Below are 56,295 nucleotides of genomic sequence, written 5' to 3'. Positions count from 1 at the left end.
CGTGATCAAGGTGCCCGAGCGCAAGTTCGCGGCCTGGCCGAGCCACATCCGCTCCACCGTCGAGGACGCGCGCACCGTCCGCACCGGCAAGCCCAGCTTTCGTCTTTCCCTGAACACCGAGGTGACGTCATGAGCATCACGAAGAAACTCGCGGTGCTCCGCGAGCAGCATTACGCGCTGGAAAAGCTGCCCGAGACCATCCGGGTGCCGGCCATCGCCGACCGTCGCGACGAGACCGTCAAGCCGGTCGGGGCGGCCTCGATCGACGACCTGGCCTTCGCCCTCATCGGGCTGAACGAGCAGGCATTGGCGCTCTACCGCGAGATCGATGCGGTGCGCACCCTTCACGATGAGGCCCGCAAGGCCGGCGCGCTCGGCGCGGACATCGCGATCGACGCCCTGATCGCAGCGAAGGGAGGGAAGTGATGGCCCTCCCGATCATCTCCGCCGATCAGCGTCTCGCCGAGCCGCGCGGCGTCAAGGGAACGATCTTCGGCAAGTCCGGGATCGGCAAGACCTCGCTTCTCTGGACGCTCGACCCCGCCACTACATTGTTCATCGACCTGGAGGCGGGCGACCTGGCCATCGAGGGATGGTCCGGCGACAGCGTCCGGCCGCGCACATGGGCCGAGTGCCGCGACTTCGCGGTCTTCATCGGTGGACCCAATCCGGCGCTGCGGGACGACCAGGTCTACAGCGATGCCCACTACGCGGCGGTGTGCGAGCGTTTCGGCAATCCGGCTTCGCTCGACCGCTACCACACGGTCTTCATCGACTCGATCACCGTCGCCGGGCGGCTCTGCTTCCAATGGTGCAAGGGGCAGCCCGAGGCGTTCTCTGAGAAGACCGGCAAGCCCGATGTCCGCGGCGCCTACGGCCTGCACGGCCGCGAGATGATCGCGTGGCTCACGCATCTGCAGCACACGCGGGCGAAGAACGTCTGGTTCGTCGGGATCCTCGACGAGAAGCTCGACGACTTCAATCGGCGCATCTTCCTTCCGCAGATCGATGGCTCGAAGGCCGGCCTCGAGCTGCCGGGCATCGTCGATGAGGTCCTGACGATGGCCGAGATCAAGGACGGGGCCGGCGCGCCGTACCGTGCCTTCGTCTGCCAGACGATCAACCCATGGAACTTCCCGGCGAAGGATCGCTCCGGCCGTCTCGATCCGATTGAGGAGCCGCATCTCGGCCGCCTGATGGCCAAGATCCGCGGACCCGTGAAGCCCGCCTCCGAGCGGCTCGACTATCGCAGTCCGCCCCGGACCGTGACGGCCCCGGCCGCCGACGCCCCCACCCATTCCGAAAACGCCTGAACGAGGAGACGCCAGCCATGACTGGATCCTGGAACGATTTCAACGACGCCAAGCAGAACAGCAACATCATCCCCAAGGGAACGCTGGCCAAGGTGCGCCTGACGATCCGTCCGGGCGGATTCGACGATCCGGCCCAGGGCTGGGCCGGCGGATACGCCACGCGCGGTGCCACTGGTGCGGTGTATCTCAATGGCGAGTTCACGGTGCTCGAGGGCCCCTATGCCCGGCGGAAGATCTTCACCCTGATCGGGCTGCACAGCCCCAAGGGGCCGGACTGGGCCAATATGGGCCGCAGCCTCGTCCGCGGCATGCTGAACTCGGCGCGCGGGATCTCGGACAAGGACACCTCGCCCGAGGCGCAGGCGGCACGTCGGATCAACGGCTTCGCCGATCTCGACGGGCTCGAGTTTGTCGCGCGCATCGACATCGGCTCCGATGCGATGGGCGAGGACAAGAACGAGATCCGTGCCGCGGTCACGCCCGACCATCGCGACTATGCGCAGGTCATGGGCACGGCCGGGCATGGCTACCAGCCGCCTGCGCAGCCCGCGCCGCAGCCGGCGGCGGCACCGAAGCCCACCGCTCCGGCGGCCCCCGGCCGTCCGGCCTGGGCGCAGTGAGGAGCGTCCGATGCGGCTGCGTCCCCGCCAGAAAGTCTTCGTGGAGCGCAGCCTCGCTGCGCTCTCGAAGCACGGCAACACGCTCGGCGTCGCGCCCACGGGCGCGGGCAAGACGATCATGCTCTCGGCCGTCACCGGAAAGCTTGTGGAGGAGACGGAGGCCAAGGCCTGCGTTCTCGCCCATCGTGACGAGCTGACCGGCCAGAACCGTGCGAAGTTCGCCCGGGTCAACCCGGAGGTGACCACGTCCCAGGTAGATGCCGGCTCCAAGTCATGGGTCGGCCAGGTCACCTTCGCCATGGCGCCGACGCTGTCGCGCTCGGCGAGCCTGAAGGCGATGCCACGGCTCGATCTGCTGGTGATCGACGAGGCGCATCACGCGGTGGCCGACAGCTATCGTCGGATCATCGACCGCGTGCGCGACGCCAATCCCGAGGCCCGCATCTTCGGCGTCACGGCGACGCCCAACCGCGGCGACCGGAAGGGACTGCGCGAGGTCTTCGACAATGTTGGCGACCAGGTCACGCTGGCCGAACTCATTGCCTCGGGTCACCTCGTGCCGCCGCGCACCTTCGTAATCGATGTGGGCGTGCAGGAGAAGCTGCGCGCCGTGCGCAAGACCGCGTCCGACTACGACATGGGCGCGGTTGCGGAGATCATGAACCGCGCACCGGTCACGGCCGAGATCATCCGGCACTGGCGCGAAAAGGCCGGCGACCGGCAGACCGTGGTCTTCTGCTCGACGATCGCCCACGCCGATAATGTTGCCGAAGCCTTCAATGGCCACGGGATCCCCGCCGGCGTCATCCACGGCGATATCGGGTCCGAGACGCGGCGCCGGATCCTCGCGGCCTATGCCTCTGGCGAGATCCAGGTCGTCGTCAACGTGGCGGTGCTGACCGAGGGCTGGGACCACCCGCCGACTTCCTGCGTGGTGCTGCTGCGGCCGAGCTCCTGCAAGTCCACCATGATCCAGATGGTCGGGCGGGGCTTGCGCACGGTCGATCCCGTCGAGCATCCCGGCATCGTCAAGACCGACTGCATCGTGCTGGATTTCGGGATCTCAAGCCTGACGCACGGCACGCTGGAGCAGGACGTCGATCTCGACGGTCGCGATCCAACGCCTTGCGATGCGCCGACGAAGACCTGCCCGGAATGCGAGGCGACGGTCCCGCTCGCAGCCCGCCATTGCCCGATCTGCGGATACGAGTTCCTGAGCGACGGGGCGCCGCCGCTCGACAGCGTGGTCATGTCCGAGATCGACCTTCTCAAGCGCTCCAGCTTCGCCTGGGAGGATCTCTTCGATGACGAGTCCGCGCTCATGGCAAGCGGTTTCAATGCTTGGGGCGGCGTGTTCTTCCTTGAGGGGCGCTGGCATGCCGTAGGCGGCGGGAAGAATGAGCGGACGCGCCTCCTCGGGGTCGGCGAGCGCACCGTCTGCCTGGCGCAGGCCGACGACTGGTTGAACGAGCATGAGACCGACGAGAGTGCGTTCAAGTCCCGGCGCTGGCTGGGCCAGGCGCCGACAGAGAAACAACTCCAGTACCTCTCGCCGGCGCAGCGGCAGGACTACGGGCTCACCCGCTACCGCGCCTCGGCGCTGATCACCTTCCAGTTCAACCGGCGCGACATCCGCCGGCTTGTCATGTCGGCCGCGCCCGAGCGGAGGGCGGCGTGAACCATGTCGCGCAAGTCCCATCCCCGCCCACAGCGGCTCCGGATCGACCGAGCTTTGATCGCTGCTGGCATCCGCGCCCGGTGCTCTGCGCCGTCTGCAGCGCGCGCACCCGCGGCTTCGGCTGGTTCGACCCCCACCGGCCGCGCCGGGACCACACCCAAACCCGCCGCTGGTTCTGTTCCATGGGCTGCCAGGCGGCGTTCACCCGCAAAGCAAAGAGAGGACTGAGCATGGTCGATTTCACCGAAGAGGAAACCCAGGCGCTGCCCGCCGTCATGCGCGCGCTTGCCCCTGAGATGGAGCGCATCGGCTGGGACCGGCCGCTGGGCCAGCTGACCCAGAACGACATGCATCGGCTGATCGTGACCACCGTCGAGGCGTTCCGCGCCGAGATGGCCGAGATCGCGGCGGAGTCGGAGGTCCCGTTCTGATGCTGGACTTCAACCACCGCTCCGGCACCGCCGAACGGATCAACGCCGCCGTGGATGCCGCGCTCGAGGCCGAACGCGCTGCCAAGCCGCCGCGCGATTACCTCGGCGCGTCCCGGCTCGGCCATGCCTGCGAGCGGGCGCTACAGTTCGAATTCGCAGGCGCGCCGAAGGACGAGGGCCAGGCCTTCTCCGGCCGGTCGCTGCGGATCTTCGCGATCGGGCATGCGCTCGAGGATCTCGCGATCCGCTGGCTGCGGGCGGCGGGGCTCGATCTGGTCACCCAGAAACGCGAGGGCGGCCAGTTCGGCTTCTCGGTCGCGGGCGGGCGCATCCGTGGCCATGTCGACGGGATCGTCGCCGAGGCCCCAGCGGCGTTGGGGCTACGCACCCCGGCGCTCTGGGAATGCAAGACGATGAACGCGCAGAACTGGCGCGAGACGGTGGCCAAGGGCGTGGCCGTCGCGAAGCCGGTCTATGCCACCCAGATCGCGCTCTACCAGGCCTACATGGAAGCCGCGGTGCCGGGCATCAGCGCCGCCCGCGCGCTCTTCACCGCGATCAACAAGGACACCGCCGAGTTGCACCACGAGCTCGTGCCCTTCGATGCCGATATCGCGCAGCGCATGTCGGACCGGGGTGTGCGGATCCTGCGGGCGACGGACGCGGGCGAGTTGCTGCCGCGCATCGCCGCCCATCGCGACTTCTTCGAATGCCGGTTCTGCCCGTGGGCGGAGCGCTGCTGGAGCCTGCCGGCATGAGCGACGACAACATCATCCACTTCAACCCCTGGCGGGACTTCAACGACGCGGCGCCCTTGGGCGATCCCTTCGCGGTCGAACCGGACGCGGACCAGATCGCCCGCTTCGTCGATGTCGTCTTCGGCTATTCCGAAGGCCTGATCCCGGTCCGCGGCTTCGTCGACAAGGGGCAGGGCAAGGACGGCCGACCGCACAACATCTGGATCGACGCGGATGCCGCTGCGCCCCAGAAACTCGCCACCTTCGCGGGCTGGGCAGCACGCGAGGGCGCGGCGGTCTACGTGATCCCCGGCACGGTTGCGGAAACCGGCCAGGCCCGCGCCGCCGATGTCCTGCAGATGCAGAGCCTCGTGGTCGATCTCGACTCGGGCAACATCCCGGCGAAGCTTGATTACCTCCTCCAGCACCTTAGCCGGCCGACGCTGATCGTCGAGAGCGGCGGGCGCACGCCCCAGGGTGCGACCAAGCTGCATGTCTGGTGGAAGCTGACAGAGCCTGCGGAGGGCACCGACCTCGCCCTGCTTTGCCAACTCCGCGGCGAGATCGCGCTGAAGGTTGGCGGCGACACGCATTTCCGCTCGGCCCACCAGCCGATCCGGGTGCCCGGTACCGTCTATCACAAGGGCGGGCCCACCCGGCTCGTACAGATCCGCGAGGCTTCCGAGCTCGAGGTCGATCTGGCTGAAATGGCCGAGCGCGTCGCCAACATGCCGCCCATGCCGGGCGTCGGCGTGGCCACGGCCGAGCCCCGCGAGAACCCCGCCATCGACGACGTGCTCATGACCCCGGTGCACGAGGGCGGCATGGATGACTGGTCCCGCTTCGAGGGCGCCTCGGCCGCCATAGGGTATTTCCTGCGGCTGGTCCACGCGGGCCGGATGTCGATGGACGAGGGCTGGACGGCGATCTGCGGCTACAACGCCGCGATGCTCCGTCCCGCCTGGCCGCTCGACCGGCTGAAGCGCGAGACGAACCGCCTGTGGGCGTTGCACATCAAGCGGCACGGGCCGCCGCTGATCCGCCTCGACAGCGCAGCATCGGCGCAGACCGACCTGCCGACCTTCACGCTGGGGGCGCTGCTCGACGACACGAGCCCGATGCCCGACGACATCATCGGCCCGCGGGTGCTCACCCCGGGCGGGCTCCTGGTGCTGGGCGGCGCGCCCAAGGTGGGCAAGAGCGACCTGCTGATCGCCTTGCTCGTGCACATGGCGGCGGGTGCGCCCTTCCTCGGTTTCACGCCGCCACGGCCGCTGCGGATCTTCTACCTGCAGGCCGAGATCCAGTATCACTACCTGCGCGAGCGCATGCAGCAGATCGGCCTGCCGCTCCCGCTAATCGCCGCCGCGCGTGACAATCTGATCGTCACGCCGAAGCTGCAGATGCTGCTCGATGCCGAGGGCAGCGCGCGCGTGGCCGAGGCAATCAGGGCCGCATTCCCCGACGAACCGCTCGACATCCTCTGCATCGACCCGATCCGGAACCTCTTCGACGGCGGGCCCGACGGCGGCGGCGAGAACGACAACGTCGCCATGATGTTCTTCCTCAAGGACCGGGTCGAGGTGCTGCGCGACCACGTCAATCCCGACTGCGGCGTGATCCTCGTCCACCACACCAAGAAGCTCTCGAAGCACCAGGTGAAGGAAGATCCGTTCCTCGCGCTCTCCGGCGCCAGCGCGCTCCGCGGCTTCTACACCACCGGCCTGATCCTGCATCGGCCCGACGAAGACGCCAGCGAGCGCCGGCTGGAGATCGAACTGCGCAACGGCCCCGCGCTGCCTGCCAAGGTGGTCGACAAGGTGAATGGTACCTGGACCGAGTTCAACCCGAGCAGCGAGCGGCTGGTGCGCAAGGACCTGGGCGCCAGGCATGACGCGGAGCGGGACCGCAAGAACCTGGTCGTCCTCGGGCTGATCTTCGACGAGGCGGCCGAGGGACGGCTCTACACCGCCACCCAGTTTGCCGAAGCGTTCGAGAACCAGCACGACCTTGGCGGGCGCTATAGCATCCGCGAACGGCTCGCGGTTCTCGCCACCAAGGGGCAGATCAAGTTCCGCCGGAATTTTTCGGAGCATGGCTTCCCCGGCACGCAATCGCATTTCGGGTATCTCGTCGTCCGGGACATGCGCTTCGGCCGCGATCCCGTCATCGACGCCGAGACCGGTGAGGTTCTCGGAGAGGGCGTCGCGGTCCTGCCGACCCATTACAAATGCCCCCATTCCGGCCGCGCGCGCGAGGTCGAGAACCCCTACGTCTGGGTCTATCCGGAGGAGGTCCATGACTGACTTCCTCATCATGAGCGCGGCCTTCCTCATTCTCATCCCTTCCTCATGGCCCAATGAAATCAATGGGTTGGCCATGAGGATGAGAAAGGCCCTCCTCATGGACCTTTCTCATCGCCCGTCCTGCAAAATCGCAATCAAAACAGCGCCTTACGCCCAAAACATGAGGCGAGTGGGGAAGCCCCCATACTACGTATGGGGAGGCCAACCGGCAGGTTTGGCCTCTCCTCCCATACGTCGATGGGTATCCGCGCGCGGGCCTCGACCCTCTCTGCACATCCCGATCCGACGACGGCGGTCCCGACTTGCCCAGGCACCAGACCGCCGTCGTCTTCCACCCGAGCAGCCAACCAGAAGAGGAGACCACCCATGGCTGACCTGACCCTCGCCACCAGCAGACGCGAAGCAACCCCCGATCTGCCTGTCGCGCACCCCGCCGATCGCACCTTGCTCGCACTCGATCTCGGCACCACCACGGGGTGGGCCCTGCACGGAGCCGATGGGCTGATCAACTCCGGCACCGTCTCCTTCCGCCCCGGTCGCTTCGATGGCGGCGGCATGCGCTACCTGCGCTTCACCAACTGGCTGACCGAGATCGATCGCCTGTCGGGACCGATCGCCGCGATCTGGTTCGAGGAGGTCCGCCGCCACGCCGGCACGGACGCCGCGCATGTTTACGGCGGGCTCATGGCCACGCTCACCGCCTGGGCCGAGCTGCGCGGCGTGCCCTATCAGGGCGTTCCCGTCGGCACCATCAAGCGCCACGCCACCGGCAAGGGCAACGCCAACAAGGCCGCCATGATCGCGGCGGCGCAGGCCCGGGGCTTCTCGCCGGCCGACGACAACGAGGCGGACGCCATCGCGCTCCTGCTCTGGGCAATCGAGACGGAAGGAGGTGTGCAATGAGGTGGCACCCGAAAGGCTACGGCGGCCAGCGCCGCGATCCGGAACAGGTGAAGCGCGAGGGCTGGCGCGAGCAGGGTCTGCTCGCCGTCTCGCTCGAGGACACGCGGCTGACCTGGCCGGAACGCGAACTCGTCCGCCAACTCGGCGAAAAGCTCTACGGGTCGCGCCGCTCCGACGAGGGAGGGCGCCATGGATAAGTGGACCCCATCGCTCGTCGAGGCCCGTTTCGCCGAAGCGGCCTTCGTGCTCAAGCGGCTGCCCGAGCCGCGACGGCAGGGCTACTTTAGCACCTGGCCCGAGATCATGCACAGCTTCGCCGACAAGGTGGGCCAGGAGCCCAAGCCCATGCGCGTGCTGCCTTCGCCGCAGGCGATCAGCCGGATGGAGGAGACGCTGACCTGGACCGCCTGCCTCGATCCCGACGACGGCAAGATCGTCTGGATGCGCGCCCATGGCGAGCGGTGGAAGACCATCTGCTGGACAGTCGGCCTGCAACGCTCGGCCGCCCATCAGCACTGGCTCTACGGGCTCTGCGTGATCTCGCTGACGCTCAACAAGCGGCGGTTCAATCGCAGTCTCTCCAAGCGGCGCGTGATCGAACTGGCCGGTGGCGCGTAACATGTCGCGCCACCGGGTAAGGTGTCCGCCGGACACTTTTCGATGGGACAGAACCGGCTCTCGGGCGGTACAAACGGGATATACTCGGGAGAGGCGCGCGCGGGACGGGCCGCCGCCGCTGGCATCCCGGGGTCCGGTGCAGGGTCCAGCCGGGCGGCAGGCCGCTAAGCCATTGAATTCAATGGTTCCTTCCTGGCGACTATGTATGCTGGCGGGCGTGGCGCGATGTTTCGCCAGCGTCAGGGCCGGATTTTTGGGAAGCCACCGGAGTCCAGCGCTCCGCCACGACGCCTGAAACCCTCGTGAATTCAAATACCTGACCGGCCGCCCGGGGTGGATACCCCGCGGATGCCGGGGTCCAGCCGGAAGCCGGTGGAACCCGCCGCGCCGGAGTCCACCCGGCGGATGCCGATCGACCATCGACAGGAACCTGCATGACCCTCGCCTTCGCCCCCGAGCGGATCGAGACCTGGCCGCTTGCGCGCCTGCAGCCCTACGCGAAGAACGCGAAGGTGCACGGGCCCGACCAGGTCGCGAAGATCGCCGCCAGCATGGCCGAGTTCGGCTGGACCGTGCCGTGCCTCGTCGGCGAGGATGGCGAGCTAATCGCGGGCCACGGCCGTGTGCTGGCGGCGACGCAGCTCGGGCTGACCGAGGCGCCGGTGATCGTGCTGGGGCATCTGACCGAAGCGCAGCGGCGGGCCTATCGCATCGCGGACAACAAGCTGACCGAACTCGGCAGCTGGGACGAGGCACTGCTCTCGGCCGAGCTGCAGGACCTGCTTGCGGACGACTACGACCTGTCGCTGGTCGGCTTCTCTGACGGCGAGCTGGACAAGTTGCTGGCCTTCGACCCGGACGAGGGCGGCGAAGAAGAGGGTGGCGCCGGGGGCTCGGTGCCGCCGGTGACCATCCCCGAACCGCCGCGCAATCCCGCTTCGCGGGCCGGCGATCTGTGGATCCTCGGCGATCACCGGCTGCTCTGCGGCGACAGCACCAGCCACGAGGATGTGCGCCGCCTGATGAATGGCGAGCGGGCGATCCTGTTCGCGACGGACCCACCGTATCTCGTCGACTACGACGGCTCGAACCACCCGACGCGGAACAAGGACTGGTCCGCGTCCTACGGCACCACCTGGGACGACAGCAGCCAGGGCGCGGAGCTCTACGACGGCTTCATCGCCGCCGCGGTCGCGGAGGCCATTGCCGACGATGCCGCCTGGTACTGCTGGCACGCCTCGCGCCGCCAGGCGATGCTGGAGGCCTGCTGGGAAAAGGCCGGCGCCTTCGTCCACCAGCAGATCATCTGGGTGAAGGACCGCGGGGTGCTGACCCGGTCGCATTACCTCTGGAAGCACGAGCCCTGCTTCATGGGCTGGCGCCGCCCGAACCGCCCGCCGAAGGTGGCCGAGCAGACGCTGCCCTCGACGTGGGAGATGCCGTCCTTCGCGAAGGACGAGCGCCCCGACCATCCGACACCGAAGCCGCTCGAAGCGTTCGGCATCCCGATGCGCCAGCATGTGGCGCGCGGCGGGCTCTGCTACGAGCCGTTCTCGGGGTCCGGCTCGCAGATCATGGCGGGCGAGGCCAACGGCCGGCGTGTCTTTGCGATGGAGATCAGCCCGGCTTACGTTGATGTTGCCGTGGAGCGCTGGCAGGCCGAGACCGGCCGCGACGCGATCCTCGACGCCGACGGCCGGACCTTCGCAGAGGTGCGCGAGGAGCGGCTGGGAGGGAATGCGGGCAACGAGGAAGCGGCTGCATGAAGCAAAGTCGGACCATGTCGATGGTCGAGGCCGTGACGAATGTGGTCGTCGGTTACGTTCTGGCCATTGCTACCCAGATCGTCGTATTTCCCTGGTTCGGGATCGAGACAGGGCTCGCGGAGCACATGACCATCGGCCTCGCTTTCGTCGGCGTTTCCCTGGCGCGCGGCTACCTGCTTCGCCGGCTGTTCGAGGCGCTCCGGGTGCGGTCGCGGCTACACTAGAGGAAGTTCTGCTGCTGTCGGGCACGCGCTGCGAGCTTGGGAAGCCCTTTGGCGGTCAGGTCCAGAATGAACTCCGGCTGAGAATACGGCGGGTTCTTGTAGATGGCGCGTAGCTCGCGGAGAACGGCCAGTGCCTCGGCGGGATAGAGATCGAAGGTCCGCGAAAGGAACTCGTCCGCGTCGATAGCCTCGATGTCGTAGGGCTCCAGCCTCTCGGCGGGGAAGTCGGTGAGATTGTCGGTCACGATGTGCTGGGCGCCGCATTGAATAGCGGCCGCGAGTACATGCCGGTCGTCCGGATCGGGCAGATCGAGCGCTGCGATCAGCGGTTCGTGGCCGGTGACGAGCGCTTCGGGGAAGTGGTGCTGCATCGCCCGCTTTTGCGCGCGGATGCTCTCTTCGAGGTGGGGCTTCAGGGCCAGAAGGTTGCGCGTCCACTCGTCGAGGATCTCGCCCGACCATCGCGCCCGGAAGAGGCCGGCGTGGTAGAACCGCAAGAGAACGTCCCGCTTCCTGAATGGAAACAGGACGTTCGCATCGAGGATGACGACGAAACGGTCGGCGACGTAGCTCAAGAGGCGTCGAAGTCCTGTCCAAGCCGCGCAAGCTCATCCAGTGCCGCCGTGCGAGCGGCATCCCGCCGCTTCTTGTAGGCCATCAGGTCGGCATGCATCACACGGCGGTGCGAGCCCACTGGAATGAACGGGATCTCGCCCTCCTTCAGCAACTTGCTGAGGTAGGGGCGCGACACGTTCAGGATGTCGGCGGCCTGCTGGGTCGTGAGCATGGCGCCGGTCGGAACGAGGGTGACCATGTCGCCACGCGAGACGTGGCCGAGAAGATCGATCATGATATCGGCCAGCGCCGGCGCCAGCCGGACAGGTTCGCCGTCGTCGCCTCGGATCTCGAGCGCACCGTTCTCGGCGCGCGCGGTCGCAAGCGCGGTCGCGGCCTCCGCCGCGCTCGCAATCTCCTCGCGCGTCGGAAGCCGGCGCGTCAGGTCGATCACTTCGGCAGCGTTCTTCATGTCAAGCTCCTTCCCGGTCGGTCACATGCGGGTAGATAGCAAGAGGCGCGGCGCCTCTCAAGTGAAACAAGCGCAACAAGTGCAAAAAGCGTAACCCTCCGTGTCGCCCGACCCTGAGCCGGGCGACACGCCTTGAGCGCAGTCACTCTGCGATGCGGTAGCAGCGCCCGCGTCCCTCGACCTTCTTGGAGGTGATGGTCAGGCCCAGCTTCTTTTTGAGCGCGCCGGACATGGCGCCGCGTACCGTGTGCGCTTGCCAGCCGGTGGCGGCGGCGATCTCGTCGATGGTCGCACCGCCCTCGGTGCGGAGCATCTCGATCAGCGTCTCCTGCTTGGTGCCCTTCCGGCGCAGGACCGGGGCAGGCGGTGTTTCCGCCAGCGGTGTCTCCTCCTGCTCGTCCGTGATCCCGAGGGTGCTGTAGGCCAGAGGCGTGGCGCGCAGCGTGATCGGGCCGCGTTCCTCGTCGTGGCGGTAGACGGTGTTGAGATCCGGGGCGGGGATTTCCTCGATCAGGCCCCGCCTGAGGAGGCTCTTGCAGACGTTGCCGACGGCGCCGCCCTTGAGGTTGGCGGTGACGGGAAAGATGGCTCCGTCCTCCCGCGCGCAGGCGGTGGACAGGATGACGGCTTGGGCGTCGGAAAGCTGGATCTGGGGCATGATGGTCTCCGGTGTTCGGACGTCGCGGAATGCAGCGCCTTCTACCGGGTAAAGCCCGCCGGTCGGCGGGCCGCTCGGGGAGTTGGACCAGCCGGACTACTCGGCGTGTTCGTCCTCGCCGAGGGCAGTGTCGGTGATGCGCTTGAGGGGGCTGGCATAGTGGTCGAGGGTCCCGACATGGCCCCCGTTGATCTCGTCGGGGTGGGCGTTGAACTGGTCGTCGCTGAGCGCCTGCAGGCGGGTCGTCATCGTGGTGGCTCCGGGTGAGTTGCCTCGTCGTCGTGGGCGGGACGTTCGCTCTCTCTGCGCGGCTTATCAACTCGATAAGCGTCTGACGTTGAATGACAATCGGGGCCGTCGATGCAAGGCATGAGCGAGCGCCTGTACGCCGCCCATGTCGGGCTGTCGCGCGGCGCGATCCAGAAGGCGAAGGCCGCCGGCCGGCTCGTCCTGCACGAGGATGGCAGCATTGACGCCGCAGCCTCGGACCGGCTGCGGGCCGAGACGACGGACCCGTCGAAGACCGGGAAGGCGCCGGCGCCCAAGATGAAGCCGGTGCCCGAGGCGGCGGTCTCGGCGGTCGGCGACACCTTGAAGGAACAGGGCCTGGCTGCGCCGGCCACGGGCGGCGGCACGACCTTCCTGCAGGCCAAGACGGCCAACGAGGTGCTGAAGGCGCAGGAGCGGCGCATCCGGCTCGCCAAGCTCAAGGGCGAACTGGTCGACCGCGACCGCGCCACGGCGCTGGTCTTCCGGCTTGCGCGCGAGGAACGCGATGCGTGGGTCAACTGGCCGGCGCGGGTGGCCGCGCTGATGGCGGCGGAGTTGGGGACGGAGACGGCGGCCATGCAGAAGGTTCTGGAGGCCCATGTCCGCGCCCATCTCGAGGAACTCGCCCAGCCACGGATCGCGCTTTGACGAGGTCACGCAGTTTGACGGGGCGGAGGCGCTGCTCCGGGCCTGGGGCCGCGGGCTTACGCCCGATCCCTGGCTGACCGTCTCGGAATGGTCGGACACGCATCGCTGGCTGAGCTCGCGCGCCAGCGCCGAGCCCGGCCGCTACCGCACCGAGCGCACGCCCTACATGCGCGCGATCATGGATGCGCTCAGCCCGTGCGATCCCACCCAGCGGGTGGTGTTCATGAAGGCCGCGCAGGTCGGCGGGACCGAGGCCGGCAACAACTGGATCGGCTTCGTGATCCAGCACGCGCCGGGGCCGATGCTGGCGGTCCAGCCGACGGTGGAACTGGCCAAGCGTAACTCGCGCCAGCGCATCGACCCGCTGATCGAGGAGAGCCCGGCACTGAAGGAACGCGTCCGCCCCGCACGGGCGCGCGACAGCGGCAACACGCAGCTGTCGAAGGATTTTCCGGGTGGCGTGCTGGTGATGACCGGCGCCAACTCCGCCGTGGGGCTGCGCTCGATGCCGGCGCGCTACGTGTTCCTCGACGAGGTCGACGCCTATCCCGCCTCGGCCGACGAGGAAGGCGACCCGGTCACGCTGGCAGAAGCCCGCTCGCTGACCTTCGCCCATCGGCGCAAGGTGTTCCTGGTTTCGACGCCGACGATCCGGGGGCTGAGCCGGATCGAGCGGGAATACGAGGCGAGCGACCAGCGGCGCTTCTTCGTGCCGTGCCCGCATTGCGGCGCGATGCAGTGGCTGCGGTTCGAGCGGCTGCGCTGGGAGAAGGGCAAACCGGAGACGGCGGCGTACCACTGCGATGCCTGCGACAGGGCCATCGCCGAGCACCACAAGCCGGCCATGTTGGCCGCCGGCGAATGGCGGGCGACGGCCGAGGCCCGCGATGCGCGGACGGTGGGGTTTCATCTCTCGGCGCTCTATTCGCCGCCGGGCTGGAAGAGCTGGGCCGACATCGCGCGGGACAAGGAGACCGCGGCGGGCTCGGACGAGGCCGAGCGGGTGTTCCGCAACACGGTGCTCGGCGAGACCTGGGTCGAGACCGGCGATGCGCCCGACTGGCAGCGCATCGCCGAACGGCGCGAGAACTGGCCGGCCGGCAGCGTTCCCGCAGGCGGGCTGTTCCTGACCGCCGGCGCCGACGTGCAGAAGGACCGCATCGAGGTCGATGTCTGGGCCTGGGGCCGCGGTTTGACAAGCTGGCTGGTCGATCACGTCGTGATCGAGGGCGGCCCGGCGCATCTTGAGTGCTGGAACGCGCTGACCGATCTGCTCGGCCGCACTTGGCGGCATGCCGGCGGGGCTGAACTCGGTCTGGCCCGGCTCGCCATCGACACGGGTTACGAAACGGCGGCCGTCTATGGCTGGGCGCGGCAGGTCGGCTTCGCGCAGGTGGCGCCGGTCAAGGGGCTCGAGGGGTTCAACAGGGCGAGCCCGGTCTCCGGGCCGACCTTCGTGGACGCGACAGCCGGCGGCAAACGCCTGCGCCGGGGCGCGCGGCTGTGGACCGTGGCCACCTCGACCTTCAAGGCCGAGACCTACCGCTTCCTGCGGCTGGCCCGGCCGACGTCGGAAGAGCTGGCGGAAGGTGCTGCGTTCCCGCCCGGCACGGTGCATCTGCCCGGCTGGGCCGACACCGAGTGGATCAAACAGCTCACCGCCGAGCAGCTGGTGACGGTGCGCAACCGGCGCGGCTTCGCGAAGCTCGAATGGCAGAAGCTGCGCGAGCGCAACGAGGCGCTGGACTGCCGGGTCTACGCCCGCGCCGCCGCCTGGATCGCGGGCGCGGATCGCTGGCCCGAGGCGACATGGGCCGATCTTGAAGCCCAACTCGGTGTCCCGAGTGGCAGGGACAGCCCCGCCGGCCTGATCGGGCGGCCGGACAGGGGCACGCAAGGCAAGCGCCGCTCCGACTGGCTCGGACGGCGGGAAGGATGGTTCTGATGGCGGCCTGGACGGAAGCGGAACTCGACGCGCTCCAGCGCGCCTATGCGAGCGGGACCCTGCGGGTGAGCTATGACGGCAAGACCGTGGAATACGGCTCGGCCGAGGATCTGCTGAGGCGTATCCGCACCATCGAACGCCAGCTCGCCGGCGCCACGGCACGGCCCATCGCGGGCTACGCCGGCTTCTCGCGCGGGGATTGCTGATGGTCTCCTTGCTCGACAGGGTCATCGCCTCGGTCGCGCCGCGCACGGCCACGCGCCGCGTGCTGGCGCGACAGGCCTTCGAGGGGCTCGCGCGGTCTTACGAGGGCGCGGCCCGCGGGCGGCGGACCGATGGCTGGCACACGCCGGGATCCTCGGCCGACGCCGAGATCGGCCGGGCCGGCGCGCTGCTGCGCGACCGGATGCGGGATCTGGTGCGCAACAACCCGCATGCGGCCAAGGCGGTGTCGGTGCTGGTCAACAACATCGTCGGCGCGGGGATCATGCCGCGCGCGGCGAGCGGCGACGCGGCCCTCGACCGCGAGGTGGACCGGCTGTTCGATGTCTGGTCACGCACCTGCGACGCCGACGGCCAGCTCGACTTCTACGGGCTACAGACGCTCGCCTGCCGCGAGATGGTCGAGGCCGGCGAGGTGCTGGTCCGCCGCCGCCCGCGGCGGGCAGGCGATGGCGTCATACCGCCCGTCCAGTTGCAACTGCTCGAGGCCGATTTCCTCGACGCCACCCGCACCGGGGCGCTGGGGGCCGGCCAGGCGGTGCAGGGGATCGAGTTCGACGCGCTCGGCCGGCGCCGGGCCTACTGGCTCTTCGGCGCCCATCCGGGCGACGCCACGCTCAGCCTGACGGGCGGGCTCACCAGTCGCGCGGTGCCGGCCCGTGAGATCGCCCATGTCTACGAGAAGCAGCGCACGCAGGCGCGCGGCGTGCCGTGGGGCGCGCCGGTGATCCGCGCCTTACGCGATCTCGACGACTACGAGGTGGCCGAGATCGTGCGCAAGAAGACCGAGGCCTGCGTCACCGCCATCGTGTTCGGCGACGAGGAGGCGCAGCAGGGCATCGCGCCCGCGGTGGTCGACGCCGACGGCAACCGCGTCGAGCAGTTCGAGCCGGGGCTCATCGCCTATGCCCGCGGTGGCAAGGACATCCGCTTCAACCAGCCCGCGGCCACGGGCGGCTATGGCGAATACAAACGCGCCAGCCTGCACACGATCTCGGCGGGGTTCCGGGTGCCCTACGAACTGCTGACCGGGGACCTCAGCCAGGTCAACTACTCGTCCATCCGCGCCGGGCTCGTGGAGTTCCGCCGGATGATCGATGCCGTGCAGTGGCAGCTCTTCATCCCGATGTTCTGTGCGCCGGTCTGGCGCTGGTTCACCGAGGCAGCCTGGGCGGCGGGGCGCATCTCGACGCCCGACGTGGCCGTGGAGTGGTCGCCGCCGAAGTTCGAGGCGGTCGATCCGCAGAAAGACGCGATGGCGGACCTCTTGGCCATCCGCTCCGGCACCATGACGCTGGCCGAGGCCATCGCCCGGCAGGGCCGCAACCCCGACGCGGTGCTGGCCGAGATCGCGGCCACGAACACCAGGCTCGACGAGCTGGGCCTCGTGCTCGACAGCGACCCGCGCCGGGTCACCAAGACCGGCAGTGCGCAAGCCAACGCGCCGGCCGACCCGGACACGGACGCGGCCTGACAAGGACCCATCCATGGAGCAGACCATCGAACTGCCGGCCTTCCGCCGGTCGGCGGAGCTTGCGCCGAACAGCATCGACCCGGAGACCCGCAGCGTCGAGGTGATCTGGTCGACCGGCGCCCGGGTGCGCCGCGCCGTGCTCTTTGGCGAGCCGCACGACGAGGAACTCAGCATGGCGCCCGAGCATGTGCGGCTCGAGCGGCTGAATGCCGGCGCGCCGTTCCTGAAGGGGCACGAGGCCCACGATCTCGACGCGGTGATCGGCTCGGTCGTGCCGGGCTCGGCGCGGATCGAGAACGGACAGGGCGTCGCGCGCATCCGGCTCTCGGAACGCGACGCGGTCGGTGACATCTGGCGCGACATCGAGGCCGGGCACATCCGCGCGGTCTCCATCGGCTACCAGGTCCACCGCTTCGAGATCTCGAAGCCCGAAGGCCAGCGCGAACTCTGGCGGGCGGTGGACTGGACCCCGTTCGAGATCTCCGCCGTACCCGTGGGCGCCGATCCCGCCGCCGGCTTTCGAGCCAACAGCGAACACGAGACCTGCGTCCTCCACCGCCGGGACGCCCCCACCAGCCAGCGAGAGACCCCGATGACCGACAGGACCCAGACCGCGGCCGAGACGGCAGAGCAGAGCAACACCACGGCAGCGCCCGAGGAGACGAGCATGGCCGACGACACCACCGGCGCTGCCGAACCGCAGACCCGCGCCGCCGATACCACGCCCAAGGCCACGAAGCCCGCGCCCGATCCGGTGCCCGAGAGCAACACACATAGCGTCGACACCGACGCGCCGGTCAGCGAGGCACGGATCAGCGAAGCTCGGGCGCAGGAGCGCGAGCGCGTCTCCACGATCCACGGGCTGGCTGACAAGCTCCAACTCGAGCGCGGCTTTGCCGACGACCTGATCAAGCGCGGCGTCTCCATCGACGAGGCGCGGCGGCGGATCCTCGACCAGGTGGCGGCCAAGGCCGACGAAACCCGGACCTTCGGCCATGTCTCGATCCCGCTCGGCGGGCGCGACGCCATGGTCACGCGGCGCGAGGCGATCTCGAACGCGCTCCTGCACCGCTACAGCCCGACGCTGTTCCCGCTGGAGGACGCCGCGCGCGAGTACCGGGGCATGACGCTGATGGAACTCGCCCGTGAAAGCCTGGAGACGGCGGGCGCCAGCACCCGCGGCCTCTCGCGCGACGAGGTGGCGACCCGCGCGCTGCACTCGACCTCGGACTTCCCCGAGATCCTCGCCGCCGTCACCAACAAGACGCTGCGCCAGGCCTACGAGGCCTATCCGCGGACCTTCCCGCTCTTCTGCCGGCAGGTGCTCGCCACCGACTTCAAGGCGATGCACCGGGTCCAACTGGGCGAGGCACCGCAGCTTCTGAAGGTCGGAGAGAACGGCGAGTTCAAGCGCGGCACGCTCGGCGAGAGCAAGGAGAGCTACCGCATCGAGACCTATGGCCGCGTCGTCGCCATCACCCGGCAGGTGCTGATCAATGACGATCTCGACGCCTTCACGCGCATCCCGGCGATGTACGGCAACTCGATCGCCCAGTTGGAGAGCGACGTGGTCTGGGACATCGTGACGTCGAACCCGGCCATGGCCGATGGCACCGCGCTGTTCCACGCGACCCACAAGAACCTCGCCGGTACGGGCGCGGCGCTCGGGGTGGACAGCGTGGGCCTCGCGCGGGCGGCGATGCGCAAGCAGACCGGGCTCGACAAGAAGACGGTGCTGAACATCCGCCCCGCCTTCCTGATCGTGCCGGCGGCGCTGGAGTTGAAGGCCGAACAGCTGGTCGCCCAGACCCTCGTGCCCGCCCAGAGCGGCAATGTGGTGCCGCAGTCGATCCGCACGCTGTCGCCGATCGCCGAGCCGCGGCTCGACGCGGCCAGCGAGACCGCCTGGTACCTGGCGGCGAGCCCGAACCAGATCGACACCATCGAGTACGCCTATCTCGAGGGCCAGCAGGGCGCCTACATCGAGACCCGCAACGGCTTCGACGTGGACGGCGTCGAGATCAAGTGCCGCCTCGACTTCGGCGCCAAGGCCATCGACTGGCGCGGCCTCTACAAGAACCCCGGCGCGTAAGGTCAGAACAGGCCGTAGAGATCGCGCCGCCCGTGCACGGCGCGGACGATCTCGATACCGTCATCGGTGATCCGGTAGAGCAGCAGGTATGACCCGCTGACCAGATAGCGAAGCCCGGGGCGGATATCGTCCCGCGCCGGGCCCATCTGCGGATTGCGCGCAAGGTGGCTGGCGGCCTCGTCCAGCCTGTCGAGCACGCGGTCGGCTGCGGCGGCATTGTCCTCGGCGATATGCGTCCAGATCGCGATCAGATCCTCGCGGGCCGCCCGCGTGAAACAGACCTGCAGCATCAAGGATCAGGAAACGCTGCGGCGGTTGCGCGCCTCGCGCTTGATGTCGGCCATCGTTGTGCCCGGCGCACTTCGCCCGCTGGCGAGGCCGTCGTCCCAGAGCTGCCCGACCACGCGCCGGGCCCGCCACTCACGAAGCGCCTCGCGGATCACCTCGCTCGAGGAGGCATAGGAACCGCTGTCCACCGCCTCCTGCAGGAGCGCCGCATGCTCGTCGGTGATGGAAATGCTGATCTTGCCTGCCATCTCGGATCCTCCTTTTTGAGGGTAGGAAAAATTCGCACTCCCTGCAACCTCGACCAGAAGGAAAGTCGCCATGAAAAACTACATCCAGCCCGGCGCCACGCTCACCCTGACCGCGCCCTATGCGGTGACTTCGGGGGACGGCCTGCTCGTCGGCGCCATCTTCGGCGTGGCGGCCGGCGACGCCGCCAGCGGCGCCACCGTCGAGGCCGCGCTCACCGGCGTCTTCGACCTCACCAAGATCGGCAGCCAAGCCTGGACCGCCGGCGCCAAGGTCTATTGGGACGACACCAACAAGCGCTGCACCACGGTCGCGACCGACAACACGTTGATCGGCGTCGCCGTCGAGGCGGTGGCGGGCGGCGCGGGCGCCACCATCGGCCGGGTGCGCCTGAACGGCACGTTCTGATGACCGCCTTCGCCGCCGCCCTCGACGCGCTCTTCGCGGACGCACATCTGGCGCGCGATGTGGTCTACACCGCCGAGGGCGGCGCGCCGTCGCTGGTCCGCGCGATCCTGCGCCGACCCGACGACGTGGCCGGCTTCGGCGAGGTGCGTCTCTGGTCTGAGACCACCCGGCTGGATCTGCGCCTCGCCGAGGTGGCGACCCCGCGTCCCGGCGACCGCATCGAGATCGACGGTGAGGCGTTCCTTATCCAGGGCGAGCCCGTCCGCGACCGCGAGCGTCTCGTCTGGACCGTGGACCTGAGGCCTGCCTGACCGCGATGAAGCTGAAGCTCGACATCACGCCCGACCTCGTCGCCGCCATGGCCGCCGAGGTGAAGGCCGGCGAGAAGGCCGTGACCGCCGCCATGCGCGAGGCGGGCACCGGTCTCAAGACCGCCTGGCGCGCCCAGATCGCGCAAGCGGGGCTCGGCCGGCGGCTCGCCAACTCGATCCGGAGCCAGACGTACCCGAAGGCGGGCGAGAGCCTGAACGCCGCCGCACTGGTCTGGTCGAAGGCGCCGGTGATCGTCGGCGCGCATGACACCGGCCCGCTGATCCGCTCCAAGGACGGGGTCTGGCTGGCGATCCCGACGCCAGCCGCCGGTCGTGGCAGGCGCGGCGCCAAGCTCACGCCCGGGGAATGGGAGCGCCGGCGGGGGCTGCGGCTGCGCTTCGTCTACCGCCGCCGCGGGCCGAGCCTGCTGGTCGCAGACCGGGCGCGGATCAACACCCGCGGCCAGGCGGTGGCGTCGCGCGCGAAGACCGGCCGCAACCAGGTCACCGCGCCGATCTTCCTGCTGGTCCCGCAGGTCAAGCTGCCGAAGCGGCTCGATCTCGACCGCGACGCCGAGCGAGCGCGCGACAGCGTGGCCAGGCTGATCGTGGCGAACTGGGTGGAGGGACAAGTGACTTGAGACGTCTTCTGCCAGTAAGAAGCGGTTTCTGACGACGACGCCCTCTTCAAGCCAGCAGTAGCAGATCTGCTTCAAAATCAGCAAATTCACGCCACTCGAGAAGTCTAACCACTTCGAAAGCTACATTTCGTTGCAGGTAATCTCCCAACGCAGGATCCGCTGCATTCAGCGCCTTGAAGCATTGCCTGACAGCGGGTCTGAGTTGTCCTTCCTCCCAATGCATTGACTGGTTTCGTCCCTGCCAAATCACGGATTTGAGCTCAACGCCATGAACGATCCTGCCGCTTGGACAATTTTGAATTCCGCCGTGTACGAGCGAAATGCCCTGCTTGGCGAACTGTAGAACGGACCCGGCCAGCGACGTGCACGCGAACGCCCGTACGTCACGTTGCTGCTCAAGGTCAGGAAGAGATGCTTTCGCGTGGTATCTTTCTTTGTCCGGCCCGAAATAGGTGTCCCAGTGGATGCCTACACCGAGCATGTAGTCATCAGTATCCTCAAACTGTTGAAATGCCTCTGCGCGGCGGTAGCCCTCCACGGTGGCGGCCGTCAGCGAGGCTATTTTCCCCTTAAGCGCTTCAACGGCGTCCCACTCGGACCAAACCGAGGGAAGGACGCTTTCGCACGCATGCCGGATCTCCGACAAATAGGACGCCATGTCCATTCGAAGCACCTCGTTATTTCTTCACATCAATAGATGTGGGATCTCGGCCCAGTGCTCACACGCCGAAACATATGCGTGAGCGCCGTCGGAAGTTACTATGGCTGAGGCGAGAATGACTACCCCACGCGAAACCATCCTCGCCGCGCTGCACGCGCGGCTCTCGGCGCTGCCCGCCACGGCCCTGCGCGGTGAGGTGCTGCCCGAACGCGTGCCGGCCGAGGGCCTGCTGATCCTGCGCGATGGGGAGCCAGGCGAACCCGAGGTGACGCTGTCGCCCCTGCGCTACCACTACCAGCACCGCGCCGAGATCGAGGCGGTCGTGCAGGGCGCCGACCGTGACGCCGCCTTCGACACGCTGACCGCAAGCATCGGCGCGGCGCTCTCCGCCGACCGCACGCTGGGCGGGCTCTGCGACTGGGTCAAGGCCGAAGCACCGCGCCCGGTCGATCTGCCGATCGACGGCGCGGCCAGTCTGAAGGCCGCCGTGATCCCGGTGGTGCTGCACTACTCCACGAGCGCCGTTGATGTCCCGACGTGAACAGATCCTCGCTGCGCTGGCCATGACCCTGACGGGACATCTGCCCGCAACCGTGCGGCGCAACGAGGTGCTGCCCGAGAAGGTGCCGGCGGCGGGGCTGGTGATCCTGCGCGACGGCGAGCCCGGCGAGCCCGACCTCACCCTCAACCCGCGCACCGCCTTCTATGCCCATCGGGCCGAGTTGGAAGCCTATATGGCCCAGGACCCGCGCGGTGGCGGCGAGGCGGCGCTCGATCGGCTGCTGGGGGCGATCGGCGCGGCGCTGCGTGTCGACGAGACCCTCGGCGGCCTGGCTGAGACCCTGACGCCGTCGGCGCCCGAGATCGCCGCACTCGCCATCGAGGGCGCGCCGCCGCTGCTGACCGCCCGGGTCATCGTCACCGTGGACTATCAGGTGAGCGATCCGCTCACCGGCTGACCCGCCACCCCCGACCATATGGGAGACATCCATGCCCAAGGTGCGTGCCTATGGTGCGGACGCCACCCTGAAGGCTTGCCGAGAGATGAGCTATGGGACAGCGCCGCTCACCGGCTATCAAAGCCTCGACTTTAAATCGACCGACCTCTCTTCGGTCATCCCCCTCGATGGCGACCCGCTCCTGGGGCGCGGGCGCAACGCGCAGGACCCCTATCGCGGCCTCGTCACCGACGAGGGGCAGATCGAGATCCCGTTCGACCTGCAGGGCACGGGGTTCTGGCTGACCGCCCTGTTCGGCAATCCGGTGACCACCGATAATGGTGACGACACCTATACCCATGTCTGGGACAGCGGCGCGGACCATATCCCGAGCTATACCATCGAGATCGGCCATCCCAAGCTCACGACGCCCACCTTCTTTCGCCACACCGGCGCGCGGGTGGAGAGCCTGAGCTTCGATATGGGCCAGGAAGGGCCGGCCAATGCCCGTCTCCAGTTGGTCGCCCAAGGCGAGGAGCGCTTTGCGGCGACGGTCGACACCGATCCGTCGGCCTACACGCTCCGGCGCTTCAGCCAGGGGCGCGGCTTTCTCCGCCGTGGCGGCGCGGCGCTGGCGGGCGTCACCGAGGGCCGTTTGACGGTCTCGAACAATCTGGAACGGGTGCGGGTGATCCGCGACGACGGTCGGATCGAGGCGGCCGACCCCACCTTGGCCTCGGCGGAAGGCGCGATCTCGGTGCGCTTCGATGGGGCGACGCTGGTGGACGAGGCGGCCAATGGCGACCCGGTGGCTCTGGCGTATGGCTTCTCGACCGCGCAGGGCCATGAACTGCGCTTCGACCTGCCGCGGGTGTTCCTGCCCAAGCCCAAGTACGCGCTCTCCGGCCCCGGCGGCGTGCAGGCCGACTTCGACTGGCGCGCCGCCTTCGACGCGACCGAACGCTTCATGCTGCGCGCGCATCTCACGAACGATGTCTCCAGCTATGCATAGGAAGGTTTTGCCATGATCCGTCTGAACCTGTCGCGCGAGCCGCAATGGCTGGACCTGGGGCACGATGTGCGGGTGCGCGTCGCGCCGCTGACCACCGGGCTGATGGCCGCCGCCCGCAGCGATCCGAGCGTGGCCGGCTTGCCCGGGCAAGCCTCTGCCGAGACCATCGCGGTCACCATGGCCAAGGCACTGGCACGGCTGGTCGTGCTGGACTGGGAAGGGGTGGGCGACGGCGATGGCAAGCCTGTGTCGGTAACGCCCGACGGCATCGACGCGCTCCTGGATATCCCGCCGCTCTTCGAGGCGTTCCAACTGCGCTATGTGTCCACGGGGCTGCTGCTGGAGCAGGAAAAAAACGCCTCGGCGCCCTCGCAGACTGGCACTTCAGCGGGGGCGATCGGTATTGCCGATCCTGTGGCGGCACCTGCACCGACTGTCCGCGCGTCCTGAACCGCCCGCAGACCCTTGAAGGCTGGCAAGTCTGGGATCTCGCCCAACGATTGATCGGTCAGGTCCGCGCCGTGCCCGGTGCCATCCTCGGCCTGGACATGACGGCAGCCTTGGCGTGCGCCGAGGCGCTCGGGCTGCCCACCCTGGTTTGCGCGGATCTGTTGCCGGCGGTGGAAGCCGGCATGGTGCGCGGCCTCAACGCCCATCTCAAAGCTGAACAGGACGGACCTTAATGGCCGAGAAACGCGTCTCCGTTCGCCTCGCCGCGGTCGGTGGGCGCCAGGTGCGCGCCGAGTTGGAGGGCATCGGCGCGGCGGGCGAGCGGGGCTTCGGCCGGCTCAGCCGCGAGATGGAGGCCGCGAACAAGCGCGTCGAGCGCTTCTATCGCACTGTCAGGATCGGCGCAGCCGCCGCGGCGACGGCCATTGCCGGCAGTGCTGCGGCGATGGTTCGCTCCGGCCTGACGCTGGTCGACACCCAAGCCAAGCTCGCCCAATCGCTCTCGACCAGCGTCGCGAGCATCCAGGTTCTGGCCCGCGCCGGCGATATGGCCGGCGTCGCGATGTCCGGCATTGAGCAGGCGACCAAGGATCTCACGCGCCGTCTCAGCCAGGCGGCGGCCGGGAGCGGTCCTGCCGTCGCGGCGCTCGAACGGCTCGGGCTCTCGGCGGAGGCTTTGCTCGCCCTGCCGCTGGACGCGCGGGTCGGGCGCATCAACCAGGCGATCGAAGACTTCGTGCCGGCGGCCGAGCGCGCGGCCGTCGCCGGCCAGTTGTTCGGCGAAGAGGGCGCCATCGCCATGGCGCGGATCGACACCGCGACGCTCGCCCAAGCGACGACCGACGTGCGCGCCTTCGGCGTCGCGGTCTCTGAACAGGATGCCGACCGGATCGAGCGGACGAACGATGCGATCTCCCGGCTCGGGCTGATCTGGCGCGGGCTGTCGAACCAGTTGGCGGCCGCGTCGGCGCCGGCCCTTGAAGCCGTCGCCGACGCCATGGCGGCGGTCTCACGCACGACCGGTCCGCTCGGGGTCGCGATCCAAGGGCTGTTGGAGAGCGTCGGCCGGTTGACCACCTATGCCGCCACCTTCGCCACGTTCCTCGCGGGCCGCTGGGTGGCGGGGATGGCCGCCGCCGCCCTGTCCGTTCGCGGCCTTGCCACGGCGCTGGTGGTCCTGCGCGGCGCCCTGGTGCGGACAGGCGTCGGCGCGCTGGTGGTGGCCGCCGGTGAACTCGTCCATCAATTCGGCCGGCTGGCACGGGCGGCCGGCGGGTTCGGCGCTGCGCTCGACCTGCTGGGCGATATGGCCACGGAGGTCTGGGATCGGGTCGGGCTTCTGGCAGGCGTCGCGAAAGCGCGTACCATCGCTGCCTGGCGGGGTATTCAAGCGAGCATCGCCGAGGCGCTGCGGGACGCGCTGGTGCCTGTCACGGCCTTCGGCAATCGCGCGGTCGCGACGTTTGACGGCGCGCTCGACGCCGTCGTCGCGATCTGGCGCAGACTGCCCGGCACGATCGCCGGTCTGACCATCCAGGCGGCCAATGGCGTGATCGCCGCTGTGGAGGCGATGGTGAACGCTGCTGTTGCCGCCATCAATGGCCTGATCGCCGGGGCGAATGCGGCGCTGTCGGAGATCGGCCTGGGCGCGGCCATGGGGCTCATAGAGACCGTGGACCTTGGCCGGATCGAGACCCGGTTTGCCAATGCGGCGAGCCGGGCGGGCGAGGCCGCGCAGGCTGCCTTTGCTGCCGCCTTCGAGACGCAGCGCCTGGCACCACCGGACCTGGGGCTGTCGGCCCTCGCCGAAGAGGCGCGTGCCTCGGCCGCGGCAGCGCGGGAGACGGCTGCGGCCTTGAGCGATCTGGCCGGGGCCCCTCTGGCGTCCGTTGCCGCCGTTGGCGCAGCCATGGGCGGTCTGGCGGATGCGGCCGACGCCGTCGGCGGGGCAGGGCGGCGCGCCGATGGCGCTTTTATCGACCTCGCCGGGGTCGGCGCCGCCTCGAAAGGTCCCGGTGGGGCACCGGCGGCGGCCGACGCGGCTGCGCAGGCGTCCACCGGCTGGGCGCGGGTCCGGGATGAACTGGCCGGCTACACCGACGATGTGGCGACCTGGGGAGAGCAGATCGCCAGCACCCTGACCGGCGCGTTCGGCCGCGCCGAAGACGCGTTGGCCGACTTCGTGACCAGCGGCAAGCTCAGTTTCGCGTCGCTCGCCGACGCCATCGTCGCCGATCTGGCGCGCATCGCGATCCGTCAAGCCATTACCGCGCCGCTGGCGGGGGCGCTGTTCGGCGGCGGCGCGGCAGATGGGGCCGCGGCCGGTGCGGGTCTGTTCGGCGGCCTCTTTCACGCCGGCGGCGTGGTCGGGGACGACCCCAGCCCCCAGCGCCCGGTGGCCTTCGGCGCTTTCGCCGGCGCGCCTCGGTTGCACGCCGGCGGTATGGCGGGGCTGCGGCCCGACGAGGTGCCGGCGATCCTGCAGCGCGGCGAAGCCGTGCTCACGCCAGGCCAGATGACGCTGTTAGGCCGGGGGATTGCCGCCGCCGCCGATCGGGCGCCTCAGGTGGTGATGAACTTCAACGGCCCGGTCTCCAATGCCGCCGAGGTGCGCCAGTCCGCGGCCCAAGCCGCGGCCGGTCTGGCCCGGATGGTGCACGCCGGGCGGCGAGGGTTGTGATCGATGGCCACCGGCTTCGATGACATCCGCTTTCCGTTGGGCATCTCCATGGGCTCGACCGCGGGGCCGGAATTCTCCACGGAAGTGACCGAACTGGCGTCTGGCTTCGAGGTGCGCAATCGCAACTGGGCCGGCGCCCGGTTGAGGTTCAATGTGGCGCCCGGCGTGCGCAGCCTGGCCGACTATGAGACGCTGCTCGCCTTCTTCTATGCCCGCGCCGGCCGGGCCCGCGGCTTCCGGTTCCGCGACTGGTCGGATTGGCGCTCTGGTTCGGTCAAGGCGGCGGTTAGCCCAACCGACCAGGTCATCGGCACAGGAGACGATGCCGAACAATTCTTCCAACTGACCAAGACCTACGCGTCCGGGCCCATCCATCACGCGCGCCGGATCAGCCGCCCGGTGGCCGGCACGGTCCGCATCGCGCTCGGCGGCATCGAGCAAACCCAGGGCTGGGAGGTGGATCCGGCCCTCGGCTTGATCACCTTCGATACACCGCCGCCCGCCGACGTGGCAGTGAGCGCCGGCTTCGAGTTCGACGTGCCGGTCCGCTTCGACATCGACCGCCTGGAGGCTACCGCCCCGGCGCCCCAGATGATGCAACTCTGCGACATTCCCATCGTCGAGATCCGCGAATGAGCCGACTGATCGCCTACCCGAAGCCCGGCGCCACGGACACGATCCGACGGTTCGAGCCGGCTTATTGGCATGTGGACTTCTCCCTGCCGATGATGGCGACGGTGGTGACCACCGGGCCCGACAGCCTGCGGGTGATGGCCACGTTTCGCACCAATCGGGACCTGATGGGGCTGATCTGGCCTACGGAGAATGGGATCGACCATGGGCTTTATGCCTGGCCGCGGCGCAAGGATTATCGCGGGATCGAACTGGCGTTCGACTGGCAGGCCACCGGCATTCGCGCCATGGATCGGCTGCAGTCGGTGACCCTGACCGTCGAGACCTATCAGGGGCCGACACATTATGTGCGCCTCTGGAACTATGCCACCGCCGGCACGCCCGACGCCTGCCACATCCGTATGGTCCTCGACGAGACCACCCGGTCCGGCTTTCATGGCGATGCGCATGTGCCCTGGCACGACGTCAAGCGCCTGTTCATCTCGCTGCAGCCCGAGCAAGCCGGTCGCGGCAACTGCTCCCTGGCGACCGATGTGCCCCATGGGGCGACCAGCCTGACGATCCATGTGGGCGACGCGGGCCCGATCAGGCCGGGCGACCGCCTCTACGTCCTGGGGCTGTCTCACCGGCAGCCCTTTCTGACCGTCACCTCCGACACCACAGGACCGGTGCAGGTGGTCACCGTGGCGGAGCCGGTCGAGACCGGGCAGGGCGGCATCGCGGATCCTTCGGCGCCCGGCGATCCCGCGTTCGGCACCGACACCGACAGCATCGACCCTGGCGTCGGGCCGCCCCCCTTGCCGATCCCCGCCGGCGCCGAACTGTTCGTTGAGACCCGGGCGCCCGAGCCCATCGGGGACCAGGAGGCGGTCGTCGAGATCGCCCACCTTCAGGTGACCGGCCCGAACAGCACCCTGCCGGTGGAGCGCAGCCCCCGCACGCCCCATGCCCTGCGCATGACCGACGGCTTCGACAACGCCTATCCGCTGACCCCCGAGCGCATCGTCGACCAGGTCCATCGCCTCGGCTATCGGGGCGCTTATGTGCTCTATATGGGGATCTCCAAGTTCCACGCGCTCAGCTGGGATGAAGGGGAGGGGCGCCACATCGTCGATCCGACCAAGCCGGTGCTGAACGCCCCCTCGGCGCACTGGATCGACGACTTGTTCGCCCGGCTGGTGGCCAAGGGCTACACCCTCATCGTCTCGGTCTCGTTCGAGATCCTGCACCGCTTCATGCCCACAGCCTGGATGCAGCGCGATCACGCCGGCAATCCGGGCCTGACCGGCTGGCAACCGCCGTCGTCGCTGGTCGCGCCCACGGTGCCCGACGCCCTGGCCTATCTGCGCGCCGTCTTTGTCGATCTGCTGGGACGGGCCAAGGTCGCGGGCAGCGCGATCCACTTCCAGATCGGCGAACCCTGGTGGTGGGACGGCAGTTTCGGCAGCGAAAGCCCCTATATCTACGATGCCGTCACCATGGCCGCTTATGAAGCCGCAACCGGGTCAATGGTGCCGGCCCCCAAGCTCACCAGCCTCTACGACCGGCCGGATGCCCGGCACTTGCCCTATATCCAGTGGTGCCGCGATCAGTTGGGCGCGGCCACGGATTGGTTGGTGGCCGAGATCGGGGCCGTCTACCCCGACGCGGTTTCGTATCTGCTGGTGTTCTCGCCCCAACTGCTGCGCGCCGAGGCACCGCTCCTGAAACAGCTGAATTTGCCCACCGCCCATTGGCGCTATCCCGCGTTCGATACCCTGCAGATCGAGGAATATGACCGCACCGTCGAGGGCGATTTTGCCTTCTCGGAGCGGACATGGCGGCTGGCCGCCGCAATCCTGGGCTATCCCATGGACCGCATCGAGTATTTTGCCGGCTTTAATCTGCTGGCCGAGACGAGTTGGGCTTGGCTGAACATCGACCGGTCGATCTGGGAGGCGTTCGGCCGTGGGCCGGCCGCGGTCTATATCTGGTCGCGCGAGCAGGTGATGCGCGACGGCTGGCTGTTCGACCAGCAGGCCTGGAAGCTCTATCCCGGTCTGACCCATCTCGCCACCTGTTGGCGGATCGATCGCACCGACGGCGTCAGCCTGGGCTTTACCGCGCACGACCAAGCGCTTGTGGTCGATGGCGTTCGCTACCGTCCCGCCAACGCCTTCACCGCGTCGCAGCTGGCCGCCGATACCGAGATGGCGCCCGCTGACGCTGAGATGCTGGGCGCCATCGACGCCGACGAGATCACGGCCGCAGACCTGCTCGGCGGGGTCTATGACCATGCCGAGGTCGAGCTTTTTCTGGTCGACTGGTCGGATCCGAGCCTGCCCAAGACCATCGTCCGCCGCGGCACCATCGGCACCATTACGCAATCCGACGCCAGCTTCACCGCCGAGTTGCGCGGCCTGGCCCAGCGCATCCAGCAGCCGGTGATCGACAGCTACGCGCCCGAGTGTCGCGTCGACCTGTTCTCTACTGAGTGCGGCGTCGACCGCCGCGGGTTCGAACGGCATGCCACGGTCGCGGCGGTCACCGATGGCAGCCTCGGTGCCGTGCCCGACAATCGGGTATTCTTCATCGAGGGGCTCGATGAGCCCGATGGGTGGTTCGACTATGGCGAACTCCTGTGGCTCACCGGAGCCAATGCCGGGCGGCGCACCGAAGTCCGACTTTGGACCGCGCCCAGGGTGGAAGCCGATGGCACGACGACCGCCGGGCGGATCGAGCTGTGGGAACCGGCCGGTCGCGACATCGCCGCGGGCGATCAGTTGCGCCTGTGGGCCGGCTGCGACAAGCGGCTGGAGACCTGCAAGACCCGGTTCGCGAACGTGATCAACTTCCGCGGCGAGCCGCATGTGCCCGGCACCGACGCTGTGCTGCGCTATCCCGACCCGCGATGACCGAGCCCGACACCATCGTGGCCCTGGCCCGTCGCTGGCTCGGCACGCCCTGGCATCACCAGGGGCGGGTCCGCGGCGTGGGCGTCGACTGCGCCGGCCTGGTGATCGGCGTCGCCCGCGACCTGGGGCTCGACCCGGTCGATGTGACCGGCTACGGGCGTCGGCCCGACAGCGACGACCTGGTGCGCCTGATACGCGCTCACCTGATCGAGATCCCGTTGGCCGAGGCCCAACCGGCTGCGGTGCTGCTGATGCGGATCGACGGCCGAGCCCAGCATCTGGGCATCCTGACCGATGTGGGCCTGCTCCACGCTTACGCCCTGGCGCGCCGGGTGGTGGAGCACCGCATCGATCCGGTGTGGGCCGAGCGCATCGTCGGCGCCTTTGTGTTTCCCGGACGCCAGTGAGCAATCCCCATGGCCTCTCTTCTGTTCGCGGTCGGTGGCGCCAAGGTGGCCGGGCCCATCGGCGCGCTGGTGGGGTCGCTGGTGGGCTCACGCATCGATGCCGCCTTGTTCGGTCCGGGCACGCAGAGCCAAGAGGGCCCCCGGCTGGACGATCTGACCGTCCAGGCATCGACATACGGTCAGCCGGTGCCGCGGCTCTATGGCACCAATCGCGTCACGGGCAATGTGATCTGGTCCTCGGGTCTCAAGGAAACCGCCACCACAGAGACCCAGGGCGGCAAGGGCATGGGGGCGCCCAAGACCGAGACCACCCGCTACACCTACCATGTGGACTGTGCCATCGCGCTGGGGCAGGGCCCGATCCTGGCGCTCCGCCGCATCTGGGCGGACAGCAAATTGTTCCGCGAGGCCGACGGCCTCCAGAAGCAGGCAGCCGATCTGCGCCTCTATCCCGGCTCACAGGACCAGGAGCCCGATCCGGTCCTGCAGGCCGCGCTGGGGCCGGACAATACGCCGGCCTTCCGCGGCTTGGCTTATGTGGTCTTCGAAGGCCTGGACCTGACCGACTTCGGCAACCGGATCCCCAATTTCAGCTTCGAGGTGGTCGCCGGCGACACCCAGACCGTCGCGACCGTGATCGAGGACCTTCTGGGGGAGGTGGGCTTGCCCTATCTGGATGCCGCCCGCACCGATCGTCTCGATCTGCCGGGATACGTTCTGGCCCGGCCGACGACGCCGCGATCGGCGCTCGACCCCTTGCGCGCGGCCTGGTTCTTCGACATGGCCGAAATCGAGGGCGTGTTGGAGATCTTCCCCGCCGACGGTCCGCCGGTCGCCCGGGTGCCGCGCGGCCATCTGGCGGCCCACCCTTACGGGAGCGACAGGCCACAGACCTATGAGATCCGGCGCACCGCCGACCTGGAATTGCCGCGACAGGTGACTGTCCAGCATCTCGACCCCGAGCGGGACTATCAGGTGAATACCCAAAGATCGCGGCGCTCGACGCTCAACAGCACCGCCGACATCACGCTCGACCTGCCCGTGGCGATCCCGGCGGATACCGCCAAGACGACCGCGGAGCGAATGCTGGCGGTGGCCTGGCAGCGCCGGGACAGCGTGACGCTGCACCTGCCGCTGGGCTACCTCCACGTCACGGAGCCGGGCATGAAGCTGGTGGTCGACCTCGAGCCCGGGCAGAGGCGCACGGTTCGGGTGATCCGCAAGGAGGTGCGCCTGCCGGGCTCGATCCGGGTGGAGTGCGAGGCCGACGGAGCCGGTGCGCCGGTTCGCCCCGCGCGCGCAGGGTCGGCGCCGGTGCCGCAACAGGCGGTCCTGCTCCCCGGCCCGACCGTGGTGCATCTGCTGGACCTGCCGCTGCTCCGCGATGCGGACGATGCGCCGGGTTTCTATGTCGCGGCCAATGGCGCCGCGCCGGGTTGGCGCGGGGCATCGCTGCTGCGGTCGCTCGATGGCGGCATGAATTACCAGCCGTTCGCCACGACGCCTACCGGCGCCGTGATCGGAACGACCGACGAGGCGTTGGCGCCAGGACCGGCCGACTATTGGGATCGCAGGGCCGAGGTAACGGTGTCGCTGCTCGATCCCGAACACAGCTTGGCCTCGGTCACCGAGGCGGACGTGTTGACCGGTGCCAATGCAGCCGTGATCGGCGACGAACTCGTGCAGTTCGCCACGGCCGACTTGGTGGCGCCTGGTCAATACCGGCTTTCAGGCTTCTTGCGCGGGCGCAAGGGCACCGAGGCCGCCATCGCAGGCCACCAACCGGGCGAGCCGTTCGTGCTGTTGACCGGCGGCGGCATCCAGCGCGTGACCATGGCGGTCGCCGAACTCGGGATCGAACGCGCGTACAAGGCGGCATCGGTTGGCACGCTGGTCTCCGACGCCACACCGCTGGCCTTCACCTGGACCGGCCGCAGTGGGCGCCCCCTGGCGCCGGTGCATGTGCAGGCCCGGCGGGATGGCGACGATCTGATCTGGTCCTGGATCCGTCGCACCCGTCTGGACGCGCCCTGGCTCGACGGGGTCGACGCCCCCCTCGGCGAAGGGGCAGAGGCCTATGAGGTCGACATCCTGGATGACCAAGGCGCCGTGGTTCGGACCCTCCGTGTCACCCGGCCCACGGCCACCTATACCGGCGCCGATCAACTCGCCGATTTCGGTGCCCTCCGGGACACCATGACCCTGCGTGTCCATCAACTGAGCGCCCGGTTCGGGCGTGGATTGCCCGCAGAAGGACGGATCTGATGGCGACGCCCCATCTGGCACTGCCCTATATCGTGCAAGCTCAGGCGCAAAAGGAGGTGACCCACAATGAGGCGCTCAATCGTCTCGATGTGCTGGTGCAGCCATCCGTGCGCGACATCGATCGCACCGCCCCACCGACCGAGCCGGCCGAGGGCGATCGTCATCTGGTGGCCGTCGGCGCCACCGGTGCCTGGTCGGGCCACGATGACCAGATCGCTGCCTGGTTTGCGGGCTGGGCCTTCTTCGTCCCGGCGGCCGGCTGGCAGGTCTACAACGCGGCCGATGGCAAGCCCTACCGCTTCGATGGGACAAGCTGGCGGCCGGACACCGCCGATGTCGGCCCGGGCGCGTGGCAGATCCCGCCAATCAATATGGACTGGATCGGCCTGGGCGGCGGCTGGCAGAACCCGCGCTACCGCATCGACCAGACCGGGCTCGTGACCATCGAGGGCGCGATCCAGAACCCCACCGCGTCCGAGGACGGGGTCATCTTCACCTTGTTGCCAGGTTACCGGCCCGCAGCCGACCTGATCTTTCCGGGATATTCGGCCGGCGGTTTGAGCCGCTGGAACATCCGAGCCAGCGGCGACGTGGAGGTTGCTGCGTCCAACAGGCTCTTTACCAGCCTGTCGGGGCTTCGTTTCTACGCTGCTTCTTGATCCGCACCTCACCGGGGGCTTGAAAACAATGCATGACGCCCAGGACAAACACACCGAGGCGATGATCGCCCGCGCCGTCGACCAGGGCGTGACCCAGGCCCTGGCCAGGCTGGGATTGGAAAACGGTCACGCGCGCGAGGACATCCGCGATTTGCGCGCCGCGCTCGACAGCCTGCGTCTTGTGCGCCAAGCCGCGCTCCAGACCATCGTCCGGGTGATCACCACGGGTTTGATCCTGGCCTTGCTCGCAGGCATCGCGCTCAAGCTGAAACTGTTCGGCGGGGCTGAATAGCAACGCTCCCCTCGACCCATTCTCACCAGGAACCGCCCTTGGAGGCGGTTTTTTTGTGCCCGGAGACCCCGCTCATGACCACGACCTTCCACAGCCATTGGCGCGAGGTACCCGAGGGTGCCTGGCGCTGGAAGAACTTCTCGCCCGCCGAGATCGCCTGCCGGGGCACCGGGTCCTTGGCGGTAAACGAGGAAGCGCTCGACAAGCTGCAGGCGCTGCGCGACCGGCTTGGCAAGCCGCTCATCGTCCGTTCCGCCTATCGCAGCCCCGAGCACAACAAGGCCGTGGGTGGCGCGCCGCGCTCCAAGCACATGGACGGTACGGCCTTCGACATCGCCATGGCAAACCACGACCCGGTCGCCTTCGAGGCGGCGGCGCGCGAGGTCGGGTTCCTGGGCTTTGGCTTCTATCCGCGCTCGGGCTTCATGCACATCGACCTCGGTCCGGCTCGGCAATGGGGCGAGCGCTTTCCGGTCCGGGCGACGGCATATGCAGCCGAGACTCCGCCCGCACGAGAGGCGCTGGCAGACAGCCGAACGATGAAGGGAAGCGGCGCGGCCGGCGTGGCGACGCTCGGCGCTGCGGGCGTGGAGGTGGCGCAGAACGTCCTGGCCGAGACGCAGTCCGCGATCCTGCCGCTGGTGCCGTATCTGGACGCGTTGCGCTGGGTGTTGATCGCGGTGGCGCTGGGCGGCGTCGCCGTGACGATCTACGCGCGCATCGACGACTGGCAGCGGGGGCGGCGATGATCGCTGCTCTGTTCACCAGGATCGCCGCCGCCCCGTGGATGCGGACGGTCCTACGCTACGGCGCCATCGCACTCGCGGTGCTCCTGTTCCTGCTCGCGCTCCGGCGCTCCGGCGAGCGTGCTGGCCGCCTCGCCGAACGCCTCGAAACCTCGGAGAAGGTCAATGACGTCCAACGCCGGATGTTGGAGGCAGCGGCTCGCCGCCCTCGCGATCGCGACGATCTCGCTGAGCGGCTGCGCGACGGGCGGTTCTGAGCCGCGGATTATCGCTGTCTGCCCGACGGTGGTTGACTATAGCCGGGAGTTCCAGGCGCGGGCGGCCGGGGAACTCGCCCGGCTGCCAGACGTGTCGGCCATTGCCGAGATGCTGAGCGACTATGCCGTGATGCGGGAGCAGGTTCGGATGTGCCTTTGAAGTCCGAGAAAGGGGCGCATGAGCGGCCTGCTCGTCGACTGAAATCGGAGGGTCGCGCGGCGACATCAGCGGCGCGCATATCTCCAAGAATACCGCCCTCGGGCTGCAGACCATAGTGTCGCTTACCACCTGTGACACCGTCGAGCTGCCGGGCAATTTCGGCGCTGCGGGTGGTTGTGTCGCCGCCGACCCGACCTGCTTCTGGGGCGCGAAGATCTGCTGACGGCAATGCCTTTGAGGTTCTGAGCCGCTGCGGCCAGGCAAAACGAGAGGTTACCCCGTCCGGCGCCAAGGCGGCGATCATCACCCCCCAATGCCAAGCCGCTGAGCCACATCCTCGAAGCCCGGATTGGCCGCGTAGATGCGCTCGAACTGCTGGCGCGCCCGGGCGCGCTGACCAGTCTCATGGTAGAGCACCGCCCGTTCGTACCGGATCTGATGTAGGAGCCCATCGGGCCCGTCCTTGCGGCGGCGGTTCGCCAGCGTGAAGACATCGATAGCGGCATCGGGCAGCCCCAACGCGGCGAGCGCACGACCGCGATAGAGCAGGATCGCCGTATCGACCGGGGTCTCGTTCTCGACATGCACCGTGGCGCGCACCACCCGGTCCATCAGAGACCGATCATCGGGCGTGTCGAGCGCCAGCTCCGCGAAGGACAAGAGCACCATCGGATCGGTGGCGTCGATATCCATCAGCCGCTCGACATGCGCCATGGCGTCGTCATGGCGGCCCTCGATCTGCGCGACCTCCAGCAGCGCCAGCCGTGTGCCGCGTTCGCGCGGGAAAATATGGGCGAAGATATCTTCGGTGATCGTGACCTGCTCCCCTGAAATGTCCGGCTTTTGAGGTTAGCCTGTTCTCCAACTGAGGAGACAGGCGATGAAAAGAAGCCGTTTCGGCGAAGAACAGATCATTGGCATCCTGAAGGAACACCAAGCTGGGCTCGGTGCGAAGGAGTTGTGCCGCAAGCACGGGATCAGCGACGCGATGTTTTACAAGTGGCGGTCGAAGTATGGCGGCATGGAAGTTTCCGGCGCACGACGTTTGAAGACGCTAGAAAGCGAGAACGCCAAGCTGAAGAAAATGCTGGCCGAACAGATGATGGATGTGGCCACTCTGAAAGAGATGCTCGGAAAAAACTTCTGAAGCCTGGTTCGAGGAGGAAAGCTGTGGACTGGGCGATGAAGACCAAAGGTTACAATCAAAGACGCGCCTGTGCGCTGGCAGGGATCGATCCGCGTGTGTATCGGCGTCGATCAAAGCGTCCTGCCGATACGGAACTGCGGACAAGGATGATGGAACTGGCGTCCGAGCGGCGACGGTTTGGCTATCGACGTCTGCATATCCTGCTGAAGCGCGAAGGCTGGGACGTGAACTGGAAGAAGCTATACCGGCTCTACCGCGAAGAGGGGTTAACAGTCCGTAAACGCGGCGGTCGCAAGCGTGCAGTGGGCACCAGAACGCCCATGGCGATCCCGCAAGGGCCGAACCAGAGATGGTCGCTCGACTTCATATCCGATGCGCTGGAAGACGGGCGCAGGTTCCGGGTGCTGAATGTCATTGATGACTTCAGCCGGGAATGCCTGGCCGCCGTGGTGGATACATCCATCGGCGGCGCACGTGTCGCACGTGAACTGGATCGGATCGCCGAGTTACGCGGTTACCCGTGCCTTGTGGTCTCGGACAACGGCACGGAACTGACCAGCAACGCGATGCTGAAATGGCAGGAAGATCGAAAGGTCGGCTGGCACGACATCGCGCCGGGCAAGCCCATGCAGAACGGCCTGGTCGAAAGCTTCAATGGAAGGATGCGCGAGGAATGCCTGAATGACCATCTGTTCCCGTCTTTGCGCCATGCCTGCCGCATGATTGCGGCATGGCGCGCCGACTACAATCACCACCGCCCACATTCGAGCCTCGACGGGCTCACCCCGTGGGAGTATCACCAACGGTCAAGAGAGGACCAAACCCTGAACAGAACTAACCTAAATTAGCGGACTCTTTGGGGAGCAGGTCACCATCTATCTCCATTCATGACCCTCTCGCTCGGCGCGGCACCAGGCGCTAAGCGAGTATCAGCTTAGTCGCGATGCCCAATAACTCTTTGCCGCGTCGGCAAGGCGATGCATATCCTCTGTTTCGGCGAAGGGCACCTGCACCACGAAGGAGTTCTGCCCAGGTGGTAGCTGCTGATTAGCAAGGACGCAGGCGAGATGGCCCTTGCCCAAGAGCTTTTCGGCGCCGCCGACCCCGAGAACCATCCGTGAGCCTGTGCTATTCTGCACCTTCAGGCAAAGGCGGTTACCCATGTTGTCCCGAAGCCGCCCTGGTACAGCCTCCGCGTCGGCGCGCTGGGTAATCAAGGTCAGGTGAATACCCGCTGCACGCGCCTTCATTCCGAGGTTGGCCACGGAGGAGAGCACGACTTCCTGATATTCCTTCTCCTGCGCCATCCATGCGCCCAGCTCATCATGCACCAGAAAGATCCGTGACATCCGCTGCTGAGGGGTGACCTTGCTGTTGTACTCCGTGATGTTGGCAGCCCCGGCCGCGGCGAATTTGTCGTAGCGGGCGTCCATCTGGACCACGAGATCTTGGAGGATCGTCTGCGCATCGCTTATCTCGGTGACGATCGGCACCTTCATCTGCGGAGCGCCTTCCAGCCAAGTGAAGTCCACTCCCTTCTTCGGATCAACGACGATCAGCTCGGCTTTTTCAGGATCGTTGAAGGCAATCAGCTGCAGCAGGATACCTTGCGTCAGGATCCCCTTACCGCTGCCGGTCTCGCCCGCGATCAGAGTGTGCGGACCGTGCGCGTCGTACCCAGCGAAGGACTCGGACAGGTTCAAATACAACAACCGGTCCTCATCTTCACGCGCTCCGAGGATGAAGGAGGTGGCCTGGCCGGGGTCACGGTCAGGCCAGAGGGCGCCTAGCCAGGTCGAGGCAAGCGGCACGCGGGCTCGCGTCTCCCGCGTCACGAAGACTGAGATACGGCCGCGCCCGGGCCGTACATCTGCAACCTCGATGCCATATGTCGTCAGCAATTCGCTTGTGCGCTTCTCGATCTTGTCGACAGTCAGCGAGGTGTGGCCGCGGAAGGCGATTAGCGCGCCGTTGGGCGTCAGCCTCGGCTTAGGGTCCGCAAATTCGGCCTGCATGCCAAAATGGCTTAGTGCACGCTGGGTTTCCATCGCCATCCGATCGGCCCAAGCGAGGGAATCGGCATCGGTGATCGCTCCGCCCTCGGTTGCCGCCATATCGCGCAGGACTTCGAAGACTGGAGGCGGCAGGAAACGCGGCGGCTCTGGCGCCGGCTCCGCATTGGCTGCATCTTCTTGTGCTTCCGCCGGCTCCGAACTGGTAGTATCGGCGGAGCCACCCGCCTCCGTCGTAGCCTGCGTCACCTCCGGGTTTTCGTCCGACAGTTCCTCCGGGGAGGTGGGGTCTTCCTCTACAACTGCCGTGGTGTCCGCAAGCGGTTTTGGGCGTGGCTTCGGGGCATCGCCTTCGCAATACCAGTCGATGTCGCCGAGACCTTCGCGCTGGGGAGCCTCTCCTGCCTCCGTGTGCGTCAGTGTCTGACGGATAGCCGGGGTAGTTAGAACATGGTGGCGAAGAAATGGTCGATCCGGATCCGCCTCGCACCGCCAAACCGGACCATGATCGTCGTGCAGGCACACCACGGCTTCGCCACTGATCTGGAACGATACTTCGCCGGTGCTCAAGGCGTTGAAGAACGCGGCACGCTGGACGGGATCGGGAAGTCGCTCCGTCACACCGTCCCGGTTAACCAGGAGATCAGCCAATCTTGCGCAGGCCGCCGCCCGCGAGATGGCGTCATCGTTGTCGATGAACAGACGGATAAGACGGTCCACCGTAGCCTGGACCTGTTGTTGCGCTTCCCGGATCGTGGCTAGTTCGGACGTTTTCTCAACAAACTTTGCTTCGCCCACCTGTAGGAGCACTCGGAACGTCGTATTGTCATAGTCGATAGTGACGGCGATGGCATCGGCAACCCGCCCCTTCTCGGACATGAACCAACCGCGGTAATCGTCGAGAGAAATCCAGATTGGGTCGTCATCCACTGTGCTCTTCAGCGCGCCCTCCATCCAAGCGCGCATCACGGCGAGGCCGATCATTTCACGTGAGGCGTTGGTATATCGGGCCGCCGACAGGACCTTCTGGCCCGAGATCCGCAGCACGTCGCGGATGACTACCCCCGCGAGCCTCTCCGCATCCGGCGCAGTGATGCCGCAAGCATCGATTAGATCATCGCGGACGTTTCGCTTAAGCCGATCATCCACTTTGCCGGCGCTTATGATCACCCGGCCGTCCGCCCCCGGGACCGAGATGTCGCTGATGATCTGAACGCCGCTGCGCTCGAACAGGGTTCGGCTAGCCACCTTATCATAGGTGATAACCCATTCCGCCAACTGGTGTGAACGACGGATTAGATCGACCACCTTTGCGTCGCCAAATTGGGCCTGCCGGATCAGCACCCCGTGAAACCCATCAGGCAAGAAGCCTTTCGCCAGTTCGTAGAGTAGGTCCTGGTACTGCCCTACGGCGCGAGGCGGCCTTGGTAGTGTGAGGTAGATTCCCACGCCGGAGGCATCGGTCTCAGTCATCCGGCGCCGAGGTCGCCGCGCCATGCCGGGATCGAAGGGGGCGGGAAGATCATGCGAGCCGCCGGCCTCCTCAACCCAAACCGGGTCGGCATGGTGGCTGATGACATCGTGCAGGAAGACCAAATCGAGGTCCCGCACCTCACTATCCACGCCCTCCGTGGCCCGGTTTGAGCGCACGTCGACCCGCAACCTCGACAGAAATCCGCGCGCCGTCTCGCTAATATTCTCCGCTCCAAGACGGAGGTTTTGGTTCCGATATATCCTGCGCATGCGATCCTGATCACGGTGCGTGATGACAAGGTCGCAGCGCAGGTCTGACTTCTGGTGAAGACGCTTGGCCATCTCGCGCGCAACCTCGCGCGGCAGAGTCTGGCTTTCCGAGTCGAATATTGCCGCCGACAGGTTGGTAGCCTCATGGGGGTGAACCTCTAGGTACTGGCCGACGCCCTCCATGAACTTCCCTGCAGCCGAGGGCGCGGAAGCTTCGAGCGCCTCTTGGTTGCGGGCAACGCAGTCTGCAGGAACCATGAGGCTGTAACCGCCAAGATCCTCGACCGCGATCATCGCCATTTCGTGGGCAAAAACGACTTCGGGAAAAACCCAGCGGGAGCGTGCGAGCCTCCGCTCTTGAAAGGCCCCGGAGAGATCGGCGCTGCGGGCCGGGCCGGACGTCAGTACGGCCTCCACGAAAGAGGAAAGCTCCATTATCTTCGCTCGCCGCTCGGCCAGGCGAAGAGGGTGCCAGGCGGCCAGAATAGCCATAGGCTCGGCACCGTCGGAGGCCACCACGCCGATACCGGCGACAAGCGCACGAATATTCCGTCCCACCCGGCCCGTGGTCGCGGGGAGACGACATGTGCGGCATAGGATCCCATAGGCCTCGGCCTGCTCTGCGAGAATGCTCGACGCGAAGGCCGCGCCCGGGTTCTTCGACAGTTGCTTCACCGCCCTACGATACGACTCGTCGAAGGCTTCGGTCGCTGCCAGCACGGCGGTCACGGTTTCGCCGTCCAGTGTTCGGTTGCGTTCAAGCTCTTGCAGCCGTGAACGGAGTTCTCCAAGCAGGTCCTCCTTTGGTCGGACAACCAAGTCGAAGGTGCGTCCCTGCTCGCCTTGGGCTACATCGCTGAAGGAATTCCGGTCGAATAGGCTCGTAGAGGAGAGGTGCGTGTTCTCCCCGCTCGAGCGCGGCGCGAAGTTCAGCGGTCGGAACACGCTGTCGCCCGCCTCGGCCGCCTTGGCCAGGGCGTCGAGATCCTCGATCAGGGCGAGGCTGATCGGTTCATCCTTGGGTGACTTTCCGGGTTGCCACGTTGTCTTGACCCGGGGTGCCTGCTTGGGGGGATTGCGAAGACCGTCCAGATCGGTCAAGTCCTCGGCCTCTACCAGATACAGTTCAAGGTCGATCTTCCGCGCTTCGTTGCCGCCGGCATCCCCGGTACCCTGGTACTTCTCAGCTGCGGCGAGGTCCCAAACTACATGCGGCCCGAAAAGCGCTTTCAAGGCCCTCAGCTCAAAGCAGAAAAGCCGGTGAATATCTGGATCGAGCCCCTCCCAGAAGAGGGCCTTGTCGTGCTGTGTGGCACGAACGAGCACCCGCGGCTCCGTCATGTCCACCAGCGCCGCGTCGCCTGCGATTATGAGCGCCTCGAAACCCTCGGCAAAGGCAGACAAAAGATCGTGCCCAATGACCTCTTTTGAAAACAGTCGCTTCTGCCAAGGCTTGAAGAGCTTGATGTCGCGGCCCAGGCGCTCCTGCCAACGGTTGAAGAACTCCACCTCGACGTCGCGTGGCTCGCGTGGGGTGGTGTTGGTCAGGCTGTCGAGAAGGTCCCGATCTTCTTTGGTGACATCGTGGCCGTAGTTACCTTCGATGAAGCGCAGGGTGCGCTTGCCGAGGCTTTCCGTCGGGGAACTCCGCTTGCCCCCGAACACACTGGCCCCGACGCGCTCCCAGGAAACCTTGCGACAGAACGATTCCTGGCTTGGCCGCCACCCGCCAGGAAGGATCATATCTGCGTCGTCCAAGAGAGCCCGGACAGCGTCGAGGGCCTCAATCACCTCAGGCTCGTTATCATGCTGGAACTCGTCCACCCGTGCCCGCACAGCTGCGACATCGACGCGCTCGTGCTTCGGCGTCATGAGAGTGGCGTAGACCCCGGCCTCAAGGCGGGCATCGCGAAAGGCTGCAGAGAAGTCCCGCGCGCGCGCCTTCGGGTTACCTTCCGGCTTGAAGGCCGGAAGCTTGACGATGCCGTCTTTGGGAATCCGTAGAGCCGGCATCGCATTCCTGATGCGGACATCGACCTTGTAGGCGAATCCCTGATCGACAATGGCACCGATAAAATCGACCCACATTTGAAGGTCGAGGCACACTTCCCGTGCGTCGCGGAGCCCTTCGAGAGCGGCCCGAAGGTAGCTGTTGGCCTCCCCTGTCTCTCCCAGTTCCGCGACCCATGCCGGGATCTGGTCAATTATCCTGGGTTCGTCGATGCGGGAGATCGGGCCAAGTCCGGCGCCGATGCCCTCGCGTTCGGCGTCAGGCGGCGCGAAGACGATGACTTCGGCGGCATCGTTGTGGCGCCAATGGACGGCGGATTCCTCGGACAAATAACCTTCATCGACCTGCATATCCGGTGCGGCATTGGGGTTCATCTTCAGAAGCAGGCTCCTGCCATGTAGATCTGCAGGCTTGTTGCGAGCGATTCCCTCAAGCGCCTCTGCCTTCAAACCAGCGAGCATGAAGGTGACACGCTGCCCGGCCGCTGCGTTGTCTACAGCGCTCAGCACAATCCCCCAGACGACGCGAGCGATTAGATCGCCTCTCCGGGCGTCAGGGGTGGAAACCTCAGAAAGCTTTGTCGACAAATTCATCTCACAACCTGTATGGGTTCGTCACGAATGCACAGTCATCCGAAAGCCGTTGTGTCAGGGCGAGCCGGGTCATCCGCGCCTCGAGGGCGGCAAGGTTCGCCTCGTAGCGCTCGACATGGATACGCCCGAATGCATCCCGGGCCTCCTCGGGGCCGATGACCAGCCCATAGCGCCGATAAAGTTGGGCCACGAAATCCCGCAACTCGATGGTATGCGTGACGTTGGCGAGAACGAGGGAGAATAGCATCCCATCGTCGAGGGCGAACCACGGTCCAACCCGTTGTCGCGACGTCGCCAGTCCTGACGCCTTTGCTAGCGGCAACAGGTACTTGTAGGTGTTGTTTTTGTCGCGCTGCATCGCGTGGTCGATGAATGCTTCTAGTTGTTGCGCGGGTGTCGCAGCGTTTCCGCGCTGGTCGTCGCCCTTGGTGAAGCCAAATCTTTCCTTCAATGCCTGCTTGGCGAGGCCAGGATCGCTTCGCTCTAGCGCCATCTTCCAACGATCGCAGTCCCCAATCACTCGCTCCACAAAGGCGCGTACCGCACGATTGGCGACATCCCGGTGCAGGTTGAGGTGGACCTTGGCCTCCTCGCGCAGCTGTTGGTTGCCGCCATCGGTAAGATCGGCGACGATCGGTATAGCTTTTGGTGCCCCAACCTCTTCCTGTGCCCGCTCCGCCAGATAGACGACGATGTTGAGCCCCGTGATACGGAAGAGAGGCTCGAAGAGGTGGCCCTCCGGCAAGCGATTGCACATCAGGACGTTCAGCCAGTCTTCGGCGAGACGATCATAGGCGGACAGGGTCAGGTGCGGGAGATATCCGATCTGGGTGTTGGACGCGCCGGTGTCTGCTGGGTCTGACAGGGCTTGTGCGATCCGATTCATCGGGTCGTTTTCGGAGAGAAGCCGCTCTTGAACCCACTGCTTCAGCTCGACTGCGAACGATGAGCGGTTCAGCATCAAATACACAAGCTCGCCACCTCGGCCGAAGAAGCGCCGGTCAGCTGTCCAGCCGCCGCGGGCCTCTCGCATGTCCGTGCAGATCATGTCCGGTCCGGTCACCGCGAGGAAGCGCGACGTCCACCGTCGGTTGTGCATCACATCAAGCTCACGCGACTGCAGCAGCCGGACTGCTTGGTTCAGAGCGTTGATATCCATTGAAAACCGGTCGTCTAGGTAGGCGAAGGCATCATGCGAGGACCCCGCGCCGAGCTCGCGTTGTCCCTCACCGAACTGCGCGTTGACCCGTGTTTTCCATTCGTGCCACTTTTCGTGGTCAGGGATGGAACTGTCCTCGACAACCTGTTCAAGATGCCGATCCTGAAATAGCAAGAACCGCATCTTGCGCCGGTGCGGCAGAGCATAGTGAAATGCTTCATGTGCGTCCGGCTTGGGCAGGACGCTGCCAAGAGGTCGATCCGCGCAGACCGCCAGCGTCTCGAGGACGATCATGAACGGCTCCTGCTCCTGTATGAAGCGGTGACCGTGAATGAACTCCTGCACACGCATATCGGAACTGTCGAGGACATTTGGTGGCGGCGGCAGTCTGCTAGTGGACAAGGTGTTCATCACCAGGCATCTCCCTCTGCCATGATTGCGATGGCATGCTCCTGCAGGTTGCCGTCCAACATCCGAACTTCCTTGGGCATCGGGGTTGCGCCGTCGAGTTCGAATGCTCGTCGGACTTCCGTGGCCACCTGCAATTGGAAGCGTTCGACTTCCCGCTGGCATTCAGAGGAAAAGCTAGCCGGCAGAGCACCATCGGCAATCCGAAGCAAGCACTCGACAAGGGTCGGTCGAAGCGCGAGGTCCACCGCCCGATCCTCCCGCCCTCGGGTTGCGACGCGAATTACCGGTGGTCGGCCGTTGTCGGAAGGACCGACGCGGTGGTTGCCGGACACAAGGAAGGACATCGTGCTAATGCCGCCAGTGCGAGGATGACCGGCATGCTGTACTAGCAGTGGGATTTCACTGCCCAGATAGACACCGGATGGCGCTGTGATCCAAAGGCGATCGTCTGTGATCGTCATCTCACCGGTCATCATCCGGTTCAGTCCCCGCAGCAATTGGCGGGCAATCTGCTGTGGCATGCCCGCGCCAAGGAGGCCTTCAACCATCGCGATGTAGTCGGAGCCGTGCTTGAAAACCGATAGGTTCCACGGGCTACGGCGCGGGTTGATACGGACCTTGGGACTCTGCGGATCAAGCGAAAAGAACAACCGCCGCCGCTGATCTACAATGGCACGCTGGAAATCGGCTGAATGGCGGGAAGGGTCGCCTCGGTACATATTGCGTATGGGCGCGAAAATGCGCTCTCCGTACCAGGGGCAGTCGGGCAAGCTGTCGTCGCCCCACAACAGCCCGTGATCGAAGACGTTGTTGGTCTCAAATCCCACCTGATACTCGCTGAGCACAGTGAAGGCGCCATATTGTCGGCGCTCGCGCTCGGTCAGATTCACTCCGAAGGCGTTGGCGAAGGGATTGGTCAAATCATAAACGTTATTCCGTGACCGCATCTTCGCCTTCCGACAAGTCAAGAGGGTCGAACTGGCTTTTGCGTCCCCGAGCAGGATATTGACCGTAAGCAAGATTAGCTGACGGATCGACAGATGTCGTCCGTCGGCGGCCGCCATGCGGATCATGTCCTTGAGCCGGGCGCGCATCGATGCCGGATCGTTCCGTAGAAGGATGTCGCGATTGCAGCGGATTGGGCAGGGATTTTCCTTGTCGGCAAGCGCCGGACAGCCCTCGCACCCCGCCCATCCATCGTGGTCCGCCACGCCGTCGACGATCTGATCCACAAGGTGCCGATGGGACTGCCGCGACATGTTGACCAGCCAGAAGTGTCCGTTCGGATCTTCGCGGGCGTCGCTGCGCAGCATCTCCGCGAACCGGTCGTGAAGCTCGGCCTCCCCACGATCGCGGAAGAACTTCAGCAGATGACCATCGTTGACACATATAACGAAGACGTCGGTGGTCTCGCCGGTCAACGCTGCCATTATGTCGGGAAATATGCGGTTCTTCTCAGCTTCGTTGATCTCGCTTAGGTCCTTGATGAAGAGAGCCGATCGGCCGGACGGCAAGGGTTTAGGCAGGGTGTAGATCTTTTGTGTGTTGGACCAGACGCGAGCCTCGCCGGACAGCGCCTCGGCCACCTTCCGAGCGGTGTACGTTTTGCCGTCCCCGGCCGTCCCGGTAAGGATCACACATTTTGGCGTGGCGGACTGCAGAAGCCCGATCAACTCGGCAGTGAGGGGCTGGTCGATTTCAAGGGCCGCACAGCCGGTCCTCTTGGCGGCCTCAACCACGAACTCGTCGTAGAGATTATTCGAGGACGCTTGAGGGCCGTAGGAAGCCAGGAAATCGACGAGGGGGTTGCTTGTCATCCTAGCCTCACAAGTGGCAGATGGCGCACCCATCTTCCGGCTCGCCTGTGGGGGTTGCATAGCGTTCGCGAAGCTTCTCCAGCGCTTCCAGCGAGCGGGTCTGAGACCAGGTGAAGCGCCGCCCATTCGCCTTGGTCGCCTCGTAGGTCTTGGCCGCCTCGAACAACTCAGGGTGACGTTCTTTCAGCCCCTGCCACTCTCCAACCTGCTGATAGAAACAAAAGTAGCAACCCGACCGCGACCGCCAATCGTAGTAGGGTGGTAGCCCAAGACCGCTGCCCAGCAGCAGGTCGCGAACGTCGTCGAGGCCGAAGCCGATGTCCTTGAGCGGATAGACCGGCAAAATGTTGTTGCGGTTAGACAGCACGACCGGCTTGGCGCGTCCGGTTTCAGCCTTCTCTTCGTCGTCTTCTGGTGAGGGGCCGGCAGCAGCGCCGCGAAAGCCTTCCCTGTTCTCGTCAGCGCGAATGCCGATGTAGCTATATGCATCGTCGCCGCCGACAAAATGCTCGAACGGCTTGATCTTTAGCATGCGGGTACACCAGCGCGCCTGCGGGTTGGGGAGGAAGCCCGAATAGACCTCGTTCAGCAGGACGTCGAAGGGCGACCGGCGCCCACCTTTTGAGCGTACCTGCAGCTCGGGCAGGTCGAGGGCAGTGAGCCGGTTGATTTCGACTCCGAAGATCGCCTCGAACCGGCGCAGATAGCTGTAGGTCTCGGGCAGCTCTGCCCCGGTGTCCGTGAACACGAACTCCAACGGCAAACCGCTGTGCCGTTCGAGCATGTAGACCGCTAGCGCGGTGGAGTCCTTGCCCCCACTCAGCGGAATTATGTGGCGCCGTGACGGGTCCTGCACTGCATTGGAAAGACTAGTTGGCGTCATGACGTTCCCCTGTATATCTCATCCAAGTATTTGATCAGGCGCGCACGACCGATCTTTGCATCATAGACGTCAAAAATTGTGGCAAGCTTGTTGCGCAGAAAAGGCTCGAAGGCGTCGCTGCCGTCCGCGCGCTCAAGCACCGCGTCTTCAATCCGTACGAGCGCCTGCTCGAGCTGAGCGCGAAAGAGGTCAGCCGTCCGGTCATCCCATGCTTCGAAGCCCTCTCCGCAGAGAATGCCGCTCAACTGAGTTACAAAACCTCGCGCGCCCCTGGGGGAGTTGCTGGAACTGCGCGCACGTGCGAGTACCCCCCTAGCTTCATGATCAAGGGCGCGCACCTCTTCGTCTCCTAGTGGAACGCAGGCCGCCCACTCCGAGGCGGCATCGAGAAGAGGGCGCGGGCTGCCCCTGAGCCGGCGGTTAAAAATCGCTGCGGCGACGTCAATTGCTTGGTCAGCAAAGGCGGACGATACACCTTCGATCTGGCGTACAGCTGTGGCGAATACTTCAATTGTCTCTGCGTTCAGGGCTGGCTCTCCGAGCACCTGCGGCAGTTCTCGGCAGAGGAGGTTTGCTGGGTCGAGAGACTTCTTGCGCAAGAGAGGTTGGAGCAGCTCCGCATTCTCGCCCAAGCCTTTTGTGCTCAGGGCCGTAGGCGGAAGACCACTTCGCCATTCTAGTAAGGCATCGTAAAGGCCTCTCAGCAGGTCTGGCTCCTGCGGGTCAAGGTCTCCGACCAGACACCGGATCATCTTCTTGAGATTGCTCGACTGACCTGATGTCAGAGCCGGCACTTCCAGTTCGAACCGCTTTGGCTCCTCGCACATCTTTTCGATCAGGCTTGGCTGGATATCGTCCACATACCTCGCGCGGCCGTCGACGAGTTCCCGCAACGCCAAAGCTCGTCCGAACGCGATCATTCCTGCCGTCAGCAGGAGCGGTAGTACGCCTTCCCGCAGCCCGATCGGTGGGGCTGTCAGGCGATCGATGAGGTCCTCGACGCTCTTGGGTTGTTCAGATGGTTGGGCAAAGAAGACCTCGATCTCTGACCAGACATGCCTCATCGAGAGATCATCTAGTTCCGAAGGTATCCGCCACCGCCAGGCGCCGTTGATGCAGCCATAGAGGCCGGTGCGCTCGAAGACAGTGCGGTAGATGGAGGCGTCGGCGGATGTGGCGCCCTCGTAGCCGAGCGCACGGATACCAGTGCGTTCGATGATCGCAAGCATGCAGCGTTTGCGGGCCGAGCGGGTGACTGCCGAGACCTTGCGCCGTACGACCTGCTCGTTGGCGATCTGCGGAGTATGGGGGAAGCGTGCCTCGAACAGGCGCGAAAGGATCTCGCCTGAGGCGCCGCTCTCGGCGAAGCTGTGAATCGACGGGCCGGACAGCCAGACCACCTCACCGCGGTCGGGGTTCATCAGGCGTTCGAGGCTCTGGCGCAGCGCTGCTTCGGCCTCGGACTTCAGTTCCTGAAGCTCGCGCTCTACTAGCGGGTCGGTGGCAAGAAGCTCGGGGCGGTCTAACAGCGCCTCCAATGCGAGGAGGTCAGCGAGAATTGGGCCAACCTCAGCGGAACGGCGGGGCAGCGCCAAGATTAGGTGGGGCGGAAGGGCGCGGGCAAGCTCCACAAGGTCCGGCCGGTCTGCGGTGGCGTCGATGACTAGCGCCACCAGCGCATCCTCGCTATCGGCATGAGCACGAAGTTCCTCCAGGCCGGTAGCCGAGATCAGGTCGCCTTCGCGCACGAAGCGGGCCCGGGCGAAGCGGGTAATCCCTCGGGCGTGGTTATAAGGTGGCGCGCTATATGCACCGGGCGGAAACATCCGCTCCAGCGCCTGCACCGGGTCGCTTTCCATCGCCAGCCGAGCGGCCTCCTCAGTGACCATCTGTCCAAGGTCGATGTCAGCGCCATGCCAGACCGAGATGTCGTCCACCCTGCGGCGATGGAGGAGCAGTTTGCGCGCCACTAGCGCTTCGATCGTGGCATCGACGGCCTCCGACGTCGCTGGGCTGCCCTCTGCCACAGCATAGACCAACCGCACGCGCGACAGCTTCAGCCGCTCCGCGCTGCGGCCGAGTTGCAGTAACGCCGCGGTTTTTATCACACTCCGTTCTAGATCTGTTTCGGCGCGAGAAAGCGCCGTCTCGGTCTCGACGAAGCGGCGGTGGGTGCCACCTGGTCCGGTGTCGGAGCGCATCGCCGGGGCGAAGAAGTCGTAGAGCGCATCGACGCCTAGGGCCGTCCCAGGCTCGGCCGCCGCCACCACATCAGAAAGGTAGCGGAACATCGTCCGTTCGGCCTGAGCCACTTGCGCGGCGAGGCTTGGCAGAATCTGAAGCGCTGCCGGTGTCAGCGGCGCGGTGCGGGAGAGGATGTCGGACAGCCTCGCGTCGTCGGTGATATCGGCGAAGAAGCCCGCGGCTCGGGCGCGGGCAATGGCAGTTGCATCGGGCGCGTCGCGTCGCTCGTCAAGCGCCTCGGCCAGCATCTCCATCGCGTCGACGCCATCGTCGATCAAGCTGAGCGTTTCAAATCGCCCATCGATCTTTCTCCAAGCCGATTGTGCCGTGTCCGATGCACGTCGGGTGTAGTGGTAGACCCCTTGGTGCATGAGAGTGGTCAGCGTCACCCGAGGTTCTGTGCGTCGCACCGCCCATTCCGCTAGATCCTGCACCGCCAGCAGGTCCTCTGGACGGCCCTCGCGCACAAGGGTTTCCAAATGCTGGCCGAACTCGTCCCAGACGATAGCGATCTGCGCCATGCCGTTCCGCCTGGCGCGGCGAAGGATGGCCGCCAGAACCTTGGAGAGCGGGCCTGCTTCCACTTCCGCCCGCTCGGCAAGCTCCGCAGCTAGGTCGGGGCAGGCGCCATGCAGCAGCAGGAGTAGCGTCGACCCCTGGGTCTCGACAGCGCCCAAGGCCGGGTCCACTGCAGCGATGCGCGCGCGCAGCTGCCGGGCCATAGCCGGATCGCCGGCAAGAAGGGTGATCCCGGCAAGCGCGGCAAGCGATTTGCCCGCGCCATAGGGTGCCACCACATTAGTGGCCGAGCTCCGCTCAAGTCCGCAGACGGCGCGGACCACCTGCAGGGTCTTGCGCGTGGGACGGTATGCGGCGATCACCTCTGCCCGCGCGCGGTCATCCGCAATGTTGATTGAGCGCAAGATGTTCATACCGCCTCCCGGGCTGCGCCAACGCGGTCATAGAAGCGCCGCGCCCAGGTTGCGGCAGTCGCACTCGGCAGCGAAACATAGCGTTCGCCGGCCAGTGTCCGCACCCGCAGGACCTTGGCCCCGAGTTCCCGTTCACTTGCTGCGGCAAGATCCAAGAGGGCTTCGCGTGACCGACCCAACATCGCTCCGGCGCGGGTCATCGGCGCGCTGGTGATCGCGATGTCCTGCAAAACGCCGTCACGCAAATCGGCGCTAGGCCGACTCATTCCGAGCGCGGAAAGGACCAGCCCAAGTGCCTCAGGCGGGGTGGGCGTCGGCTCCGAGCGCTCGAACCGGTCTGCCCTACACAGATGCTGCCAAAGGTCTAGGCGGTGAAATGGTGACCCTAGATTGTCCTCTGGTTCACTCCGTGACCGCGGTACCGGCACAGCGTAGGTCTGCATCACCGCCGCCACCTCGCGTTGAACTGTCTTTATGGCCGGCGCCTTCCCCCGGTTCGGCGAAAGGTCGCGCGCGAGTGTCTCGGCCAATACTGTCCGGTCGCAGCGCTCTGGTCGTCGCGGCGAGAAGAACCAAGGCAACGACGTCTCAGCTCCACATGTCAGGGCGCTGGCATGCACCAGCCACCATGTGCCTAGCTGGACCATGTACGGATCGTATTCTGCCAATACGTTGCCGAGGAGCGTGAGTTCCAACGGACTATTTCTGCTCGTCCGTGTCGCGAGGCCAGTTGCGTGGAGCCACCAACCAATTGACTTGGCCATGTTACGCCCGACCCCAAGCCGATCCGCTGTCTCGGGGGCCGAAAAAACGCCCATGCCACCTTCTCGTAGGTGAAGGAGGCCCTTAGTCAACCAGCCTGGCCTTGGATAGAAGGTTTCGTGCCCGCCGAGCTTCATACCAGATCACCCATCATTGCTCGAAGAAACAGCGCCTCATCCACGAATGCCTGTGCTGCGAGTTCGATGTCATCGTCCCGCGTATCGACGGCTACGGCTATGCGGAGACTTGCATAGGCGTCATCCCTTGATAGGCCCATCGCCAGCAGTGTGCGTGACGGCTCCGGCTGCCCCGAGGAGCAGGCCGAAACCTGAGAGCAGAGGATACCGCGCGCCTCAAGCCGAGCCACCAGCGCCATGCCGTCCACGCCCTGAACAGTCAGATTACTAGTGTTCGGCACTCGCTGCGCATCCGCGCCATTTACGCGGGCGTTGGGGATTGCAGACATCACTTGGTTTTCAAACCGATCGCGCAATCGGGCCATATCTGTGATGGCCCTATTTAAATCCCGCTTTCGGAGTTCGCACGCGACACCAAGGCCGACGATGCCCGGCACATTCAGTGTACCGCCTCTCCAACCACGTTCCTGTCCGCCGCCTACTGAGATCTCCACTGGCGGTAAGGTTTCCGGCTGCACCAATACACCAACCCCTTTCGGCCCGTGCAGTTTGTGACCGGAGAAGGTGAGATAGACTGCGCTGTCCGCCTCAAATGCAACCCGCCCCACCGCTTGAGAGGCATCGACCAGACAGGCCGCGTCATACCGCTCTGCCATGGCCTTGATCGCCACCAGATCCTGCAGAACACCCGTTTCGCCATTCGCCCAGGCGAAAGCGATCAGTTTAGGTCCACTGATGCTGCTTAGCACTGTCTCAAGTGCATCTAGTCGCCAGCGCCCAGATTTTTCCAATGCAACCGTTCGGACAAGCTGTGGTGTGTGCTGAAAATAATACCCCGCCACCGCCGGGTGCTCTGCCGTTGAGGTGATCAGTGTTGCGCATAGATTGGCATGATGACGCAACACTGCCTCGTTCGCCTCTGTAGCACCGGAGGTGAAAACCACTTGCTCAGCCTGCACTCCGAGAAGTCGTGCCACCTGTTCGCGCGATGAAGCAACTGTCCGCGCGGCGTTCTGCCCAAATCCATGAGCGCTGGACGGATTTGCCCAATCGGTCTCGAGCGTCCGGATTATGGCGGTTACGACCTCTGGTACAGGTCTGGTGGTAGCATTGTTGTCGAGATGGACTATTTGCGAATGCATCGTTTCAACTGGTGTTTCTCATCAATACGTCCGGATTTAAAAGCACAATCTGCTGGTCCTGCGGCTTCCGCGCTGCGGGATCTGTGTCTAGGCCAAGCCGCCTGAGCGCGTAGTAGAGGAGCGCGCGCCGAACCTTGATCTTCGCTTTGCCCTCACGCATGCCGTAGTCCAGAGCGATAACCTTCGCCTGCGTTTCCGAGAGTTCGGGGTGGGGGGCGACCTCGAGTGTGACCTCGGAATGCCAGTCGCGATCATCGTCGGCCGAGGTTTCGCTCTCGCGAGAACCACGGATGCCGATGATCCGTGAGAGCAGGAAGTCCTTGAAGCACTCGTCGTTCAGACAGAACGCTCGCGTGTGCCAGCGGAAACCGTCGAACGCGATGGCGTGGGGGGCAATCCAGCGCCAGCGCGGCTCCGGGCTGGAGAGGGACTGGTACTTCACCTCTATCGCCTCCGACCGACGAATGGCGCCGACGACCGAGCGGAGCGTCACCGGATCGACGCCGCGCACGGGCGTCGGGGCGGATGCATAGGGTGGCAGGTCAGGGATCCAGCAATCCTCGTGCTCCAGCACGTCGTCGGCAACCAGGCGGAGCTGCGAGAGATAGTGCGTGGCGTCTGGCGGGCGGAACTTACAGTCGAAGTCGGGCCCGCGGACATAGGTGCGCGCGCTCTTGTCGTAGGTCATGTTGCCCGGCGCCAGCGCGATGTAGCGGTTCAGGTCCGAGGAGGCTTGGTTCACCGAGACGCCGAATTGCTGCATCAGATCGCTGCGGTTCACATGTCCCTCCCAGAACAGGCGGAACTCGATGAACTCGAGGCGCTGCTCGACGCCCCAGCGTAGTCCGACCTTGTCCTTGTCCACGTTGCGCTCCCGCTCGGCCCTGCGCGCACGCGAACTGTGCGCGCCCAATTTCTGGGCTTTCTTCGACGTTAGCCGCGTGGGGCTGCGCGATCAATCGAAAAGGGGCGCGGCGGGGCGCGATTATCCCAAGGATTGCCTGAGGTTCTGCGCCACCGCGTCCGCTGCGGTCCTTACAGGCTCGGCCGCAAGATGGGCGTAACGCGCAGTGGTCTGGACCTGCGTGTGGCCGAGCAGCTTGCCGATCATGGGCAGGCCCTGACCCGACGCGACGGCCGTGGACGCGAAGGTGTGGCGCAGGTCGTGGATGCGCACGTCCTTCACGCCAGCTCGGGCGCGGACCCTCTGCCAGAAGGGCTGTAGATCGCTCAAGCGCTTGCCTGGAAGGGTGCCGAAGATGACCCACGGGTTGCCGTCGATGCGCTGGGCGTCGCGGAGCAGCTCGACGGCGGGCTCTCCGAGATGGACGATCTTGGCGCCGGATTTGGAGTCTGGCAGACGCAGAACACGCTCGACCAGATCGACGTAAGCCCACTTCAACGTCATGATTTCGTTCAGCCGACACCCGGTCAGGATCAGCAAGCGTGCGGCGAGGATGGCCGAGGGCAGTTCGATCCCCTCCGCCTCCATCTCGCGCAGCACCTCGCCGACGCGGCGCAGTTCGGCCGCGCTGAGAAAGCGTTCGCGTTTCTCTTCCGGGTACTTCTTGATGTGCTTGCGCGGATTCGAACCGTCCGGCCGGAGGCCCCACAGTTCGGCGAGGTTGAACATCTTCGAAATCAGTTCGAGGCAGCGGTTCGCCTGATAGGGGATGTGGCGGAGATCGTGATGGAACTTCGCTACATCCGCCCGGGTGACGCCGGTGACCGTCAGTTGCCCGAGCGCGGGCAGGATGAAGCGTTCGAGGTTGCGGCGATACTCCTTGGCCGTGCTCGCCTTCACGCGGATCGCGATGTGCTCCTTGTCGAACCGCTCCGCCAGCTCCTTCACCGTGATCGCTCTGCGCCCGGCGTCGCGTTCGGCGGCGGGGTCCGCGCCGTTGCGCGCAGCGGCGACGATGGCGATGGCGCGGTTGCGCGCCTGCTCGCAGGTCAGGACCGTGCTGGCCCCGAGGCTGATCCGCCGCGACCGGCGTCCAGCGCGATACTGGACCACGTAGCCCTTGCGCCCGCTCGGCAACACGCGAAGCCCGAAGCCGGGGATCTCGTTGTCCCAGACGAAGTATTCGGCGGAGCGGACTTCTGCGACGTCGACGAGGCGTTTGGTGATCCTGGGCATGGCGCTCTTCGGTGGTTCTTTCGCCGTTCCACAGTGCTGAAGCGCGGGTGACAGTCAACGAACACATTGAAATTGCGAAGAAAAAGGAAGTAACCCGCATTTCCGCGCAAGGCGTTTCGGCGCGCTGACGCGGGAAATCGACGAGCCCAGCGAATCAGAACGCATGTTCCGGTGCCCGCGGACCGCTGATAGGCTCGGGAAAAGAAACTGGCGATCCGATGGCTTCCAAGACCACCCTCAACGCGAAGAACCTCGAAGCGCTGGGCGCAGAGCGCCTGGCGCAACTGCTGATCGAGGTCAGCACCGGCAACGCAGCGGCCAAGCGCAAGCTGCGGCTCGCGCTGGCGGGCGCCCAGAGCCCGAAGGAGGCCGCGCGGGAGATCACCAAGCGGCTGACCAGCATCGCCCGAGCCCGCAGCTTCATCACCTGGAAGAACCGCAAGGCGCTGGTCACCGATCTCGAAACCCAGCGGCGCGCCATCGTCGAGCAGATCGCGCCCGCCGATCCGGACGAGGCGCTCGCGCTGATGTGGCGGTTCATGGCGCTCGCCACGCCGGTGTTCGAGCGCTGCGACGACTCCAGCGGCACCATCATCGGCATCTTCCACCAGGCCTGCGCCGATCTGGGTCAGCTCGCCGAGAAGGTCCGGCCGGATCCGCAGGCGCTCGCCGGCGCTGTTCTCGATGCGCTTCAGGACAACGGCTACGGCCAATATGACGGCCTGATCGGCATCATGGCGCCGGCGCTTGGCGACGAGGGGCTGGCGGCCCTGAAATCGATGGCCGAAGAACTCGGTCGTTCGCCCGTGCCGGTGCCGCCGAAGGACCAATGGAAGGCGGTGGGCTGGGGCACGGGCGGCACCACCTACGAGCACGAGATGCGGGCGCGTGAGCGCACGAGCACGGTGGTCATGGCGCTCAAGGACATCGCGGACGCGCAGGGCGACGTCGACGGCTTCATTGCGCAGTACGATCCGAAGACCCGCAAGGTGCCGCAGATCGCGGCCAAGATCGCGCAGCGCCTGCTCGCGGCCGGCAGGGCCGGCGAGGCGCTGGGGTTCCTCGAGCGCGCGGAGCTCGGCGACGGCTTGCGGGTTCCGCTGGCATGGCAGGACATCCGCCTGCAGACGCTGGAGGCACTGGGTCGCGGCGAGGAGGCGCAGGCGTTCCGGTGGGACTGCTTCGAGCGCACGCTCTCCGACAGCTACCTGCGGGCCTATCTCAAGCGGCTGCCCGACTTCGATGATATCGAGGCCGAGGAGCGGGCGATGGCGCACGCCATGGCCTATCCAAGCCTTCTCCGCGCCCTGCAGTTTTTCCTCGACTGGCTGGCTCTGGATCGCGCCGCAGACCTCCTGGTGGCCCGGCACGACGAGATCGACGGGGATCACTACGAGTATCTTGCCCCCGCGGCGGAGGCCCTGTCAGAGCGTCATCCGCTGGCCGCGACGCTGGTGCTCCGCGCGATGATCGACTTCACGCTCACGAGGTCGCGGGCGAAGCGGTATCGCTATGCCGCTGAGCATCTCGCCAGCTGCGCCCGTCTCGCAGGCGATATCCCGGACTTCGGTGCGTTCGAGACGCACGACGTCTATGAAGCGCGGCTGAGGCGGGAGCATGGCCGTAAGCAGTCGTTCTGGAGCCAGATAGGCTGAGTACGGTGTCAAAGTGCCTCGTATATTTGTGAGCACATGTTCGTATTGAAATCTACGTTGGCATTGACCCGAATTCCGGTTGGCACGATACTTTGGCTCTTTCAGGGTGGTTCCGTCGTATCGGACATAAGCGTTTCGATCAGGAACCGCAGATTTACAGGTGATTAATCTGCTTCCACGCAATCTACTGGCCGATATCTGGAAGCACTGTGGAAGCAAGAGGGGTCAAAATGCTGGGAGGTTTGGCGAAGTAGAGCGAAAATTGATTTGCTCCACCGGGCACTGAAAGTGGCGGAAATGGCGGGTGTATCGCAATAGTTAGAAAGTATTCGAATGAACTTTGCTACGGCTCATAACCTGAAGGTCGCAGGTTCAAATCCTGCCCCCGCAACCAGCTTTATCAAGGGGTTAAGCGCAAGCTTGACCCCTTGATTGCGTTCGGAATACCCTTACACAGTTCTTGCACATTTTTGCCCATCTGGCGGAGCACCCCGCCCATGGCGACGCACCAGATCCTCGGCGGCAAGGTCCATTGACCTTCCCCCTGAAGCCGATCCGTTCAGAGGGTGAGTATTTCGGTTGATAACATGCTCCGGCCGCCACTGGCGACGGTCTGCTGGATGGAGG

Annotated in this window: 53 protein-coding genes and 1 pseudogene (1 of these 54 only partly in view); 37 read left to right on the top strand and 17 right to left on the bottom strand. The window is 66.1% G+C overall.

Annotated elements, in window-relative coordinates; translation table 11 throughout:
• The 13 genes from EV659_RS13945 to EV659_RS13885 form a co-directional block, all read left to right on the top strand.
• On the top strand, window positions 1-133 hold the 3' end of the coding sequence (locus EV659_RS13945) for a hypothetical protein (protein WP_132709509.1). It extends 356 nt beyond the left edge of the window; only the last 133 of its 489 coding nucleotides appear in the window; the start codon falls outside the window, past its left edge; it ends in the stop codon at window positions 131-133.
• A complete protein-coding gene (locus tag EV659_RS13940; protein WP_132709508.1) occupies window positions 130-426 on the top strand; it encodes a hypothetical protein in 297 nt (98 codons plus the stop codon). The genes EV659_RS13945 and EV659_RS13940 overlap by 4 nt, the downstream gene beginning before the upstream one ends.
• Window positions 426-1,313: an ATP-binding protein gene (locus EV659_RS13935; protein ID WP_132709507.1), complete on the top strand. Its 888-nt coding sequence runs from the start codon at window positions 426-428 to the stop codon at window positions 1,311-1,313. The genes EV659_RS13940 and EV659_RS13935 overlap by 1 nt, the downstream gene beginning before the upstream one ends.
• Before the next feature lie 17 nt (window positions 1,314-1,330).
• Window positions 1,331-1,933, top strand: a complete 603-nt coding sequence (locus EV659_RS13930; protein ID WP_132709506.1) for a hypothetical protein — start codon at window positions 1,331-1,333, stop codon at window positions 1,931-1,933.
• 10 nt (window positions 1,934-1,943) lie between these two features.
• Complete coding sequence (locus EV659_RS13925) at window positions 1,944-3,611, top strand: DEAD/DEAH box helicase (RefSeq protein ID WP_132709505.1); 1,668 nt, start codon at window positions 1,944-1,946, stop codon at window positions 3,609-3,611.
• A gap of 230 nt (window positions 3,612-3,841) precedes the next feature.
• A complete protein-coding gene (locus EV659_RS13920) occupies window positions 3,842-4,042 on the top strand; it encodes a DUF6511 domain-containing protein (protein WP_132709504.1) in 201 nt (66 codons plus the stop codon).
• The gene (locus EV659_RS13915) at window positions 4,042-4,800 is read left to right on the top strand and encodes a PD-(D/E)XK nuclease family protein (RefSeq protein WP_132709503.1); all 759 of its coding nucleotides are present in this window, start codon (window positions 4,042-4,044) and stop codon (window positions 4,798-4,800) included. Before EV659_RS13920 ends, EV659_RS13915 begins: the two co-directional genes overlap by 1 nt.
• On the top strand, window positions 4,797-7,085 hold the full coding sequence (locus tag EV659_RS13910; protein WP_132709502.1) for an AAA family ATPase: 2,289 nt from the start codon (window positions 4,797-4,799) through the stop codon (window positions 7,083-7,085). Before EV659_RS13915 ends, EV659_RS13910 begins: the two co-directional genes overlap by 4 nt.
• Before the next feature lie 366 nt (window positions 7,086-7,451).
• Window positions 7,452-7,988, top strand: a complete 537-nt coding sequence (locus tag EV659_RS13905) for a hypothetical protein (RefSeq protein ID WP_132709501.1) — start codon at window positions 7,452-7,454, stop codon at window positions 7,986-7,988.
• A complete protein-coding gene (locus tag EV659_RS13900) occupies window positions 7,985-8,185 on the top strand; it encodes a hypothetical protein (protein WP_132709500.1) in 201 nt (66 codons plus the stop codon). The genes EV659_RS13905 and EV659_RS13900 overlap by 4 nt, the downstream gene beginning before the upstream one ends.
• Window positions 8,178-8,606, top strand: coding sequence for a DUF6362 family protein (locus EV659_RS13895; protein ID WP_132709499.1), 429 nt, complete (start codon window positions 8,178-8,180; stop codon window positions 8,604-8,606). Before EV659_RS13900 ends, EV659_RS13895 begins: the two co-directional genes overlap by 8 nt.
• 434 nt (window positions 8,607-9,040) lie before the next feature.
• Window positions 9,041-10,372, top strand: coding sequence for a site-specific DNA-methyltransferase (locus tag EV659_RS13890; RefSeq protein WP_132709498.1), 1,332 nt, complete (start codon window positions 9,041-9,043; stop codon window positions 10,370-10,372).
• Window positions 10,369-10,596, top strand: coding sequence for a DUF7220 family protein (locus EV659_RS13885; protein ID WP_132709497.1), 228 nt, complete (start codon window positions 10,369-10,371; stop codon window positions 10,594-10,596). The genes EV659_RS13890 and EV659_RS13885 overlap by 4 nt, the downstream gene beginning before the upstream one ends.
• Here the strand turns inward: EV659_RS13885 and EV659_RS13880 are convergent.
• The 4 genes and pseudogenes from EV659_RS13880 to EV659_RS14750 all read right to left on the bottom strand — a co-directional run.
• A complete protein-coding gene (locus EV659_RS13880) occupies window positions 10,593-11,171 on the bottom strand; it encodes a VapC50 family PIN domain-containing toxin (RefSeq protein ID WP_132709496.1) in 579 nt (192 codons plus the stop codon). The genes EV659_RS13885 and EV659_RS13880 overlap by 4 nt on opposite strands.
• Window positions 11,168-11,623, bottom strand: a complete 456-nt coding sequence (locus EV659_RS14755) for a helix-turn-helix domain-containing protein (RefSeq protein ID WP_165878915.1) — start codon at window positions 11,621-11,623, stop codon at window positions 11,168-11,170. The genes EV659_RS13880 and EV659_RS14755 overlap by 4 nt, the downstream gene beginning before the upstream one ends.
• Window positions 11,624-11,765: 142 nt before the next feature.
• Window positions 11,766-12,281 carry a DUF3489 domain-containing protein gene (locus tag EV659_RS13870; protein ID WP_132709495.1) on the bottom strand — a complete coding sequence of 172 codons (516 nt, stop codon included), beginning with the start codon at window positions 12,279-12,281 and terminating at the stop codon, window positions 11,766-11,768.
• Window positions 12,282-12,377: 96 nt separating this feature from the next.
• Window positions 12,378-12,530: pseudogene (locus EV659_RS14750) on the bottom strand (hypothetical protein); the annotation flags it as partial.
• A gap of 111 nt (window positions 12,531-12,641) precedes the next feature.
• On the opposite strand from EV659_RS14750, the gene EV659_RS13865 reads away from it, so the two are divergent.
• The 5 genes from EV659_RS13865 to EV659_RS13845 are packed head-to-tail and all read left to right on the top strand — an operon-like array spanning window position 12,642 to window position 18,932.
• On the top strand, window positions 12,642-13,199 hold the full coding sequence (locus EV659_RS13865) for a hypothetical protein (RefSeq protein WP_132709494.1): 558 nt from the start codon (window positions 12,642-12,644) through the stop codon (window positions 13,197-13,199).
• The gene (locus EV659_RS13860; RefSeq protein WP_132709493.1) at window positions 13,150-15,144 is read left to right on the top strand and encodes a phage terminase large subunit family protein; all 1,995 of its coding nucleotides are present in this window, start codon (window positions 13,150-13,152) and stop codon (window positions 15,142-15,144) included. Before EV659_RS13865 ends, EV659_RS13860 begins: the two co-directional genes overlap by 50 nt.
• A complete protein-coding gene (locus EV659_RS13855) occupies window positions 15,144-15,350 on the top strand; it encodes a phage head-tail joining protein (protein ID WP_132709492.1) in 207 nt (68 codons plus the stop codon). Before EV659_RS13860 ends, EV659_RS13855 begins: the two co-directional genes overlap by 1 nt.
• On the top strand, window positions 15,350-16,840 hold the full coding sequence (locus EV659_RS13850; RefSeq protein ID WP_132709491.1) for a phage portal protein: 1,491 nt from the start codon (window positions 15,350-15,352) through the stop codon (window positions 16,838-16,840). The genes EV659_RS13855 and EV659_RS13850 overlap by 1 nt, the downstream gene beginning before the upstream one ends.
• Window positions 16,841-16,853: 13 nt before the next feature.
• Window positions 16,854-18,932 (top strand): prohead protease/major capsid protein fusion protein, encoded by a 2,079-nt coding sequence (locus tag EV659_RS13845; RefSeq protein WP_132709490.1) that lies wholly within the window; start codon window positions 16,854-16,856, stop codon window positions 18,930-18,932.
• A 2-nt stretch (window positions 18,933-18,934) separates the two neighbouring features.
• Here the strand turns inward: EV659_RS13845 and EV659_RS13840 are convergent, their stop codons facing one another.
• Window positions 18,935-19,222, bottom strand: a complete 288-nt coding sequence (locus EV659_RS13840) for a type II toxin-antitoxin system RelE/ParE family toxin (protein WP_132709489.1) — start codon at window positions 19,220-19,222, stop codon at window positions 18,935-18,937.
• Window positions 19,223-19,228: 6 nt separating this feature from the next.
• Window positions 19,229-19,468, bottom strand: a complete 240-nt coding sequence (locus EV659_RS13835) for a ribbon-helix-helix domain-containing protein (RefSeq protein WP_132709488.1) — start codon at window positions 19,466-19,468, stop codon at window positions 19,229-19,231.
• 70 nt (window positions 19,469-19,538) lie between these two features.
• Here EV659_RS13835 and EV659_RS13830 point away from each other — a divergent pair, with 70 nt between their 5' ends.
• From EV659_RS13830 to EV659_RS13820, 3 genes are read left to right on the top strand one after another with little or no spacing between them, the layout of a single operon-like run.
• Window positions 19,539-19,874, top strand: a complete 336-nt coding sequence (locus tag EV659_RS13830) for a DUF2190 family protein (RefSeq protein WP_132709487.1) — start codon at window positions 19,539-19,541, stop codon at window positions 19,872-19,874.
• A complete protein-coding gene (locus EV659_RS13825) occupies window positions 19,874-20,185 on the top strand; it encodes a head-tail joining protein (protein WP_132709486.1) in 312 nt (103 codons plus the stop codon). The genes EV659_RS13830 and EV659_RS13825 overlap by 1 nt, the downstream gene beginning before the upstream one ends.
• Window positions 20,186-20,190: 5 nt before the next feature.
• The gene (locus EV659_RS13820) at window positions 20,191-20,826 is read left to right on the top strand and encodes a DUF6441 family protein (protein WP_132709485.1); all 636 of its coding nucleotides are present in this window, start codon (window positions 20,191-20,193) and stop codon (window positions 20,824-20,826) included.
• Between the two features lie 46 nt (window positions 20,827-20,872).
• On the opposite strand, the gene EV659_RS13815 is transcribed toward EV659_RS13820, so the two are convergent.
• Window positions 20,873-21,490, bottom strand: a complete 618-nt coding sequence (locus EV659_RS13815; protein ID WP_132709484.1) for a hypothetical protein — start codon at window positions 21,488-21,490, stop codon at window positions 20,873-20,875.
• 112 nt (window positions 21,491-21,602) lie between these two features.
• Here EV659_RS13815 and EV659_RS13810 point away from each other — a divergent pair, with 112 nt between their 5' ends.
• The 14 genes from EV659_RS13810 to EV659_RS13745 all read left to right on the top strand — a co-directional run bounded on the left by EV659_RS13810 (window position 21,603) and on the right by EV659_RS13745 (window position 34,720).
• Entirely contained in the window at window positions 21,603-22,028 is a 426-nt protein-coding gene (locus tag EV659_RS13810; RefSeq protein ID WP_132709483.1) for an acyl-CoA transferase, read from the top strand.
• A complete protein-coding gene (locus EV659_RS13805; RefSeq protein WP_132709482.1) occupies window positions 22,015-22,446 on the top strand; it encodes an acyl-CoA transferase in 432 nt (143 codons plus the stop codon). The genes EV659_RS13810 and EV659_RS13805 overlap by 14 nt, the downstream gene beginning before the upstream one ends.
• Window positions 22,447-22,477: 31 nt before the next feature.
• Entirely contained in the window at window positions 22,478-23,437 is a 960-nt protein-coding gene (locus EV659_RS13800; protein WP_132709481.1) for a phage tail tube protein, read from the top strand.
• A gap of 12 nt (window positions 23,438-23,449) precedes the next feature.
• Window positions 23,450-23,887, top strand: coding sequence for a hypothetical protein (locus EV659_RS13795; RefSeq protein WP_132709480.1), 438 nt, complete (start codon window positions 23,450-23,452; stop codon window positions 23,885-23,887).
• 71 nt (window positions 23,888-23,958) lie between these two features.
• Entirely contained in the window at window positions 23,959-24,120 is a 162-nt protein-coding gene (locus EV659_RS13790) for a DUF7697 family protein (RefSeq protein ID WP_207894088.1), read from the top strand.
• Entirely contained in the window at window positions 24,120-26,567 is a 2,448-nt protein-coding gene (locus EV659_RS13785) for a phage tail tape measure C-terminal domain-containing protein (protein ID WP_132709478.1), read from the top strand. The genes EV659_RS13790 and EV659_RS13785 overlap by 1 nt, the downstream gene beginning before the upstream one ends.
• A gap of 3 nt (window positions 26,568-26,570) precedes the next feature.
• Window positions 26,571-27,203 carry a DUF2460 domain-containing protein gene (locus tag EV659_RS13780; RefSeq protein ID WP_132709477.1) on the top strand — a complete coding sequence of 211 codons (633 nt, stop codon included), beginning with the start codon at window positions 26,571-26,573 and terminating at the stop codon, window positions 27,201-27,203.
• Window positions 27,200-30,094 (top strand): DUF2163 domain-containing protein, encoded by a 2,895-nt coding sequence (locus tag EV659_RS13775; protein WP_132709476.1) that lies wholly within the window; start codon window positions 27,200-27,202, stop codon window positions 30,092-30,094. The genes EV659_RS13780 and EV659_RS13775 overlap by 4 nt, the downstream gene beginning before the upstream one ends.
• A complete protein-coding gene (locus EV659_RS13770) occupies window positions 30,091-30,501 on the top strand; it encodes a C40 family peptidase (protein WP_132709475.1) in 411 nt (136 codons plus the stop codon). Before EV659_RS13775 ends, EV659_RS13770 begins: the two co-directional genes overlap by 4 nt.
• A gap of 45 nt (window positions 30,502-30,546) precedes the next feature.
• A complete protein-coding gene (locus EV659_RS13765) occupies window positions 30,547-32,766 on the top strand; it encodes a phage tail protein (protein WP_165878914.1) in 2,220 nt (739 codons plus the stop codon).
• Window positions 32,766-33,425 carry a DUF2793 domain-containing protein gene (locus EV659_RS13760; RefSeq protein ID WP_132709473.1) on the top strand — a complete coding sequence of 220 codons (660 nt, stop codon included), beginning with the start codon at window positions 32,766-32,768 and terminating at the stop codon, window positions 33,423-33,425. The genes EV659_RS13765 and EV659_RS13760 overlap by 1 nt, the downstream gene beginning before the upstream one ends.
• A gap of 28 nt (window positions 33,426-33,453) precedes the next feature.
• Window positions 33,454-33,717 carry a DUF6127 family protein gene (locus EV659_RS13755; protein ID WP_132709472.1) on the top strand — a complete coding sequence of 88 codons (264 nt, stop codon included), beginning with the start codon at window positions 33,454-33,456 and terminating at the stop codon, window positions 33,715-33,717.
• A gap of 74 nt (window positions 33,718-33,791) precedes the next feature.
• A complete protein-coding gene (locus tag EV659_RS13750) occupies window positions 33,792-34,466 on the top strand; it encodes a YcbK family protein (RefSeq protein ID WP_132709471.1) in 675 nt (224 codons plus the stop codon).
• Window positions 34,463-34,720, top strand: coding sequence for a hypothetical protein (locus tag EV659_RS13745; protein ID WP_132709470.1), 258 nt, complete (start codon window positions 34,463-34,465; stop codon window positions 34,718-34,720). The genes EV659_RS13750 and EV659_RS13745 overlap by 4 nt, the downstream gene beginning before the upstream one ends.
• A 463-nt stretch (window positions 34,721-35,183) precedes the next feature.
• On the opposite strand, the gene EV659_RS13735 is transcribed toward EV659_RS13745, so the two are convergent.
• Complete coding sequence (locus EV659_RS13735) at window positions 35,184-35,594, bottom strand: tetratricopeptide repeat protein (RefSeq protein WP_132709468.1); 411 nt, start codon at window positions 35,592-35,594, stop codon at window positions 35,184-35,186.
• 166 nt (window positions 35,595-35,760) lie between these two features.
• On the opposite strand from EV659_RS13735, the gene EV659_RS13725 reads away from it, so the two are divergent.
• Window positions 35,761-36,875, top strand: a protein-coding gene (locus EV659_RS13725) for an IS3 family transposase (RefSeq protein WP_132709466.1) whose coding sequence is annotated in 2 segments (ribosomal slippage) — window positions 35,761-36,016 and window positions 36,016-36,875 — 1,116 coding nt in all. Because the reading frame shifts where the segments join, the coding sequence is not laid out codon by codon here.
• Between the two features lie 81 nt (window positions 36,876-36,956).
• Here the strand turns inward: EV659_RS13725 and EV659_RS13720 are convergent.
• The 9 genes from EV659_RS13720 to EV659_RS13680 all read right to left on the bottom strand — a co-directional run bounded on the left by EV659_RS13720 (window position 36,957) and on the right by EV659_RS13680 (window position 54,013).
• On the bottom strand, window positions 36,957-42,386 hold the full coding sequence (locus tag EV659_RS13720) for an FtsK/SpoIIIE domain-containing protein (RefSeq protein ID WP_132709465.1): 5,430 nt from the start codon (window positions 42,384-42,386) through the stop codon (window positions 36,957-36,959).
• A 1-nt stretch (window position 42,387) separates the two neighbouring features.
• Window positions 42,388-43,956, bottom strand: a complete 1,569-nt coding sequence (locus tag EV659_RS13715; protein ID WP_132709464.1) for a hypothetical protein — start codon at window positions 43,954-43,956, stop codon at window positions 42,388-42,390.
• Entirely contained in the window at window positions 43,956-45,773 is a 1,818-nt protein-coding gene (locus EV659_RS13710) for an ATP-binding protein (RefSeq protein ID WP_132709463.1), read from the bottom strand. The genes EV659_RS13715 and EV659_RS13710 overlap by 1 nt, the downstream gene beginning before the upstream one ends.
• Window positions 45,774-45,780: 7 nt before the next feature.
• Window positions 45,781-46,656: a phosphoadenosine phosphosulfate reductase domain-containing protein gene (locus EV659_RS13705; protein ID WP_132709462.1), complete on the bottom strand. Its 876-nt coding sequence runs from the start codon at window positions 46,654-46,656 to the stop codon at window positions 45,781-45,783.
• Window positions 46,653-49,832 carry a hypothetical protein gene (locus EV659_RS13700; protein WP_132709461.1) on the bottom strand — a complete coding sequence of 1,060 codons (3,180 nt, stop codon included), beginning with the start codon at window positions 49,830-49,832 and terminating at the stop codon, window positions 46,653-46,655. The genes EV659_RS13705 and EV659_RS13700 overlap by 4 nt, the downstream gene beginning before the upstream one ends.
• Window positions 49,829-50,731, bottom strand: coding sequence for a DUF4007 family protein (locus tag EV659_RS13695; protein ID WP_132709460.1), 903 nt, complete (start codon window positions 50,729-50,731; stop codon window positions 49,829-49,831). Before EV659_RS13695 ends, EV659_RS13700 begins: the two co-directional genes overlap by 4 nt.
• The gene (locus tag EV659_RS13690; RefSeq protein ID WP_132709459.1) at window positions 50,728-51,873 is read right to left on the bottom strand and encodes a cysteine desulfurase family protein; all 1,146 of its coding nucleotides are present in this window, start codon (window positions 51,871-51,873) and stop codon (window positions 50,728-50,730) included. The genes EV659_RS13695 and EV659_RS13690 overlap by 4 nt, the downstream gene beginning before the upstream one ends.
• Window positions 51,874-51,877: 4 nt before the next feature.
• Window positions 51,878-52,738: a BrxR family helix-turn-helix transcriptional regulator gene (locus EV659_RS13685; RefSeq protein WP_132709458.1), complete on the bottom strand. Its 861-nt coding sequence runs from the start codon at window positions 52,736-52,738 to the stop codon at window positions 51,878-51,880.
• 120 nt (window positions 52,739-52,858) lie between these two features.
• Window positions 52,859-54,013, bottom strand: a complete 1,155-nt coding sequence (locus EV659_RS13680; RefSeq protein WP_132709457.1) for a tyrosine-type recombinase/integrase — start codon at window positions 54,011-54,013, stop codon at window positions 52,859-52,861.
• Between the two features lie 218 nt (window positions 54,014-54,231).
• Between EV659_RS13680 and EV659_RS13675 the strand changes: the two genes are divergently transcribed.
• Complete coding sequence (locus EV659_RS13675) at window positions 54,232-55,668, top strand: DUF6880 family protein (protein ID WP_132709456.1); 1,437 nt, start codon at window positions 54,232-54,234, stop codon at window positions 55,666-55,668.
• Window positions 55,669-56,295 lie beyond the last annotated feature (627 nt).

It is taken from the genome of Rhodothalassium salexigens DSM 2132 (genome assembly GCF_004341375.1).
Classification (GTDB): Bacteria; Pseudomonadota; Alphaproteobacteria; order Sphingomonadales; family Rhodothalassiaceae; genus Rhodothalassium; species Rhodothalassium salexigens.
The sequence above is the reverse complement of the archived record's forward strand: the minus strand, read 5'-3'. Positions and strand labels throughout refer to the sequence as shown.

Excerpts from the sequence above, each read along its gene's own strand:
- EV659_RS13750 (WP_132709471.1), top strand. The coding sequence starts at position 33,792 with ATGACCACGACCTTCCACAGCCATTGGCGCGAGGTACCCGAGGGTGCC.
- EV659_RS13680 (WP_132709457.1), bottom strand. The coding sequence starts at position 54,013 with ATGCCCAGGATCACCAAACGCCTCGTCGACGTCGCAGAAGTCCGCTCC.
- EV659_RS13890 (WP_132709498.1), top strand. The coding sequence starts at position 9,041 with ATGACCCTCGCCTTCGCCCCCGAGCGGATCGAGACCTGGCCGCTTGCG.
- EV659_RS13930 (WP_132709506.1), top strand. The coding sequence starts at position 1,331 with ATGACTGGATCCTGGAACGATTTCAACGACGCCAAGCAGAACAGCAAC.
- EV659_RS13800 (WP_132709481.1), top strand. The coding sequence starts at position 22,478 with ATGCCCAAGGTGCGTGCCTATGGTGCGGACGCCACCCTGAAGGCTTGC.
- EV659_RS13705 (WP_132709462.1), bottom strand. The coding sequence starts at position 46,656 with ATGACGCCAACTAGTCTTTCCAATGCAGTGCAGGACCCGTCACGGCGC.
- EV659_RS13855 (WP_132709492.1), top strand. The coding sequence starts at position 15,144 with ATGGCGGCCTGGACGGAAGCGGAACTCGACGCGCTCCAGCGCGCCTAT.
- EV659_RS13915 (WP_132709503.1), top strand. The coding sequence starts at position 4,042 with ATGCTGGACTTCAACCACCGCTCCGGCACCGCCGAACGGATCAACGCC.
- EV659_RS13770 (WP_132709475.1), top strand. The coding sequence starts at position 30,091 with ATGACCGAGCCCGACACCATCGTGGCCCTGGCCCGTCGCTGGCTCGGC.
- EV659_RS13805 (WP_132709482.1), top strand. The coding sequence starts at position 22,015 with ATGTCCCGACGTGAACAGATCCTCGCTGCGCTGGCCATGACCCTGACG.
- EV659_RS13735 (WP_132709468.1), bottom strand. The coding sequence starts at position 35,594 with ATGGCGCATGTCGAGCGGCTGATGGATATCGACGCCACCGATCCGATG.
- EV659_RS13905 (WP_132709501.1), top strand. The coding sequence starts at position 7,452 with ATGGCTGACCTGACCCTCGCCACCAGCAGACGCGAAGCAACCCCCGAT.
- EV659_RS13865 (WP_132709494.1), top strand. The coding sequence starts at position 12,642 with ATGCAAGGCATGAGCGAGCGCCTGTACGCCGCCCATGTCGGGCTGTCG.
- EV659_RS13715 (WP_132709464.1), bottom strand. The coding sequence starts at position 43,956 with ATGAACACCTTGTCCACTAGCAGACTGCCGCCGCCACCAAATGTCCTC.
- EV659_RS14755 (WP_165878915.1), bottom strand. The coding sequence starts at position 11,623 with ATGAAGAACGCTGCCGAAGTGATCGACCTGACGCGCCGGCTTCCGACG.
- EV659_RS13920 (WP_132709504.1), top strand. The coding sequence starts at position 3,842 with ATGGTCGATTTCACCGAAGAGGAAACCCAGGCGCTGCCCGCCGTCATG.
- EV659_RS13710 (WP_132709463.1), bottom strand. The coding sequence starts at position 45,773 with ATGACAAGCAACCCCCTCGTCGATTTCCTGGCTTCCTACGGCCCTCAA.
- EV659_RS13760 (WP_132709473.1), top strand. The coding sequence starts at position 32,766 with ATGGCGACGCCCCATCTGGCACTGCCCTATATCGTGCAAGCTCAGGCG.
- EV659_RS13940 (WP_132709508.1), top strand. The coding sequence starts at position 130 with ATGAGCATCACGAAGAAACTCGCGGTGCTCCGCGAGCAGCATTACGCG.
- EV659_RS13755 (WP_132709472.1), top strand. The coding sequence starts at position 33,454 with ATGCATGACGCCCAGGACAAACACACCGAGGCGATGATCGCCCGCGCC.
- EV659_RS13720 (WP_132709465.1), bottom strand. The coding sequence starts at position 42,386 with ATGAATTTGTCGACAAAGCTTTCTGAGGTTTCCACCCCTGACGCCCGG.
- EV659_RS13775 (WP_132709476.1), top strand. The coding sequence starts at position 27,200 with ATGAGCCGACTGATCGCCTACCCGAAGCCCGGCGCCACGGACACGATC.
- EV659_RS13860 (WP_132709493.1), top strand. The coding sequence starts at position 13,150 with ATGTCCGCGCCCATCTCGAGGAACTCGCCCAGCCACGGATCGCGCTTT.
- EV659_RS13700 (WP_132709461.1), bottom strand. The coding sequence starts at position 49,832 with ATGAACATCTTGCGCTCAATCAACATTGCGGATGACCGCGCGCGGGCA.
- EV659_RS13895 (WP_132709499.1), top strand. The coding sequence starts at position 8,178 with ATGGATAAGTGGACCCCATCGCTCGTCGAGGCCCGTTTCGCCGAAGCG.
- EV659_RS13840 (WP_132709489.1), bottom strand. The coding sequence starts at position 19,222 with ATGCTGCAGGTCTGTTTCACGCGGGCGGCCCGCGAGGATCTGATCGCG.
- EV659_RS13830 (WP_132709487.1), top strand. The coding sequence starts at position 19,539 with ATGAAAAACTACATCCAGCCCGGCGCCACGCTCACCCTGACCGCGCCC.
- EV659_RS13885 (WP_132709497.1), top strand. The coding sequence starts at position 10,369 with ATGAAGCAAAGTCGGACCATGTCGATGGTCGAGGCCGTGACGAATGTG.
- EV659_RS13850 (WP_132709491.1), top strand. The coding sequence starts at position 15,350 with ATGGTCTCCTTGCTCGACAGGGTCATCGCCTCGGTCGCGCCGCGCACG.
- EV659_RS13900 (WP_132709500.1), top strand. The coding sequence starts at position 7,985 with ATGAGGTGGCACCCGAAAGGCTACGGCGGCCAGCGCCGCGATCCGGAA.
- EV659_RS13845 (WP_132709490.1), top strand. The coding sequence starts at position 16,854 with ATGGAGCAGACCATCGAACTGCCGGCCTTCCGCCGGTCGGCGGAGCTT.
- EV659_RS13780 (WP_132709477.1), top strand. The coding sequence starts at position 26,571 with ATGGCCACCGGCTTCGATGACATCCGCTTTCCGTTGGGCATCTCCATG.
- EV659_RS13925 (WP_132709505.1), top strand. The coding sequence starts at position 1,944 with ATGCGGCTGCGTCCCCGCCAGAAAGTCTTCGTGGAGCGCAGCCTCGCT.
- EV659_RS13825 (WP_132709486.1), top strand. The coding sequence starts at position 19,874 with ATGACCGCCTTCGCCGCCGCCCTCGACGCGCTCTTCGCGGACGCACAT.
- EV659_RS13690 (WP_132709459.1), bottom strand. The coding sequence starts at position 51,873 with ATGCATTCGCAAATAGTCCATCTCGACAACAATGCTACCACCAGACCT.
- EV659_RS13870 (WP_132709495.1), bottom strand. The coding sequence starts at position 12,281 with ATGCCCCAGATCCAGCTTTCCGACGCCCAAGCCGTCATCCTGTCCACC.
- EV659_RS13910 (WP_132709502.1), top strand. The coding sequence starts at position 4,797 with ATGAGCGACGACAACATCATCCACTTCAACCCCTGGCGGGACTTCAAC.
- EV659_RS13935 (WP_132709507.1), top strand. The coding sequence starts at position 426 with ATGGCCCTCCCGATCATCTCCGCCGATCAGCGTCTCGCCGAGCCGCGC.
- EV659_RS13675 (WP_132709456.1), top strand. The coding sequence starts at position 54,232 with ATGGCTTCCAAGACCACCCTCAACGCGAAGAACCTCGAAGCGCTGGGC.
- EV659_RS13785 (WP_132709478.1), top strand. The coding sequence starts at position 24,120 with ATGGCCGAGAAACGCGTCTCCGTTCGCCTCGCCGCGGTCGGTGGGCGC.
- EV659_RS13815 (WP_132709484.1), bottom strand. The coding sequence starts at position 21,490 with ATGGACATGGCGTCCTATTTGTCGGAGATCCGGCATGCGTGCGAAAGC.
- EV659_RS13695 (WP_132709460.1), bottom strand. The coding sequence starts at position 50,731 with ATGAAGCTCGGCGGGCACGAAACCTTCTATCCAAGGCCAGGCTGGTTG.
- EV659_RS13745 (WP_132709470.1), top strand. The coding sequence starts at position 34,463 with ATGATCGCTGCTCTGTTCACCAGGATCGCCGCCGCCCCGTGGATGCGG.
- EV659_RS13795 (WP_132709480.1), top strand. The coding sequence starts at position 23,450 with ATGATCCGTCTGAACCTGTCGCGCGAGCCGCAATGGCTGGACCTGGGG.
- EV659_RS13820 (WP_132709485.1), top strand. The coding sequence starts at position 20,191 with ATGAAGCTGAAGCTCGACATCACGCCCGACCTCGTCGCCGCCATGGCC.
- EV659_RS13835 (WP_132709488.1), bottom strand. The coding sequence starts at position 19,468 with ATGGCAGGCAAGATCAGCATTTCCATCACCGACGAGCATGCGGCGCTC.
- EV659_RS13810 (WP_132709483.1), top strand. The coding sequence starts at position 21,603 with ATGACTACCCCACGCGAAACCATCCTCGCCGCGCTGCACGCGCGGCTC.